The organism is Oscillospiraceae bacterium (genome assembly GCA_009780275.1).
Classification (GTDB): domain Bacteria; phylum Bacillota; class Clostridia; order Oscillospirales; family UBA929; genus WRAI01.
The window spans coordinates 1-43,841 of the sequence record WRAI01000021.1 but is presented as its reverse complement, the minus strand read 5'-3'; the positions used below and the strand labels follow the sequence as shown (position 1 = coordinate 43,841).

40 protein-coding genes and 4 tRNA genes are annotated in these 43,841 nt (G+C 49.4%); 15 read left to right on the top strand and 29 right to left on the bottom strand.

Annotated elements, in window-relative coordinates; all coding sequences use genetic code 11:
• The 8 genes from FWE06_07370 to FWE06_07335 all read right to left on the bottom strand — a co-directional run.
• Positions 1-5,333 (bottom strand): carbohydrate binding domain-containing protein (locus FWE06_07370; protein MCL2546993.1); only part of this gene is annotated, 5,333 nt, incomplete at its 3' end.
• A 791-nt stretch (positions 5,334-6,124) separates the two neighbouring features.
• Positions 6,125-6,200, bottom strand: a tRNA-Gln gene (locus tag FWE06_07365).
• Positions 6,201-6,346: 146 nt separating this feature from the next.
• Positions 6,347-6,422: transfer RNA gene (locus FWE06_07360), tRNA-Lys, on the bottom strand.
• Positions 6,423-6,494: 72 nt separating this feature from the next.
• Positions 6,495-6,571 (bottom strand) — tRNA-His (locus FWE06_07355).
• A gap of 55 nt (positions 6,572-6,626) precedes the next feature.
• On the bottom strand, positions 6,627-8,630 hold the full coding sequence (locus tag FWE06_07350; GenBank protein MCL2546992.1) for an LTA synthase family protein: 2,004 nt from the start codon (positions 8,628-8,630) through the stop codon (positions 6,627-6,629).
• Positions 8,631-8,709: 79 nt separating this feature from the next.
• Positions 8,710-9,165 (bottom strand): helix-turn-helix domain-containing protein, encoded by a 456-nt coding sequence (locus FWE06_07345; GenBank protein MCL2546991.1) that lies wholly within the window; start codon positions 9,163-9,165, stop codon positions 8,710-8,712.
• 34 nt (positions 9,166-9,199) lie between these two features.
• A complete protein-coding gene (locus tag FWE06_07340) occupies positions 9,200-10,174 on the bottom strand; it encodes a M23 family metallopeptidase (protein ID MCL2546990.1) in 975 nt (324 codons plus the stop codon).
• A gap of 66 nt (positions 10,175-10,240) precedes the next feature.
• The gene (locus FWE06_07335; protein MCL2546989.1) at positions 10,241-12,196 is read right to left on the bottom strand and encodes a hypothetical protein; all 1,956 of its coding nucleotides are present in this window, start codon (positions 12,194-12,196) and stop codon (positions 10,241-10,243) included.
• 190 nt (positions 12,197-12,386) lie between these two features.
• Here FWE06_07335 and FWE06_07330 point away from each other — a divergent pair, with 190 nt between their 5' ends.
• The 3 genes from FWE06_07330 to FWE06_07320 all read left to right on the top strand — a co-directional run bounded on the left by FWE06_07330 (position 12,387) and on the right by FWE06_07320 (position 15,362).
• Complete coding sequence (locus FWE06_07330) at positions 12,387-12,863, top strand: HD domain-containing protein (GenBank protein MCL2546988.1); 477 nt, start codon at positions 12,387-12,389, stop codon at positions 12,861-12,863.
• Between the two features lie 88 nt (positions 12,864-12,951).
• The gene (locus FWE06_07325) at positions 12,952-13,974 is read left to right on the top strand and encodes a D-alanine--D-alanine ligase (GenBank protein ID MCL2546987.1); all 1,023 of its coding nucleotides are present in this window, start codon (positions 12,952-12,954) and stop codon (positions 13,972-13,974) included.
• Entirely contained in the window at positions 13,971-15,362 is a 1,392-nt protein-coding gene (locus FWE06_07320) for a UDP-N-acetylmuramoyl-tripeptide--D-alanyl-D-alanine ligase (GenBank protein MCL2546986.1), read from the top strand. The genes FWE06_07325 and FWE06_07320 overlap by 4 nt, the downstream gene beginning before the upstream one ends.
• A 37-nt stretch (positions 15,363-15,399) precedes the next feature.
• On the opposite strand, the gene FWE06_07315 is transcribed toward FWE06_07320, so the two are convergent.
• The 5 genes from FWE06_07315 to FWE06_07295 all read right to left on the bottom strand — a co-directional run bounded on the left by FWE06_07315 (position 15,400) and on the right by FWE06_07295 (position 19,269).
• A complete protein-coding gene (locus FWE06_07315) occupies positions 15,400-16,128 on the bottom strand; it encodes a thioesterase (protein ID MCL2546985.1) in 729 nt (242 codons plus the stop codon).
• An 83-nt stretch (positions 16,129-16,211) separates the two neighbouring features.
• Positions 16,212-17,237 (bottom strand): rod shape-determining protein MreB, encoded by a 1,026-nt coding sequence (gene mreB, locus FWE06_07310; GenBank protein ID MCL2546984.1) that lies wholly within the window; start codon positions 17,235-17,237, stop codon positions 16,212-16,214.
• A 79-nt stretch (positions 17,238-17,316) separates the two neighbouring features.
• On the bottom strand, positions 17,317-17,541 hold the full coding sequence (locus tag FWE06_07305) for a hypothetical protein (protein MCL2546983.1): 225 nt from the start codon (positions 17,539-17,541) through the stop codon (positions 17,317-17,319).
• A gap of 15 nt (positions 17,542-17,556) precedes the next feature.
• Positions 17,557-18,177 (bottom strand): double zinc ribbon domain-containing protein, encoded by a 621-nt coding sequence (locus FWE06_07300; GenBank protein ID MCL2546982.1) that lies wholly within the window; start codon positions 18,175-18,177, stop codon positions 17,557-17,559.
• On the bottom strand, positions 18,178-19,269 hold the full coding sequence (locus FWE06_07295; protein MCL2546981.1) for a hypothetical protein: 1,092 nt from the start codon (positions 19,267-19,269) through the stop codon (positions 18,178-18,180).
• Between the two features lie 193 nt (positions 19,270-19,462).
• On the opposite strand from FWE06_07295, the gene FWE06_07290 reads away from it, so the two are divergent.
• Positions 19,463-19,978, top strand: a complete 516-nt coding sequence (locus FWE06_07290; protein MCL2546980.1) for a hypothetical protein — start codon at positions 19,463-19,465, stop codon at positions 19,976-19,978.
• 49 nt (positions 19,979-20,027) lie between these two features.
• Here FWE06_07290 and FWE06_07285 read toward each other — a convergent pair whose 3' ends face one another.
• On the bottom strand, positions 20,028-20,882 hold the full coding sequence (locus tag FWE06_07285) for an MBL fold metallo-hydrolase (protein ID MCL2546979.1): 855 nt from the start codon (positions 20,880-20,882) through the stop codon (positions 20,028-20,030).
• Positions 20,883-21,053: 171 nt separating this feature from the next.
• Between FWE06_07285 and FWE06_07280 the strand changes: the two genes are divergently transcribed.
• The 5 genes from FWE06_07280 (at position 21,054) to FWE06_07260 (ending at position 27,919) form a co-directional block, all read left to right on the top strand.
• Positions 21,054-23,468, top strand: coding sequence for a SpoIIE family protein phosphatase (locus FWE06_07280; GenBank protein ID MCL2546978.1), 2,415 nt, complete (start codon positions 21,054-21,056; stop codon positions 23,466-23,468).
• 117 nt (positions 23,469-23,585) lie between these two features.
• A complete protein-coding gene (gene rpmB / locus FWE06_07275; GenBank protein ID MCL2546977.1) occupies positions 23,586-23,774 on the top strand; it encodes a 50S ribosomal protein L28 in 189 nt (62 codons plus the stop codon).
• A gap of 118 nt (positions 23,775-23,892) precedes the next feature.
• Positions 23,893-25,044 carry a hypothetical protein gene (locus FWE06_07270; protein ID MCL2546976.1) on the top strand — a complete coding sequence of 384 codons (1,152 nt, stop codon included), beginning with the start codon at positions 23,893-23,895 and terminating at the stop codon, positions 25,042-25,044.
• A gap of 4 nt (positions 25,045-25,048) precedes the next feature.
• Positions 25,049-26,614 (top strand): hypothetical protein, encoded by a 1,566-nt coding sequence (locus FWE06_07265; GenBank protein ID MCL2546975.1) that lies wholly within the window; start codon positions 25,049-25,051, stop codon positions 26,612-26,614.
• A 3-nt stretch (positions 26,615-26,617) separates the two neighbouring features.
• Positions 26,618-27,919, top strand: coding sequence for a glycosyltransferase family 39 protein (locus FWE06_07260; GenBank protein MCL2546974.1), 1,302 nt, complete (start codon positions 26,618-26,620; stop codon positions 27,917-27,919).
• On the opposite strand, the gene FWE06_07255 is transcribed toward FWE06_07260, so the two are convergent.
• From FWE06_07255 to FWE06_07210, 10 genes are all read right to left on the bottom strand, one after another.
• Entirely contained in the window at positions 27,916-28,638 is a 723-nt protein-coding gene (locus FWE06_07255; GenBank protein ID MCL2546973.1) for a sigma-70 family RNA polymerase sigma factor, read from the bottom strand. The genes FWE06_07260 and FWE06_07255 overlap by 4 nt on opposite strands.
• Complete coding sequence (gene spoIIAB / locus FWE06_07250; protein MCL2546972.1) at positions 28,635-29,069, bottom strand: anti-sigma F factor; 435 nt, start codon at positions 29,067-29,069, stop codon at positions 28,635-28,637. The genes FWE06_07255 and spoIIAB overlap by 4 nt, the downstream gene beginning before the upstream one ends.
• 72 nt (positions 29,070-29,141) lie before the next feature.
• On the bottom strand, positions 29,142-29,447 hold the full coding sequence (locus FWE06_07245; protein ID MCL2546971.1) for an STAS domain-containing protein: 306 nt from the start codon (positions 29,445-29,447) through the stop codon (positions 29,142-29,144).
• Between the two features lie 131 nt (positions 29,448-29,578).
• The gene (locus FWE06_07240; protein MCL2546970.1) at positions 29,579-30,625 is read right to left on the bottom strand and encodes a helix-turn-helix domain-containing protein; all 1,047 of its coding nucleotides are present in this window, start codon (positions 30,623-30,625) and stop codon (positions 29,579-29,581) included.
• Between the two features lie 174 nt (positions 30,626-30,799).
• Positions 30,800-31,069, bottom strand: coding sequence for a hypothetical protein (locus FWE06_07235; protein ID MCL2546969.1), 270 nt, complete (start codon positions 31,067-31,069; stop codon positions 30,800-30,802).
• A gap of 14 nt (positions 31,070-31,083) precedes the next feature.
• Positions 31,084-31,740 carry a tRNA (adenosine(37)-N6)-threonylcarbamoyltransferase complex dimerization subunit type 1 TsaB gene (gene tsaB / locus FWE06_07230; protein MCL2546968.1) on the bottom strand — a complete coding sequence of 219 codons (657 nt, stop codon included), beginning with the start codon at positions 31,738-31,740 and terminating at the stop codon, positions 31,084-31,086.
• On the bottom strand, positions 31,737-32,165 hold the full coding sequence (gene tsaE / locus FWE06_07225; protein MCL2546967.1) for a tRNA (adenosine(37)-N6)-threonylcarbamoyltransferase complex ATPase subunit type 1 TsaE: 429 nt from the start codon (positions 32,163-32,165) through the stop codon (positions 31,737-31,739). The genes tsaB and tsaE overlap by 4 nt, the downstream gene beginning before the upstream one ends.
• A gap of 64 nt (positions 32,166-32,229) precedes the next feature.
• Positions 32,230-33,027: a class I SAM-dependent methyltransferase gene (locus FWE06_07220; GenBank protein ID MCL2546966.1), complete on the bottom strand. Its 798-nt coding sequence runs from the start codon at positions 33,025-33,027 to the stop codon at positions 32,230-32,232.
• A gap of 71 nt (positions 33,028-33,098) precedes the next feature.
• Positions 33,099-34,214, bottom strand: coding sequence for a hypothetical protein (locus tag FWE06_07215; protein MCL2546965.1), 1,116 nt, complete (start codon positions 34,212-34,214; stop codon positions 33,099-33,101).
• Position 34,215: 1 nt separating this feature from the next.
• Positions 34,216-35,175, bottom strand: a complete 960-nt coding sequence (locus FWE06_07210) for a MerR family transcriptional regulator (protein MCL2546964.1) — start codon at positions 35,173-35,175, stop codon at positions 34,216-34,218.
• A 164-nt stretch (positions 35,176-35,339) separates the two neighbouring features.
• On the opposite strand from FWE06_07210, the gene FWE06_07205 reads away from it, so the two are divergent.
• Positions 35,340-36,455 carry an FtsW/RodA/SpoVE family cell cycle protein gene (locus tag FWE06_07205; GenBank protein MCL2546963.1) on the top strand — a complete coding sequence of 372 codons (1,116 nt, stop codon included), beginning with the start codon at positions 35,340-35,342 and terminating at the stop codon, positions 36,453-36,455.
• A gap of 223 nt (positions 36,456-36,678) precedes the next feature.
• Here FWE06_07205 and FWE06_07200 read toward each other — a convergent pair whose 3' ends face one another.
• Genes FWE06_07200 through ispD form a run of 3 tightly spaced genes read right to left on the bottom strand, consistent with a single transcriptional unit; the run spans position 36,679 to position 38,380 of the window.
• Positions 36,679-37,164: an AAA family ATPase gene (locus FWE06_07200; protein ID MCL2546962.1), complete on the bottom strand. Its 486-nt coding sequence runs from the start codon at positions 37,162-37,164 to the stop codon at positions 36,679-36,681.
• Positions 37,165-37,173: 9 nt separating this feature from the next.
• Positions 37,174-37,650, bottom strand: coding sequence for a 2-C-methyl-D-erythritol 2,4-cyclodiphosphate synthase (gene ispF, locus FWE06_07195; protein MCL2546961.1), 477 nt, complete (start codon positions 37,648-37,650; stop codon positions 37,174-37,176).
• Positions 37,643-38,380: a 2-C-methyl-D-erythritol 4-phosphate cytidylyltransferase gene (gene ispD, locus FWE06_07190; GenBank protein MCL2546960.1), complete on the bottom strand. Its 738-nt coding sequence runs from the start codon at positions 38,378-38,380 to the stop codon at positions 37,643-37,645. Before ispD ends, ispF begins: the two co-directional genes overlap by 8 nt.
• Positions 38,381-38,517: 137 nt before the next feature.
• Between ispD and FWE06_07185 the strand changes: the two genes are divergently transcribed.
• On the top strand, positions 38,518-39,351 hold the full coding sequence (locus FWE06_07185; GenBank protein ID MCL2546959.1) for a helix-turn-helix transcriptional regulator: 834 nt from the start codon (positions 38,518-38,520) through the stop codon (positions 39,349-39,351).
• A 43-nt stretch (positions 39,352-39,394) separates the two neighbouring features.
• Positions 39,395-39,826, top strand: a complete 432-nt coding sequence (locus tag FWE06_07180; protein MCL2546958.1) for a pyridoxamine 5'-phosphate oxidase family protein — start codon at positions 39,395-39,397, stop codon at positions 39,824-39,826.
• Between the two features lie 80 nt (positions 39,827-39,906).
• Here the strand turns inward: FWE06_07180 and FWE06_07175 are convergent, their stop codons facing one another.
• Complete coding sequence (locus FWE06_07175) at positions 39,907-40,833, bottom strand: SPFH domain-containing protein (GenBank protein MCL2546957.1); 927 nt, start codon at positions 40,831-40,833, stop codon at positions 39,907-39,909.
• Positions 40,834-41,040: 207 nt separating this feature from the next.
• On the opposite strand from FWE06_07175, the gene FWE06_07170 reads away from it, so the two are divergent.
• The 3 genes from FWE06_07170 (at position 41,041) to FWE06_07160 (ending at position 43,003) form a co-directional block, all read left to right on the top strand.
• Positions 41,041-41,949, top strand: coding sequence for an ABC transporter ATP-binding protein (locus FWE06_07170; protein MCL2546956.1), 909 nt, complete (start codon positions 41,041-41,043; stop codon positions 41,947-41,949).
• Complete coding sequence (locus tag FWE06_07165) at positions 41,946-42,845, top strand: ABC transporter permease (protein MCL2546955.1); 900 nt, start codon at positions 41,946-41,948, stop codon at positions 42,843-42,845. Before FWE06_07170 ends, FWE06_07165 begins: the two co-directional genes overlap by 4 nt.
• 67 nt (positions 42,846-42,912) lie before the next feature.
• Positions 42,913-43,003: transfer RNA gene (locus tag FWE06_07160), tRNA-Ser, on the top strand.
• Positions 43,004-43,081: 78 nt separating this feature from the next.
• Here the strand turns inward: FWE06_07160 and FWE06_07155 are convergent.
• Positions 43,082-43,621, bottom strand: a complete 540-nt coding sequence (locus tag FWE06_07155) for a site-specific integrase (protein ID MCL2546954.1) — start codon at positions 43,619-43,621, stop codon at positions 43,082-43,084.
• Between the last annotated feature and the right edge of the window lie 220 nt (positions 43,622-43,841).

Below are 43,841 nucleotides of genomic sequence, written 5' to 3'. Positions count from 1 at the left end.
AGGTCATCAATGTAATAGTAGTGGTAGTTCGCAGCGCTCGTGGACTTGATGCTGCGCAGGCCATTGGAATCGTAAAGAAAGAAAAGCGTCTCCCGGGGCGTGTCAATGCGTTGTAGCTGCCGGCCTCGTTCCCAAGTCAACTGCATATTGTCGCGCCAGTTAAGCGGATTGCCAATGGCGTCGTGGTTGATTTGCACCCCGTTGATAGCAGTCAGCAAATCCGGCCATCGCGGGTCGTTATAGGCAAATGTGCGATTTCGCCATGTAAATCCGCCCTGCGATTGCGTATTCATCGTAAGGATGTTGCCGAACGTATCATAAGTAAAGTGCCAAGAGTTGCCCTCTTCATCATCATAATGCCGGATGAGTTGGTTTTGCGCATCGTAGACATATCTGTCAAGCGGCCGGCCGCTATGACTGTTTACGCTGACGATATTGCCCATGTTATCATACCCGTAGTAGAACCCGATCCAGTTGTGATCTGTCCCGCGGCGGTACATCAATGAGGCAACTTCTATGGTGGTCTGCTCATTTGAGACGTTCCGATAGGTATAATGGCGGGAGTGCCGCCCATCGCGACGTATCAAGCGTTGCAACCCATCATAATGATAGGTCAGCACTTCGCCTGAGGCGGTTCTCATTGAGCTTAGGTTACCCGTAACATTGTCATATGCGTAAGTGATGAAACGCTCGGCAAATCCGGCAACAGCATAAGAGACACGGCTCACTCTGCCGCGTGTATCAAACTGCTGATTGGCTGTTGACAGTATTCGATTGGTCTGGCTCTCACGCACCGTAGTGTTAATAGGCCTGCCAATGCTGTCATACTGGAACTCAAATGTGTGCCCGTGTGTATCTGCTACACGGTGCAATTGCCCGTCGCCGGTGTAGGTATAGTCAATCCTGCGACCGTTGCTATAAGTGCGTGTTCTTACACGGTCAAGAAAGTCGTATGTATAGTCGATAAAATGACCGTTGCCAAACGTCATGCGGCGCAATTCGCCATTGTGCGGCAAATGCTCATATTGCACGATTATGCGCGCATTTTCTCTGGTTGGCCCCACACTGATTTGTGTTTTATTGCCGAAAATATCATAGTCAAAGAAATAACTTTGGAAGAGCAAGTTTCCGTTTCGGAACCCTCTGCGCTCCATCTGAACCATTTGTCCATGCTGATAAACCGGACGCAGTCCAACAACATCGGCAATAAAACTGTCCCGCATGCGCCCCGTTTGCGCGTTGAGGCGTGTCACGGTCACTGTGCCGTTTGGTGCTGTCTCACTTTGCGGCTGTCCGGTCATCTCATAGATGCTGTTGACACTGCCGTAGTTGAATATAGTCCTGGCACCGGTCTCATCTGTGACTGAGTCAACGCGGTTGCCATCGGCAGTATATGTTGCGCTGTTGGTAATGGAAAGACCGGTTCCGTTACTGTGTCGTAATACCGAGCTGGTTTGGTTGCCCGCCGAGCTATGCGCCAGCGTCATGGTTAGGTTGGCGTTCCGTGCCGTGACCAAATTGTTTCTATCATCATGGGTAAACTCAAATGTACCGTGCTCATTCACCAAACTTCTCAAATTCGCTCCATCATATGTGAAGATATTTGCATCGCTTTCTGATGAGTTGATGCGTATTAAGTTGCCGTTGGCATCATATTCAAAGGTTTGTGATAACTCCCTCACCAGTGATATGTTATCGAAATATGCGGTATTTCCATTAAAGTCATATAGCAACCTAATTCGGATTGTGCGAACTTCCCTGTCCATCTGTCTCGGCACAATAGGTAAACTCAGATATTGCCAGTCAGTTACATCGGGATTAAATGAGGCAATATGATGCTCCTCTACACCATTGTCGTAAACAATCCGAGCTTGCAGTCCAAAAGTCCGTCCGGGTTGTTCTGTTAAATCGGTACGTAACGGTACAGACGTAGCGCGCGCCCAACCCGAGAGCATAAAGGTTTGACCCGTCGCATTGATAGGCACATCGTAGAAAGCATAATTGCTGCTCAACGGATTGCCGTCTAAGAAATATGAGTGCGTCCCCGTGCGCCGCTGATTTGCCGTAAATCCACCATGTCCGCCGGCGCGTTGCTGCCAGCCATGCGTTCCGGCCATGCGCCAATCCATATTGCCGGCAACAGCAATATTGTAGTTGGCAGGGGCTTCTGCTGCCTCCAACTGGAAGTCATCAACATGGATCCGCCCAACAAAGGGATGATAGATTAGGCCAACTTGATATACTGCCGTTGCTGTTGCCGGATTTGGCGTGAATGTAAAACTGATACGCTGCCAACCACCTTCAACGACAGTTGATGTAATCGTATCGAAAGCAGGACTTTCAACAACTTGATTGCTTCCGAATCTGAACTGAAGCCGAATACCGCCGTTGAATGATGTTACTTGTGACGTATTGATATACGCCGAAACGGTATAGGGCTGACCGCGTTCGAGCGTCAAAGTTTGGTACTGTTGTACCGCATCTGAACGTGTCGTCCATTCCATTGAGCGATGGCCTGTTCGCGGATTATTCGTTGCGGCGCTGAACCCATTTGTACGCGAGAAACGCCAATGCGTTGTCCCTTCTTCCATACCGCTATTGCGGAACATATTGCTCGATGCCACGCCCATGGCGGCACTGCGCGTGATGCGATTGTTTTGACGCGATGTGCCGGACGGCGGTGTAAAGCCCGCAGCAGATGCACTTAAAATGTTGGTGCGTGTGTGGTCAGTAAAGTAACTATTAACTGTGCGCCCCGCATTGTCAAACAACATGAACTGATAAATGGCATCATTTGCATTAATGTCGCCGGATGCGCCGGCATAGCGATATATCGTTTTGCCCATGACGGGGCGCTCGATACGCACCAATCGTTCTCTGGCAGCACCTCCGCTGCCTCTGCCGTAGTTGACAAATTCATGAACTGTGCCGTTGGCATTCCAACTATACCGCACCAAACGGCCACTTTCGCCGTCAGTGGCTGTCGTCAGCCGCCCGCCCGGCCCACCATATGCATACGACATGAATGCGCCATCCGCATGCGTGATGCGAATAAGTCGGCTGGCACTGTATGCAAAGCGAGTTTCATTACCGGCACGGTCAACAACACGATTTAGAAATCCCCATTGATCATAAATGAACCAAGCAACACCAACAGAATTATGGCCATTCAACTGCGTTGATATTGATGTTATTCTGCCGGGGAAGTCGGCATTGCCAAAATTGAACTGTGTGCGATTTCCATTGCGGTCAGTGATAAGCCTTAGTCGCCCGGCCGCATCAAATTCCATGCGATTATTCTGCTGGTCTGTCAACCTGTATCGATGGATGCCGACATTGATGCGCTCGATTCTAAGCCCCAGGCCACTTTCATCTTCCCAATGATTTTCAACTGGTGCGAAATAGTGCATCGTGCCGTCAGCGTCGGTGTACCTCATATAAAGTGTGCTGCCATCAAAGCTATCGTATAAAGTGACTTCATGTATGCTTTTTTGTGTGCTCAGCTTCCAGCCATGTCCCATATGCATACCGGCGTAGCTCCTACTGTTGACTGCCGAGTAGTAGCGGTCATGATACTGCGAATTATAAATAAGAGACAACTCGAATGGCACGACCGTGCTGGCATTTGAGACAAGCGGCTTTACAATTGTTAATGCGCCTGTATAGTCAGCCACATGCCCCGTTCCGGCACGCCCGATGTCTTGTATGTGATACGTGAAATGGTCTTCCAGCCCAACCGTATTCTGATATTGTACAATAAGTCGCGGGAATGAATGCATATGACTTGCATGGGCGTTGGCGAATAGGGCGTTGGCATTTCGTGTGCCGGTCATAGTGCCTTCTTCAAGTGCCTTGAACATTAGGTTTCGATTGGTGTTGGTTGGAGCGGCATACCACCCCTTGACCGTGCGCGTTATGTCCCAAAATGCCCATGTCATCTCAAGATGAGCCTGTACGCGTACATAGTCAAGCAATACATTGGGGCTGGGGTTTGTGAGATTGAAATGCCACTGGCTAGAGCTATGCGTAATGGGATACACCCCAATATTTATCGCAGGCATATTTGTATGCCTGTATCCGGGGCCAAAGCCGGGCGCATTAGAAAACTGGCGCAGCGCAATTTGTGAACTCACCACCATGCTGTTGGCCGGCAACGCAGGTAATTCACGAATATGCATGTATGTGCGCATTCTTCTGACCGCATTCCCGCCAACAATTAAGCTGTTCGTGTTCCATTGATTGCTTGGCCAATCGCTATCGATATATCGTGCCGTAAAAACATCGTCTCTCACGGTGATTAGCGGCGGATCAATGATAATCGGCCATACACGCTCTTCATCGTTCATCCATGCTTCATCGGCAGTTACCGTAAAATTGAAAAGAGACACATTATCGTCTGTGCCGATATACGCTAAGGTATACCATGCATCAGTTGAAAATGCGCCATCTGAATCGAACATAAATGGTGCGGGGATTTGGTAAATCGCTTCACCATTGACCGGATTGACCAGATAAATCGAGCCATCTTCCACCTCAACAGGTGCGAGGTTGCCTAGGTCCAATTCAAAAACAAAGCTATAATCGTCGCGTGGATTATGGACGATGATATTTTCTTTTACATCCTCACCAAAGAAGACATATTCAATATCCACGCCATCAAGTATGTTCTCATAGCGCAGAATACTCATAATATTCTGCGGTGTGACCGCTTCTCCCAAACAGTCGTCATATGGTTGCTCCGGTGTGATGATCACAGCTTGAACAGGGTTAGCACCGGGCAATGATATGCTAACCGAATGGCCATCGCGCTCAAAGCTGATCAACGGTTCGTTATCACGACCTTGTTGAGGTAAATCAATATTATTACGCCCACCGCGACGACTCCATGAACGTGTTGTACTGTGGTCTCTATCACGGCCACGGTTACCACGCCCTCGGCGCTGCAGGCGCTCTGTTTCTCCCTGTTCTAAGCGATTGTCTATGTCTTCCCATTCGCCGTCTTCATTTTGGTAGTGGACCGCATGATCAAACTGAACAGCGATGTATGAGCCATCGACCAAACGAAAATGCTTGACATCTTCTTCACGGAGTTCTACGATTTCACCAACAATATCTTCAGCTGTTATTTCTTGTTGCTCCCAATCCTCATCCACCAAACGGTCTGTATCATATACTTCCGGATACTCTGACCCATCAGTTGGATAACTTGTAATTTCACTATATTCAAACTTTTGCGCTTCTGAGCTTTCAGCTATGGATTGCAAAGGCAGAATGTGGAGAACCATGACCAGAGATAACGCTATTGCCAAGGCATTACATAAGGTCTTTTTCATGATAGGAGCTCCTTTTCATGTTTGTTTGTTAAGGTTTTGGATAGGTATAATATTTCATCTGTTGTGGATAAATGATATAGCTTGCCATGGCCCCATCCTTTTTTCACTGTTATAATAAAAAACCGCACGAAACCACCCTAGCCTACACTAGTGTTTCGCGCGCATTAAACTCGCTTCATTATGAACCACGCCTTTCGCATGAATTTTTGTCTGAATTTGTCAGTAGTGTAACATGGGAATACTTGGCTGTCAAGTATTTTTGTGAAATTCCTCAGATTTTCTTATAGTTAAAATTTAAGATGATAGAACTGGCCTTCGAAATTCTTATTAATACGCCCATGCGTTGCAATAATATTTATTATGCAATTCACGGCAGCACTATCGGCCATTTCAACCGTTTTGGTAGATTTTCTTCGTGGTGCAAGCAAGGGTCTTGCGGCATGAAGTTCTCAACGGAAAGCAACGGCAAAGCATCGCGATTTCTTCTCGTTGAAATCACGATGCTTTGTCGTTGATGTATAAAGAGCCTAATCTTGAAACGCTACGCAAATTCGCCACGTGCCACGATTGCATTGTGTACAAACATTTAAAGCATATTCTTGCAACTGGTGCACCTAACACGCGTTTTCACGATTTGCGCGTACTTGCCGGGTTAATGCAAGACAAAAGCCTAAACTCAGTGAGAAAAGGCTTTGTTGATACCAGTTTAATAAATATGAGCGTTTGCAATTTGCAGTCATGTTCTCAACAAACAAAAAAGCTTGTAACCATTATGTTACAGGCTTTTCTGTTGGCTGGGATAGTAGGACTCGAACCTACGCATGCCAGAGTCAAAGTCTGGTGCCTTACCGACTTGGCTATATCCCAATGATAGCACGCCGCTGCCCACACTACGCTATGTTCCTTCTCCCTGAGCGAAGCCTGCTTTGCGAGGCGATGAAATGAGGAAGAACGGAGCGGGCGCAATTTTCGCGCCCGCGCGGAAATGACGTAGGGCAAAGTTTCTTCCGACATGGTGATCTGCCTGGGACTCGAACCCAGGACCACCTGCTTAAAAGGCAGATGCTCTACCGACTGAGCTAGCAGATCATTTTTTTTATCGTCGCGCCTTAGCGTTAGTGAGCAGCAAGTAGCGGCCCACTAAACACTAAGTGCCAAACATGGGGTGAATGACCGGAATCGAACCGGCGACCCCCAGAACCACAACCTGGTGCTCTAACCAACTGAGCTACACCCACCATGTTTTCCAAGCGCGAAGAGTATTATAACATAAGCTGCCGAACATTGCAACCCCTAATTTTGCATTTTTGCCGCTAAAATATACGTTTCCAAAAAGCGATAGTAATCCAAGTCTAAAATCGCTGCCGAAGCGGCAAATTCAGCGTTAACTATTTTCAAAATGTCATTGATGTAATTCTCGTCAATCTCTACACCTGGATTGGGTACAAATTCATTGCGCTTTCGATAGAAGCGCCCGTTCTCAGTAATGAAGCTACGGCAGTTAAACATGACCAGTGGCGGTGTATCGCTCAAAATATCCACCCCAATCAACAATCGCGAATCAAACGGCAACCCCATTAAATTCAAAACTGTCGGCAATACATCAACGCTTGAGCTCGGCTTATCCACTGTCATTGGCTCCATGCCGTGCGTATACATAATCAACAAGCTGTGCTTAACACCCAACTCCTCTTCAACTTCATGCCCTGCCAATTCTTCGATCTCCCAATGTTCCAACCCATACGGATGATGGTCAGGTGTGAGGACAATCAGTGTCCGCTCGGCAATGCCCGCGGCTTCCAAGCGTTCCATCAAATAGCTTACGGCGTGCTCTAGCTCCAAATTCGCCGCCAGATAGCCAAGCGCACGCTCTGAATAATCCAAGTGCGCCACCGCGTCCCAGTGCCGTGCCACCATTGTGTGCATATCTGCCGTATACGGCTTGTGTCCGCTCACCGTCAGATAATACACATGAAACTGCTCTTTATCAATAAACTCATCAACCGTCAGCTGCATCATTTCTAAGTCACTGCGCCAAAAGATTTCACCAAGCTCCATATCCAACCCGTTACCCACCGCTCGGAAATCATAACCCATATTCGGATGCGATAAGTAACGCTGAAAGAACGTGTAGGCGTGGTTATGAAAAGCAAGCGGCTGCATCCCCATCGCCTCAAACTGCCGCCCTAAGGTGAACGGCTGCCACACCTCATTGCGCCCGGCGCGCACAAAACTCCATATATCAGGCTTTGGAAAGAGTCCCGTATGCAACACATATTCTCCGTCCAGTGTACTGAGTGGCCAAGATGGGTTATAGAAATTCGTAAAGTGGATGCCTTGATTCATCATATGGTAGAGTGTAGGCGTCAAGTCAGGGCGAATGGCATACGGCGCCAACGATTCAGCAATGATATAAATCAAATTATACCCCTCAAAACGCCCTGTCAGCTCGTGTTTGGGGCTGGGCATTCGGTTGGCAAGAAATTCGTGCAATTGCCGCAATCGCGGCGTGCCAGCATCCCGTGCCAGCTGCTCAAAATCAATATCCAATGCATTATAACCATACGGCGACGGCGAACTGCCGGATGGACGGCGCGTACCTGCGAGCTCCATCGCCGAGTCTGTGCCTCGCGGCACAATAAAGCTTGCCAACTGCAACCCAAACGCACCGAATACGCCGCTGTGTTCGTGCATGACAGTCGGACTGCCGTTGCGGCCGTAAAACCGCCCAAGCGCCGAATTAAAATCCCGTGCGGCAAACCCAAACGTCACCCACGCCAATATATTAACTATTACTGCAACAGCAAGAACACATGCGACAGCTTGCCGTCCGCGCGCGACATTCCGCTCTTTTCGCTCCCATAGAATTGCCGCCACAATCGGTAATGACAGCAGAAAAATCCACGGCAAATTACGCAACATCGCCGGTGCGATAACAGGCATAAATTCAGACATAATGCCAGTACTGTGTTCCAGTGAACCAATGCCCCAAAACGACGGCTGAATAGAGCGAAATACAATCTGCGAACCGTATAAAATCATAACAACCAGCATCGAGGGAAGCAACACCCACATTCGCGCCGACCGTTTCACTAACGTCAACACCGCAGCAAAGACCATGCCTGATGGCAACGCAATGAGTAGAACTCGCAAAATTGAAAACGCAAAAAAACCACTGATAGACGAAACGCGAAAAATCATCTCCCAGCAAAAAAAGCAGAGCCAATACAGCAGCACACGGCGCAGAAAGTCGGTGTTGTACAAAGCATCGATGGTTTTATGTAAAAATGCGGGCATAGTAATTCCTCTGTTGATGTAGAAATGTGCATTGTGCGTCCACGAAGTCATCACGCACAACCGCAAGCCATCCCTACGATTATTTCTTTTTCTGCTTGACTGCTTTTACAGCCGCCAAGCCGCCAGCAACCGCCAATATACCTACGGCAAGGGCTAACACCGTATTCTTGCGACTTCTTCTCGATTTATATATCGGCACTACGTCATCTTCAGAGCCTGTCAGCACAAACTCAAAGGCAAGCTGATCCAACTCCTCATCTTCGGAAATTACATCCTCTTCTTCTAACTTGGTCGCCTCAACCAGCGGCGGCCCAACAACCGATGAAGGCGGCGGCGCTTCAATGCCGACTAGCAACGAATCTGTCGAAACACCAAACACGCGACTTAGCGCGATCAAATTACCAAAATCAGGTCGTGTCACATCGCTTTCCCAATCACTGACCACCTGCGCGACAACGCCTACAGCCTCTGCCAGCTGCCCTTGCGTCAGCCCGCAAGCCTTGCGATAACGTTGAATTCTATCTGAAATATTCATATGGCACACGCCTCCTGTCGAATGGTGTAACTAATTATATACTATTTGATAAAATTTGGCAAGTAGTGGGAGTCCCCAATCCCTCTGTCACATGGTCAGCATAGTATTCTTTTGTTTCGGCAACGCGGTATACCGGCGCGCGATTTTTCTCCAAAAGGCGGATGATATTATATGTGTCTACCCAAATTTCAGTGACTGCCTCTTTTTGGCTCTCATCAAAAATCAGTTGCAAGCCAAAATGCAGATGACTGATTTCAATGTTGTTGACATTTTCATTGCGCGAATAGCCCGTGCGGCCGACATAGCCGATGACATCACCTGCCTTGACAGTGTCGCCTTCTTTCAAATCGGTATGATAAGGTCGATTTTGCCGCAAGTGCGCATAGTAATAATATCGCCGCTCGTCAAGGCTGCGAATACCGATACGCCAACCGCCGTATTGATTCCAGCCCAACGCTTCAACACGTCCACTCTCAACGGCAACTACCGGCGTACCGGTCGGGCACATCATATCATGCCCTAAATGACGCCGCTGATAGCCGTAATTGCGCCCCGTGCCAAAGTCGTCGCTATGCGTATAATAGAATCCCTTTGCCACAGGCGAAAACGCCCGTAAGCCGTACTTCTCCTGCCAATCGCCCACTTCATCCATGACGCGGTAATGCCCCAACAGTCCGCCCAACACAGCATCGTAAGCGTCGGCGAAATAGCTGTAATGCTCATATTTTTCCGCCATGTCAACCAAACTCTCGCCACCGCGTAAGCGCTGCGCAAAGGCATGCAAATCAGTCTCTCTATACCGCGACCATTCGCCGCCGTATTGACAAGCAAGCAACGCCAGCAATTCTGTCCAGTTGAGCTTAACATCTTGCTCAACAGATTCAATGTCAAGCTTCATTGCCGCTTCAAGCGCATTATACGGTACCTTGAAGTCCACCCACTTGATAAATGCGTTAGCGGGCAGGATTAATAAAATCGTCACCAAGACGAGCGAAATCATTTTTTTCATAGTTATCACCCGGGCATTATTCTATACCGAGCGAGCATATGGTATGTATGGGAAAATTTTTCGTTATCAACGCAGCGTTAAATAAATATGCTCGTGCACATCCCGAACATCAAACTCAATATCCAGCAACTCAAAAAGTTCACGTATCATAAAAAGCACTTCGCCGTCAACCGTATAGCTCACAGTATCTGCGCGAACACCATCGACAATCAGCGTGTCTGCGTGCAAGTACGCCGGTTTAATCACGTCACGCGGACGCAGGCGCGCTTCGCCGCCGACTGGCATATAGGCGTAACCTGTCAATATGGAAAATTGCCCCTCCTCGATAACAACATTGAAAACATTTTGTAGAAAATAGCTTAAATCACGCAAACGCAAATATTGGTTAGCGTTGATAAGATACGTATCAATCTGCGCTTGGCGTCCTTGGAACTCAAACGTCGGCGACATCGGCTCAGCACGAACCCGCGGCGGTGGCAGGCTAAGCAATTCGTCTTTGCCGTAAAAATCAGCCATAGCTCGATTGAAAGGTCCGATGGAAAGCACGCTCAGTTCAACCCCAAGGTACGGGGCTTGATTGTCCCACCAAGGCACCAAGCTAAACGGCGGCGAAGAAAATGCTGCCAGCGTGACCGATGGATCGCTTGAATGCAGCAATGCCTGCCGCTCATTATGTTCGACTAGAAATTGGCGCACACGTCCGTGGCGTATATCATCGTAAGTCGCCCAAGTCGCTGTCGAGTGCCGAAAGGCAAAAAACGCGCCTGACAACAGAAACAACCCCGCGCAGAGCAAGGCGGGTTTATGCCATGCCCGTACCGAACGTACGGCAATCGGGCGCAACTCGAAATTTTTGGCAACCCAACCCAAAACGTAAAACGCATTGCCGAACAACAGCCACACATATGAGAAAAAGACGATGTTGCGCAACCTGGGCGGCCCGGTATACGCCATGCTATACCATGGCGGCACGTTCTGGCTGGCAAACAACAGAAAACTCACGGCGAGCACCAAAAGCGGTGCCTTGAATGAAAAGTCAGTGTTTTGGGCAAGGCGCCACATCAGCGGCAACGCCAGCAGCAGCATGACGACAATTGCGGGATTTGTCCATACCAAAATGTCACGAGCAGCAATACCAATTGACATGATTATGCTTGTTAGTGCAGCACGCAGTCCGCCAAAATCTCCGCCGCGAACAGCGTTGCCCGGCGCGACGACATTAATGGCAAATCCCAAAGCCAAAGCCGCGGCAAAAATCGCTTGCGGACGCCATTTCGATACGCACTCTTTCAGCCGCCCTCGATATTCCCACAGCAAAAAGAGCAAGAATATGACATTTATTTGCAATGCCAGCAACGCCGTCACAAGATTGCCGCCGCCAATCAAAAAGCTCAACAGCGCGACACTGCCGATTTTGGCAGCACCGCCGCCATTGCGAAATAGGCGTATTTTCAAGGCAAGACTAACAAGCATCAAACTGTAAAAGAACGTATAAAACACTGCGCCGTTGTACCAAAAGAACCCTTGCGCGATGTGGGGAACAAACTGTATACTCACCGTCAACATCAGCAGACAAGGAAGCAGCCATTCCTTTCCCAATATTGTTTTGAGCATAAAGGCCGTCGCACCGATAAGTGCAAACAGTGTAAACAACATGGTCAACGGATAGGCATCGTGCCCGAAAAGAACGGCCGGTTGGAGCGAAAACAGCGCAATGGCTGTAAACGTACCCTGCCACTCCATATAGTTGTCGGCAACAGTATGACCTACCGCCCGTCCGATGTCAAACACATTGCCGTTTTGAGCGGCATAGCGTACACTGCGCTCGAAATAATGTTGCCGATTTCCTTCAATATCATCATTCCACCACCAGTTGTGATGAAACGACGACGATGCCGAGAATATATAATCATCCTTAGATGGGCGCGCATGTAATCCTGTCCATACAATCGGCATAAGCGACAGCAAAAACACCACTGTCATACCAACAAGCAAAATCTTGCGCCATCGCCCTTCCAGCATAAAATACCTCCTGCATCGGCTTAATGCTGTGAGTATATCATCTCATTTCGGCGTTGTCAAATTGGTCTGTCTTTGATTCTGCGAACAAGAAATTTTCGTAGACTTTGCCGGAACGATGTGGTATAATTTTCTCATTGCTCACCAATTGGTTCGGCGTGCGCTTACGAGTATAAATACCATGGAGGTTGTGATGGAAAATCGGATTGAGGTTTTGCGCAAACATATTGACCATATCATTTTGAATATGACCGACACGTTTGAGCGCCGTTGCGCTTACCTTCATCTATACGGCGTTTCACAGGCTTGTGCTTTCATTGCGCTCCGACGCGGTGAAAATGTCGAATTGGCGACGATGGCGGGTATGTTGCATGACTTTTATACCTATAAATTTATGGATTCTGATCGCCATGCTGAAAAAGGCGCTGCATTGGCGCGCGAAGTATTAAATGAGTTGGCCATAACAACCAACGATGAAACTGACTTAATCTGCTCAGCCATTCATAACCACAGTTCAAAAAGCGGAACCTTTCCTGCCTTTGATGAGGTGCTGATTGATGCCGATGTGTTACAGCATTGCATTTATAATATAACGGCGCCCGTTATGGAACATGAAGCAGCGAGATTCAGAAAGCTGATAAAAGAATTTGACCTCAAATACACCGTATAGACATACGCCTGACACTATGGTATGATATGCATGCTTAGCGGCAGGGGCAGCGAGCAGCCTAAAGCCGGCACATAAGGAGGATTTCCCCATGCACATAGTCGTTTTATGCGGCGGACTTTATCCTGAACGCAATGTGTCAATTGCTACGGGGCGCCAAATTGCAGCCGCGTTGATGGACATAGGGCATCAAGTGCTGTTGATGGACTTGTTCTTTGGTTGTTCCGTCAAACCGGCACGCGACGCTTTCGATAATAATTTAGAGCGCGTACCAACGGTTCCAATGGGGCAACAACCTGATTTGACAGACGTTCAGCGCCAACGCGCAGGCAACGATGCAAATCTAATCGGTGATGGCGTGTTTGAATTGTGCCGCACTGCCGACATCGTGTTTATGGCACTACACGGCGAAGACGGCGAAAACGGCCGCTTGCAAGCCGCCTTTGACTTGGCCGGCATCAAATACACCGGTACGGACTTTCTCGGCTCAGCGCTTGCCATGCACAAAGGCATCAGCCGCACTTTGATGCAAGCAGCAGGCATCAAAGTGCCGCCCGGCTTTATTCTTCGCCGCGATGAGCTCACACCACAAATCACCCCACCTGTCGTCATCAAGCCCGCCAGCGGCGGTTCAAGTGTCGCTACGACGATCGTGCGGCGCGAGTCCGATATCCTGCCTGCTTTGAACGCTGTTTTCGCCTTGGACAACGAGGCTTTAGTCGAGCAATTTGTCTCCGGGCGCGAATTCTCGGTCGGCGTTTTAGGCGATGCAGTTCTGCCTGTCATCGAAATCTGCCCCACAGCTGAATTTTTCGATTACGAGGCCAAATACCAAGGTCACACTACAGAAGTTTGTCCCGCTGAAATCCCCGCCGAAATCGCAGTAAAAATGCAAGCCCATGCCCTCGCGGCACACAACGCACTACACCTTAGCGTGTATTCCCGCACAGATTTTATATTGAGCGATGATAACGAAATCTTCTATTTAGAGTCTAATACCCTACCTGGCATGACCCCACTGAGTTTGCTTCCGCAAGAAGCGCAAGCCATCGGACTTAACTTCGTCGATCTGTGCCAAAAAATCATCGACATCTCAATGGAGAAATATATATGAAGATGAAGCCTCTAACCTTAGCGCAAGCAACCGCGGCAATGGACGGTGTTCTCATCGGCGGTGTTGAGAATGCTTTAATCCAACAAGTCGTGATGGATTCACGTCTTGATGTTGCCGGCGCACTTTTTTTGGCAATCCCCGGCAATCGTGTTGACGGGCACGACTTTGTTGCCGACGTATTGGCGCGTGGCGCTGTTTGTGCGCTGGTGGAACGAGAAATCGAAGATGCCCCGGGCGCGCAAATTATTGTACCCTGTACACAAACAGCGATTAAGGCCTTGGCACGCTATTATCGAGCTTTATTTGACATCCCTGTCATCGGCATCACAGGCAGCGTGGGCAAAACAAGCACCAAAGAAATGATGGCAAGCGTTTTGGGCGCAAAATTCAACGTACATAAAACTGCAGGCAATCTCAATAACGAGCTGGGCGTACCGCTGACACTTTTAGGGTTGCGCGAAGAGCACGAGGTCGCCGTCATCGAAATGGGCATTTCTGACTTTGGCGAAATGACACGCCTGACCGACATGGTGCAACCCACGGTGGCTATCATTACCATTATCGGCTATGCACACTTGGATAATTTGGGCGACCGTGCGGGCGTTTTTCGAGCAAAGACTGAGATTTTTCACGGCATTATGCCCGGCGGTATAGCGTTGTTAAACGGCGACGACGATATGTTACATTCCTGCAAAGTCACCGACATTGCACCGGACAAAACAAACGTGAAAACAGTGCTGTACGGCCTTTTACCGCAAAACGCATACCACGTCGAAAATATTGAAAATCAAGGCGAAGCAGGCACTTCTTGTGACCTTTGCTGGAATGATATGCGCTTGCCTGTCGCCATTCCCGTTTTCGGCACACCTATGGTCTATGCCGCGTTGGCTTCTACAGCAGTCGGTGTGCGGTTGGGCATGACGCCAACGGAAATCGCGCGCGGCATTACTGATTTCCAAGCCGTGCAAGGCCGTTCAAATGTATGCAAGAGCACGAAATTCACGATCATTGACGACTGCTACAACGCCAATCCCAGCTCAGTAAAAGCATCCGTAACGGCGTTGTCAACTCTCCCCGGCAGACGCGTTGCCATCTTGGGTGATATGGGCGAATTGGGCCCCGATGAGAACGCTTTGCATTATCAAACAGGTGAGCATATCAGTGAATGCGACGTAGACGCGCTTATCTGCATTGGTACGTCAAGCCGTCACATCTACGATGGTGCCAAAGCCAAGAAACCAACACTGACAGCTATGCACTTCGCCGAAAAGTCTCAAGCCATTGCCGCATTAAATGATTTTTTACAAGACGGCGACCATATTCTTGTCAAGGCGTCACGGTTTATGCGTTTTGAGGAAATCGTCGAAGTGCTGCTGGCGCAAAGATAAGCACAAAGCATTAAGTAGTCGAGGCGGGCGTTTTAAATTATCCCAACCAAACCCGCATATCAAACCGCCGTTTGCCATCAACCTCACCCACAACATACAGTGATCGGTCATCATATACGCCGCTGGACAGCACAATTTCCTCGCCAGATAGGCATTGCTCAGTGTAGTTAATCTGCCATGCCGTCATGCACTGCCGACGCGTATGTAACGCCAGCGCATTTGCTGCAATGGCCAGATATCGCGTGTTGTTGACATGGTTGTTAATATCCAAGTCAGCATATTGCACAATATGCCGCCCGATGACTTTCAATTCATCGGGCGGCGCTATTTTCTCTAAATCATAGCATACCGCCGCACCGGGATTTCCGTGAATGTCGGCCTGCGGCAAATCGCGGCCGCGTATGATGCGCGTAGTGTCGGGATTGACAATCAACCACGCACTGCTCGCCTGGCCAACAGTCTCATCGCCGCGCCGAATCACATAATCGCGCCCAAAATACGGCCCTTTAACACCCGTCGGCCAAGTATCGATCGTGAATGTCTGCGGGTAATGCAATGGCGCATTAAGCGATACACCCAAGCGAACCAACACCCACACACCGCCGCCGGTCAGTGCCTGAACTTCCTGCCGCGACACGTCCAAATCCTCGGCGTGTATATACGCACAGTCCATCAATTTGCTCTGCAATGTGTGGACATGAATGCGCCCGTCATAATCACACTCATTGCCGCTGACGTAAAATTCACGGGTTAAAATATTGGTCATAATAGCCTCCATGTATGTAGGGGCGACCATTGGCCGTCCGTTATATATATGTCACACTTTGTGACGCCATCTGCTCGGCAACTCTAAATTTGCATCTGCTTTCTCCGCGCAATATTAATCGTCCCATCCTGCATATCGTCAATATACTCCAAACTCTTGCCCGTGCCGTTCACCACGCAGCTAATTGGCTCATCGGCGATAAAAGTGCGAATGCCCGTCTTGCTCTCAATCAATTTATCTAGTCCGTAAAGCAGGCAGCCACCGCCCGTCATCAAAATACCGTTACTCGAAATGTCGGCGACCAGTTCCGGCGGCGTGCGTTCCAGCACGGCGTGAATGGCTTCAACAATACGGCTACCCGATTCGGCAAACGCCTCAACCATTTGGCTTGACGTAACGGTAATCTCCTTCGGCAGGCCTGTCAGCAAGCACCGCCCGCGCACCTTGGCCGCCTTGACTTCCTTGCGCGACACAACACAGCCGATGTTGACTTTCAGCTCCTCGGCCGTACGGTCGCCAATCAGTACATTATGCTTTTTACGTATATACTTGACCGTCGCCTCGTCAAACTGGTCGCCGGCGATTTTAATGGAGGAAGAATCAACAATATTGGATAAACTAATGACAGCAATATCGGTCGTGCCGCCGCCGATGTCAACCACCATATGCCCGCACGGCTTGGTAATATCAATGCCGGCTCCCAACGCCGCTGCCAACGGCTCTTGCACCAAAAAAATCCGCCGCGCCCCGGCGTTCAGCCCGGCATCGTAAACGGCACGCTCCTCAACCTCGGTAATACCGCTCGGCACACAGATGACCACCCGCGGCTTGCTCATACGAAACGCGTTAACTTTGCGCAGAAACTCCTTAATCATGCGTTCGGTCATCTCGTAGTCGCTGATCACACCCTCACGCAACGGCCGAATCGCCATAATATTGCCCGGCGTACGGCCCAGCATCTCCTGCGCCTCAGCACCCACTTTGAGCAATTTCCCGCTGGCCTTATCGATGGCAACAACGCTCGGCTCTTTCATCACCACGCCCTTGCCTTTGACAAACACCAAAATTGATGCCGTCCCCAAATCTAAACCGATATCCTTTGTAAACATAGTCCGCCCTCGCTGTCAATCATGTATGTTTTCATTATTGACAGATTGAGGAGGAATATACGGGGGGGCATTTGCATAGTCAATCGTTATTATAGTCAATTAAAGTTTCTGTATCATTTATCGTCTTATTTTGTTTGACAAGAGTCAATATTTCAAAAATCAAGCTCACAAGTTGCTTATATGGATCTATCATTCTTTGCCGCTTTTCTCCGCTTTTCGCTATTTCATACTCCATACGTTTAATACGCATGGACATTTTTGAATTAGCAAGTAAACAAACAACGGTGACAGCTCCAGAAATCATAGCTGCTCTCTCTTCCTACACCCCTATTGCCACCGCACCGCAAACCTCCACAGTCCCGGCTGCTCGCAGCACGCCGCAACACTCACGCATCGTGGCGCCGCTTGTCCAAACATCGTCAATCAGCAAAACCCGCTTGCCAATCATGCCGTCACCAACAACACGGTACACGCCCTGCACATTGCGCTGCCGCTCGGCAACGTCTTTGGCCATGCTCTGCTTCTCAGTATGCCGCGCCTTGTGCAGTAACTTCACACACGGCAAGCCCAGACTTTTGGCTACGCCTTTCGCCATGCGGTGGCTTTGGCTGTACCCGCGCTCCCTATGACGTTGCAGCGACAGCGGCACCCATGTGACCAAATCGATGTTGCCAAATACAGGCAGACAGTCAACGATTTCTTTGGCAAAATAATCCGCCACGGCGAGTTGCCCATGAAACTTTAAGTTGTGCAACAGCTTCCGCGATGTGTCATTCAGCGCGAACGGCGCAACGCACCACGACATGTCTTGCTGTTTAATATATGGTGGATTTCGTCGTGGCAACGCATTCAAACAGTCTTCACATACGTCATCAGAATTCCTCGACAACGCACGGCAGCATAGGCACCGCGCGGGAAATAACCATTTCAATATATTCATCTAACCCACTGCGCCCAGCATAACAAGCCTGTCATCAACCAAGCCGAGTAATGCTGCCACGGAGGTATCCGGCGGCACAATCGCCGGGCCGAGCAATTGCCCGTCTCGGTTGTAAAACAGCAATGTCGGAAACGCGCGCCCCAGCTCCATGATGGAAAACAGCGATGCATTGCCTGCCAACACCGGAAACTCAATGCCCGCCGCCGCGACGACGTTTGCCGCAACCGCCGCAAACTCATCACCCTGTGACCCATTCTGTTCGACATCCTTGAAAATATCGGTCACAATCGCCAACAGCCCTACATCGTCCGGCAACTGCGGCTGCAATTGCGCCATGTTCGGCAAAATGTCAAGACTTTCTTCATTCCACGTCGCCCACAACAACACGACTGTCATGCGATACTGTTGAATAAAGTGGCTATCAATGCCCTCACCGTCTAATGTCAGCGCCGAAAAGTTGGTGGCATCACCCGGAATAGTGCGCTCAGTCATGGCAATGCCGCTTTGTAATTGCTCCAGCGTATCGATCAATCCATTAAACCTCTCACGCTCCTCAGCCGACAAATGCTCGCGGTCATAGTCGTCGCTGTTATCATAGAAAAACAAGTAACGATAGTCACCCTGGTCGCCAATGACCACTTCATGATAAAACAATTCTCGCGCTTCAAGGACGTGAATGCCGGCATCGGCCAACTCAACGCCAATGACCAAGACAGTAGCGATGTGGATGCGCATGGCCTCAAAGTCGCTCCATAACATCATGCGTTCATCGTCAGTCATGTCGTACTCATCATCCAAGCGTGCCAACAACGCCAAAGCGGCGTCTGGTGTAAACACAAAATCGATACGCCCCGGCTGCGGTTCAACCTCTAAATTTCGGTAACGGTCGCTCTCACCCTGCCACGTATCCGGCAGCATAATGGTCAAACCATCATCGGGAAATTCGAGTTTTTCACCAAACCCGTTTGTCGGCGGCTCATACGACGTTTCATATTCACCATTGTTGTAATTATAGAATAAATTGTCCGACGCGCCGTTGCACGCCGTCAGCAATAACACCATGGCAAGCAGTAACAAACAAAGTTTCTTCATAATTGAGAGTCTCTCCTCTCGACAGATTTTCTTCATTGTACCATAAACCTTGTCCGATGTCGATTACAACGTTGTTACAAATTTAGAAACTGTGTGTAGTGGGCATGTCCCTATACTTCAATCAAAAAAACACTTGATTTTCGGCGCAACCTGTGATATGCTTTCTATAATACTTGCATGGAGGATAAGTCATATGCAACACCACATTATTCCTGTCAACGGCGGCGGCATCGGGCGCGGCAAAGTCACCGGTTTTATTATATTCCAATTTTCCTTAATCGCTATTGCCGCCTTGTTAGCATTCCATTTGGCCAACGAATTTGGCGTACATCCCCAATATATTGAGGTCACCAGCGGTGACACCACTGAGTGGGTCGAAGGCTTGCGGGCATTTTGGCAATACTACGCCCTTGTCGCAGTTGGGTTCTTAATCCTCATCGCCGGCGGCTACGCGACCTTAAAACTTGACACTAAGCGCACCAGCATTGCTGTTTCACATGACGGCAGCGTCATAGGACAAGCCGTCGGCAAAAGCTACCCCTGGTTCGGCAATGGCGTAAAAGACTTTGCGCTGACGAAAGAACAAATTGCGTCTGTGAATGTGCGCGGCAAAGGCGGTGTGCTGATAATTGCCGCCGCCGATCATAAATATAAAGTGTATCTCAGCCAAAAGAACGGCGAAGAAATCAAAGAAGCAATCGGACAATAAATGCTTGTAGGGGATGTGCACCCGGGCGTCCCACGGGAGCAAACGTCCCTTACAAATCAAATATAGCCCCATCATAGCCACAGAGCATTCCATGCTTTGTGGCTAATTTTTCCATTTGCGCGTGATTTTGTCCGCCATTGTGCGAGAAATGCGTGATAACAAACTGCGTTTTCTCGCCGGCGATGCCTTCAGCCAGCATACGGTCGCGCACGACAATATTATCGAGCAAACCCATATGATTGCTGCCCTCACCGCCGGGTCCAAATGTACAGTCAAGCGTTATCAAGTCAATGCGCTTTCCTTGCAACGCCGCCCACGTCTCCTCCGGATAAATGCCGCTGTCATGACCGTACATCATGACTTTTTTGTCACGCTCAATCAAATAGACCAGACACTCCTCGTTGCGATCGTGCGCCGCGGGCAACGCCGTCACCGTTGTGCACTCATCCAATGCAAATATGTCAAACGGCACAATCTTGATAATCTCAATATATTCTTTTAACACATCGGCATCCTTCGAAAACATCCGCCGCGACGACGGCTCCGCAAACATGTACCGATACTTTTCTTCAACGGCTTGATTGCCGTATACACGCAAAGGCTCGCGTTGGCCAAAATGCCCGTACGGCGGACGGCGCAAATCCAAATCACAGGGCGAAAAGTGATCGCCATGACTATGCGTCACAAGCAAATGTTTGACCGCCGCCATGTCGACCCCGTGGAGAGTAGCCTGCATATACGCGTCGGGCGAAAAGTCAATCCAAATGTCGGTATCAATAAGTGTTCCACTCCGCATACGAATATTTTTACCGCCATGTACACGGGCGAAATTGCAATTGTCACATTGACAAAATAGCCCGGGCAACCCTTCGTGTGCACCTGTGCCAAGTAATTTGATTTGCATGATGTCTTCTCCTCAGTATCGTAGGGACGGCAGAATGCCGCCTCTACGACTATACCACACCTGTCACATTTCCGCAAGAATTATGTTTCTCCGCCTGTCAGCGTTTTACATTTTTTTGCACAACGCTTCTGCTATGCTAGTCCCACGACTTTACATAACGAGGATATACATATGAAAGAATCAACCATGCAAAAATGGTTCGGCACGACCGGCGAAGGGACTATCAGGCGAGCGCAGGCGTGGGCGGCACAACCTTTAATCCGCAAATTACTCAAATCCGCATTGCACTTTGGCATTGGCTACTGCCTTGCCAACGGCGTCATTCTCCGCGACAGTGCGCCATTTGGCGTGGCATATGTCGCAGCAAGCGGGCTTGGACTGGCCGGCGCCAGCAGCTTTGCCGGAGTACTTGCCGGTTATTTGACCATGCTAGGCACACCAAACGGCCTGGCATATATGGCGGCCTCGATTTTAACATTTATCACAGCACTTGTTTTCGCCAACACAACGCTGTCACAGCGTGAGCTTTTCATGCCTTTCGTCGGCACCCTGTCAATGGCAGCCATCAACTTTGCGCTCGTTGTCAGCAACGTCGAGGGCATCGAGGCAACTGTTCTGTTTTTATCCGAACTCGTCTTGATTTTCGGCGCGGCCATGTTTTACCGCATCGTCTTGCAAAATGGATTGACTATCAAAGAAGACGACCGCCAATCGACAATGCTGCGTCACGCAATCAGCTACGTCATCTTAATATCAACAGTGCTGATTTCATTGTCAAACCTTTCGCTGTTCGGCATGCTGTCGGCAGGGCGCACTATGGCACTGCTCACCGTGATATTCATGGCGTCACGCGGCGGCATAGGTGCAGGTGCGGCGGGCGGTGTCAGCATCGGGCTGTCCATGGATTTGGCATGGGGCATGCCATATTTCAGCATGGCATACGGCGTGAGCGGCATGTTGGCAGGCGCGTTCAAAGAAAATGGAAAACTGTGGTCTGTCAGCGTCTTCGTCGTCAGCCACGCCGTCAGCACACTGTGGTTGACAAACAATATTGTACGCGGCGGCGTACTGTTCGAGGCTTTCGCGGCCAGCGTGCTGTTTATGCTCATTCCCGACGCGACACTCAGCAAACTCAAACGCAAACTCCTCACTCGCGCCGGTGTAACTGTCGCCCCCACCGTGGCAACAGCCACACGTCAACCGCTCGACCGCGTACAAAAACAAACAACGCTTATTTTATCCCAAACTGCCAACGCATTCATCGAACTGCACAAAGCACTCGAAGCAGCCTGGACATCCTCGACGTCCGTTGATATCGTCAGTGACGAGGCAAAAATCATCGACCGCGTGGCAAAACGCGTCTGCGACAAATGCGCCTTAAAGCGCATCTGTTGGGAAAAAGAATTCGAACGCACTTGCGAGGCTTTGCAGCAAGCGGCATCAGCTTTACGCAAACAACGCAAGGTGACGCACGGCGACTTCGCAGGTTGGTTCCAGCATCGCTGCATGTCATTCCAAGCATTTTGTGAAACGATCAATGAAGAGTCAATCGCGCTGTTCTACCGACGGCGGTTCAACAGCCGCATTCGCGAAAGCCGCGGGCTGGTATGCCATCAGTATGCCGAAACAGCGCGGCTGCTCAACGCCATGACCGAGCGCATCGCTCAAAGTGCCGACCGTTACGCCAACGCCGAAGACCGCGTTTGCGAAATTTTAGAATCACGCCATGCCAAAGCCACCGCATCGGTCAGCCGCATAGACAACCGCGTGCTTGTTGAGGTTGAGGGCTATGATTTGCGCGCACTATATAACGACCGCCGTGTCTTGACCGAAGAACTCAGCACGGCGCTGGAAGTGCCGCTCAACCAGCCCGAACGGCAAGGATCCGGCAAAAGGGAAAAGCTCATTTTCAGCGAATGTGAGCCCTTTCGCATGCAAGTCGGCAGTGCGGCAAAACAAAAAGAAGGCGAAGAGGTCAGCGGCGACAGCGGCGTATATTTCAAGCTGCCCGACGGACGACTGATCGTCATTTTATCCGATGGTATGGGCAGCGGCAGCAAGGCGGCAGCCGAAAGCAGTTGGGTCATTCGACTGCTCGAAATGTTCATCCGCGTCGGTATCGCACCCGACACAGCGTTGCGCACCATCAACTCAGCTTTAATGGTCAAAGGCGATGCCGAGGGCGTATTCGTCACCGTTGACCTGCTGATTATCAACCTCATCAACGGCGAATGCACCTTTTATAAATTTGGCGCAGCCCCGTCATACGTGCGGCGCGGCACGCGCGTGCATCGCATTACTTGCACGGCGTTGCCCGCAGGCATTACCGTTGACAACGGGCCGACCATCGGCTGCGGCCGCTCACTGGATGTAACACAGTTTACTCTAACGCCCGACAGCGTCGTCATCGTAGCCAGCGACGGCATCGCCGACCCGACCAACGATGAATGGCTGCAAGACCTTCTGTTGAAATCAGAGACAAAAGACTGCAAGACCATCGCCGCCGACATTTTACAAACGGCCAAAATACAAAACGGCGGGCGAGATGACATGAGTGTATTGGTATTGCGGATGGCGCGACGTTGATAGTCAGGGTCGCCCGATGTGCGAGCTTCAGCAAACTAAAGCAGCTGAAACACTTGACAACCCCCGCTCCGCCATGCTATACTGTTTTCTCGACTATCCGATAGGAGGAATTTCAACATGGCGAAATGTTCTGTTTGCGATAAAAGCGTGGCATTCGGCATCAAGCTGTCCCACTCGCACCGCCGCACCAATCGCACATTCAAGCCCAACATCCGCCGCGTCAAGGCAATTGTTGACGGCTCACCCCGCCGCATCTATGCCTGCACGCGTTGTTTGCGTTCGGGACGTGTTGAGCGTGCAATTTAGAGCTGCCAAACAGCGTGCAATGAGTATAAGGCGCGCAAAGACGGAAATCACATTTTTGTCGTGCGCGACTTATACGATTGACCGCACGTGTCGTGAGGCGTGATAGGGGGGTTGCTCTATGCCCACCAAATACCTCATGCTCATAGGCGACGGAATGGCCGACCATCCGTTGCCTGTTTTGCGTGGTAAAACACCATTGCAAGCCGCGCATACACCAACATTGGACAAATTGGCAAGCCAACACATCGGACAAGCCAACACCACGCCCAGCGGCTTCTCCCCCGGCACCGAAAATGCCATCCCGCTCCTGCTCGGCTACGATATAAGTGTCTTAACAGGGCGTGGCCCTGTCGAAGCTGCCGGCATGGGCATTGCCTTGCAACAAGGGCAATGGGCTATGCGCATGAATCTTGTCACGCTCGACAATGACGACATCTTACGCGACGCCTGCCCCGAACCCGCCGCTGAAACCATTGCACAAAGCATGGATATTCTGCTGCACGACGCGGCTTTCAATGCCGTCCTCACGGCACATAATGTCCAACTCTATAAACAACCGACATTTCGCCAAATGCTTGTCGGTTCAGCAACGCAGCCAACGGCAAAGCCAACGCCGCCGCACAATGTACTCGGCGCAAAATACGCCGATCATCTGACCGACGACCCTTTTATTTCGCAGCTCATGCAAGCGGCACGTAAACCCCTGTCGCGCTTGCCGTTCTGCAACGCCGTCTGGCCATGGGGCTGCGGTGTCGTGCCAAATTTTGAAAATTTTCAAACTCGGTACGGCTTGCGCGGCGCCTGCATTGCTTCAGTACCGGTCTTGCACGGCATATCGCGGCTGTGCGGTCTGGATGTCATCGAACATGCAACACATGGCCATGCCCCGGAAAAAGCACAACTCACCACCAAAACCTTTGAAGCCTACGATTTCGTATTACTACACATCGAAACACCCGACGATTGCAGCCATGCTATGGATCTGGACGGCAAAATCGCGGCCATCCAAGCCGTTGACAACCTCGCCAAAACCATACTCGACGGCATGAGCGACAGCCATCTCCGCATTTTGCTGTGCAGCGACCACTATACCTGCGTCACAAACGGGCAGCATGATAGTACCCCCACCCCCTACTGCGTTTGGGATTCGACCACTCCATCGTCTAACAGTGCCCACCCTCCACAGGAAGGCAATACCGGCTCATTCGATGAATTTCATGGCGAAATTGTCAGCGGCAATGTGCCGCTAGCAAAATTGTTAGAGGTCTAAAATTATGCCAAACACACTCACAAGAAATCAAAAACTCACTTACGCCCTGCTCGGCGCGGGCATTTTGGCGTTGCTGCTCACCATAACGCAGACATTCGCACTGACCTACCGTACACTTGATACGCCGGTTTGGACAGATATCAACACATGGTCATCCTACGGCCGCTGCATCGGTTTCGGCGAACAACTGGCGCTAATGTTTCTGTTTGTCGGCCTATACCTGGGTGGTGCGCTCTATTTGGCATTGCGCAAATCACTATTCGAAAGCCGCAATGTGTATGTCATTGCGCTGCTCGCCTTAATGGGTGCCGTTTTTTTGCGCGCATGGCTGCTCGACGGCCCGCAATCTACATGGAACGAGTGGACATTCCAGTTCACCGCCGACTACAACACTTTCCTGCGCGTATGGATTGACGCTTTCCGCGGTATGACAATACGGGATGCGTTGGTCACCCCCATCGGCGACTACAACATGCCCTATTTATATATCCTTATCGGCATATCGCGCGTACCCATCGCCGACGTTTATCTGATTAAGTGGGTGTCAAGCCTTTTCGATATCGGCCTGGCCATCGCCGTCATGGAGCTGGTGCGCTGCTATATCCGTAAAGATTCCGTAGGGCGTGGTAATCCCAATGCGCCGCACAAACGTCAACGATTTGCCATCATCTCTCTCTCACTCGCTCTCTTCTACCCCATCACATGGCTCAATAGTGCCTATTGGGCGCAATGTGACAGCATCTATACCTTTTTTATCGTGCTGGCACTGCTCTTTGCCGTCAAACAGCGTCCAATGCTGTCAGCATCCATGGCCGCGCTCGCATTATCGTTCAAACTACAAGCCATTTTCTTCCTGCCCATCTATCTGCTCATCGCTGTTGTCTTTTGCTACGAGGCCTTCAAGAAAAACGGCGTTGCCGATGCCATACGCCTTGCCGCAACAGCACTGCTGACATTTTTGGCAACATTCTTCGCGACGTTGATGCCCGCCTTGCTCGCCGGACGACCGTTGGCCGGCACATTGGAAATCTATGTCAACCAAACCGGCACAAACAGCAACTTTATGGTGCTCAACGCCTCGACATTCTTGGCGTTCTTCTTCCCCAACATCACCGATACCAGCCAATTTGACGCGCCAAGCATCATACGGCCGGCCATGATTATATTGGCGTTCGTTTTTGCATTGACAATATTGTCTATCGGCATTAGCCGCTGGCATAAAAACAAAGAGGACTTAGACGCCCGCAATCGTGATTTTCTGACTGTCAGCCTCCTCCTGTCACTTGGCATTGTCTGGCTTTTGCCGCAAATGCACGACCGCTATTACTACATTGCCGACATCCTGGCCGTCGCCTATGCCGTAGTGCACGGCAAGAAAATCGCGTGGCTCGTGCCTATCTTTGTTTTCATTGGCTCGTTCGCGGGCTACTCGCAATATTTGAGCTGGTGGTGGACTGGCAACTTCCGCGTACCCATACAACTCGGCGCACTGGCCATCTATACAGCTATTATGTTGGTCGCCGCGCTATGGTGGTTCGAATGGAACCAGCGCCGCGGGGCAAGGAGCTAACTTATGGCGCTCTTGGGTCTGTTTTATGCCTACGCATTGCACGCTCTCTTTTGGGGCATCGCTCTGCTGACCTTAATTCGCATTTATCGTGTTTCAAACAATAAACAAGCCACCGGGGACACATCTCCCGCAAAGGATATATCAGAGCTATGCACCCCCGTCGCGCAAGAAAAAACACCCTACGGCAAAATCCTCCTCTTCACCTTGGGCGTGCGCTTGCTCATTCCTGTCATCGGGTTTATCCTCGTGTCGTCAGAGGGCTATTCTATCACGATAGCTGAGCTTTTTAACTACTCATTCCGACGCGGCGACTCAAATCACTATCTGCATTTAGCCACCGTCGGCTATGGCTGGACAGAAAACGGCAACCACTTGCTCTTGGTCTTCTTCCCACTGTATGGCTGGCTTGTCGGGTTAATCAACCTTTTACTGGGACACTATCTCGTCTCAGCCTATATCGTATCATTCGTCAGCTTCGCCGCCGCGCTGTGCTACCTATACCGCTTGGTACGGCTCGAATTCAGTGCATCGGCCGCTTGGTGGACGCTGATTTTTATATCCATCGCCCCCCACTCTTTTTTCTTCGGCGTGCCTATGACCGAAAGCCTCTTCTTGCTCACAACAGTCATGACCCTATACTATATTCGCACGCACAAATGGCACCTCGCTGGCATTGCCGGCGCCTTTGCCATTATGACGCGCATGGCCGGCATTATCTTAATCGTCGCCGCCATCATTGAGCTAATTGCGCACGAAAAACTAGTCGCGCTCCTCCGCACCACCAAATGGAAAACTTTTTTTTGTATACTTGCCCGCAAAGGCGCATGGATTGCCGTCATGCTTGTTGGCGGCCTCGTCTATTTGGCCATCAACTGGTATATCTCTGGCGACCCGTTCCGCTTCATGTACTACCAACAAACCCACTGGCACAATGAGTTCGCTTACTTTGGCAGCGTTCTTTTCGCTCAATTTGAAAATATCGCGGCACAGCCGCACCTTGCCAATGCCATATTTATCCCCAACATTCTCGCCTTTACACTCGCCATTGCGGCACTCACATATGCCGCCATCAAGCGTTTGAGTTCGACATATATCGTCTATGTGCTGGGTTATATCTTTATGTCGTTCGCCGTATCATGGCTGCTCAGCGGCGGCCGCTACATCGTCGCTGCCGCACCGGTGTTTATTTTCCTGGGTCACTTTGCTGCTAAATGGCGCATTGCAGGCATCCTATTCGCTCTCGCCTTCTTCGCCGGACTGCTCTTCACTATGCGCGAATACTTACTGGGCGGCATGATTTTCTAACCCATTTCCTCGCGCAACAACGCCAAACTGCGCCGCTCGATACGGCTCACCTGCACCTGTGATACACCCATGATTTTGGCGACATTTTGCTGCGTCATGCCGCGAAAGTAGCGCAATTCAACAACCATGCGCTCGCGCTCTGGCAGAGTTTGCAACGCCTGCCGCAATGCCATGCGTTCAACCAAAGCATCTTCAATGCCATCGTTGCCCAGCGTCTGTTCCAAGGCAACACCCTCATCGGCGGCGCCCTGCAGCGATTGCATTGGTTCAGTCGCCAATTCCGCCGCCGCGATATCTTGCACAGTCAACCCGCACACCTCGGATAATTCCGACACAGTCGGCTCACGCCCATGCTTTGCCAAAAATGCCTCCCGTGCCCGCTTGATGGCATAGGCCTGTTCTTTCAGCCCACGGCTGACCTTGATTGCGCCGTCGTCGCGCAAAAAGCGCCGGATCTCTCCCGCAATCTTTGGCACCGCATAAGTAGAAAATTGCGTGCCATAGGCATCGTCAAAACCGTCAATGGCTTTAATAAAACCGATACACCCTAACTGATACAAATCTTCGACATCAACGCCGCGACCAAAATAGCGGCGAACGATGCTCCAAATAAGTCCGCCGTTTTGTTCGAGTACCTCAGCGCGTGCTTGGCTATCACCTTCACGCGCTTTTTTGAGCAATTCAGCCTGACTTGTCTGCCGCTCAGCTAAAGCGCTCATCGTCCTGACATACGCGGTACAATGCGGCGCGCCATCGTAACAGTCGTGCCCTTACCAACAATACTGCGCACGCGCAAGCTGTCCATAAAGCTCTCCATAATGGTAAAGCCCATGCCGCTGCGTTCGGCGCCGCCGGTAGTGAAAAGCGGTCGCCGCGCCTCTGGAATATCAGCAATGCCTACGCCCTTGTCACGCACGATAATTTCCATCAGCCCGTCGTCGTACAGTCGCACTTTGACCCAAACGCGCCCGATTTGATCTGGATAGCCGTGTACAATGCAGTTTGTCACCGCTTCACTGACCGAAGTCTTGATGTCGTTAATCTCTTCCAGCGTCGGGTCAAGCTGCGCCGTAAATGCTGACACCGCCGTCCGCGCAAACGATTCATTGATGGAACGACTGACAAAATCCATCGCCATTTGATTGATGATTGTTCTTTTTTTCATTAGTATGTAATCTCCTTTGTGATGTATGATTAGCGCACCATGCGTGGAACCACCCCGTCACCCTAGCTTAATCAATCTATCCACCCCCGCTGTCGCCAGTACGCGGCGCGCCTGATCACTGACACCGACAGCCTTAAATGTACCGCCGATTTCCATCATCCGCCGATACGACCCCAACAGTACAGCAATGCCAGAGCTGTCCATAAAACTCACGCCGCGCATATCAATGCACAATTCTGTCGGGCGCCGATTGTCGATTTGCTCACTGACCTGCCGCAAAGTCTGCATGGCGGCGTGGTGGTCCAACTCCCCTTTAAGCTTTAACGTCACGGTATCCTGGCTGCCCACACACTCAAAGAACATTTTATCACTCCTATGTATAAAAAAGTCATGGACAACTTGTCCATGACTTAGTATACCCATTATGACTGTCAATATGTGTTGGATTATGTAAACTGTGAAAATTATTTTACGGCAGGGGCAAAGCCCCTGCCCTACGTCAACTCTTTTGAATTAGCTTTCAGCCACTCAAAACACTTGACAAACCGCTCGTCATTCCGAATGATGTCAAACTGCGGCTTGGTAAGATGGTCTTGCCACAAAATCCACGGCAGATTGCGCCGTGTTGACCATGCCATATAGTTACCGCCGTCATCATCGTTGGTTTTGTCCATAACGTCAATGTGGTGCATGGCATCCTGCGTCCCTTTTTCTAAATGCGCCAAAGCGTTTTCAATATCTCCCGCTTCGCAGTATGATTGGGCAAAGTTGATATTTATAAATGCAAGTTCAATATGCTCTACCGAATGACCCACCATTTCGTCTATTAGACTTTCAATCTGCAACTTGGCTTTTCGGTGCTCAATTTTTTTCAAAGCGTCCAAATCAGCTTTATCTATATACACACCAATAAGCCACTCTAAGTAATATCTTGCTCTTAGGATACGCGACTTTTGATTTTTCAGCCATTCTTCGCCCTCTAACAATAGTCCTGCCCACGGCTCTTGCGAATCCCATATTTCAGCCGGCATGGTATCTAAGATTCTTTTCGCGTTATCTTTCATTCCCCATTCGGCATACCGTTCGACAAGCTGATATTTAATCCCCCAATTATTGGGGTTATTATTTATCAGCCTTTCGCCGACTATTATTATTTCATCTTTATGCTTTTCAGGCTCTTGGCATAATGCCTGTAAAAGATGATAATGCAATCCACTATGCAACGGGTATTGTGTTGTCGCCTTACGCGCTAATGCAATAGCCTCGTTAAGTCTGCCGGAATTTAGCAAATTCCGAATATCTTTTATATATTCTTTGATTTTTTCTTCACTGCGTATTGCTTCCGTACCCAACAGCTCATCAACCGTCACCTCGAAAAAACATGCGATGTGCGGCAACAGCGCAATATCGGGATAATTCACGCCCGTTTCCCAACGGCTGACCGACTGCGGCGATACATGAAAAATATCCGCCATTTGCTCTTGCGTTAAGTCACGCGCGCGGCGTAAGCGTTTCACTGTTTCGCTAAAATAATTTGACATTTTGGCCTCCCTTTCAATTGCAGCCGTCACGGTGGGGATCATACTTCTCACCGATGACGGTCATGGCAAGCATATGATGCTTTATTTTCGAAACGTTTCTGTTAACAGTATACGCCGCCTACAAACAAAAGTAAAGCACTCATTTCGAGAGGGTTTTGCACGCTTAGCGAGAATTTACAGCCGCCATTCAAACGTTTTATGTCTAATGCCGTTGAGCATTACCCAGCCCTCCCGCCGTTGCCCTTGCATTTCATATTCAACGAGATAAATATTGCCCAAAATTATCCTTGTGTCATCGCGAAATGGACTGTCAATCCTCCCATCGCGCCGAATGGCGACTACTTTTCCGCCGATTGATTCAACTTTAGAGTGTATTCCGCGGCTTATATGTAGCTTAGACCACAGAAACAAGCCTGCACAAAGAAGCAATGTCGCTACTAACATAATTTCTGCTATGTCTACATCGCCTCCCGCTCGGCCTGCGACATCCTTAAATAATTCGGCGTCAACGCGTGACACAACACCGTTTCGCCACGCTGAAAATACGGCCATGCCGCTTGACAAACAGCCTCTCCTTGTATGTACGGCATATCAACTGCACGGTGCGGCTTGTCATACGCCGCTGCGCACATTGTCGCCGCGTCACCGATGAACATGGGGTTGTCCAGCCCCTCGGCAAACAATTCCTCCATCGGCAAAGCACGATCATCGCAAAGCCGTATCAACACGCCGTTTTCAGCGCGGAATAACGCATTGTACACCTGCCCTCGCCGCGCGTCCATGCAAGCGCAAATTAGACCGTTGCTGGCAACAACACCCTGCGCCGCCGCATACAGCGACGACACGCCCACGCACGGCAAATCCGGCCAAGCCAACGCCTGTGCTGTCGCCAGGCCAATGCGCAAACCGGTAAACGAGCCGGGTCCAACCGTCACGGCAACACCTGTCAATGCCGTTGGCTTTACATTAACGCTATCAAGCATTTCAGCAATCATCGGCAAAAATGTCTGACTATGCGTCAATCCCTTGTCACAAAATGCTCGCGCAATCATTTCGCCGTCACACATAAGTGCCGCCGCACCCGTTTTCGATGAACTATCCAAACCTAATATCATAATGTATAATTCTCCTCGTGCCCTATGATTTCAATCTGCCGTTCTTCATCGCCGATTCTCATAATTTCCACACGCCAACAGTCGCTTGACAGCACATCCAACACCCGCTCGCTCCACTCAATCACAGTAATGCAATCGTCAATCCCATCCCAAAACCCCAACTCTTCCAAGTCCTCCGCGCCGTTGATGCGATATAAATCATAATGCCTTACACACACATCGCCGCAATACTCATGCAACAAATTAAACGTCGGACTGGTCACGCGTCCGCCATAGCCCAAACCAACACAAAGCCCGCGTGTAAACGCCGTTTTGCCCGCGCCGATGCCACCCAACAGTGCCACAATATCGCCGCATTTCAGGCGTTTGGCAAATTGTTGGGCAAAGACTTCGGTCTGGACTTCGCTGTGAGTCGTTGTTCGCATGATAGGTCTCCGTTTATGATATCTGCGCTAGGGGTGCAACTTCTGCTAATGCTTATATATGGCTTTATATTTTTTGCGTTAAATACAGCTCACAAGTATAGTGCCGCTTTATACCGTTATATTTATCAGATAATTTTAGCAATTCTTCGCAACACGCTTGTTTTACTTCATCAGGCTGTTTATCGAAAACGCCATGAGAGTCCAAATAATTAAAATAGTCATCTGCCATGTAATTTTTATCTAGGCACGAATGAATGATTTTAGGTTTTGAAAACAAGCCGCTCGAAACAATCTTTGAAGCAACAGCTTCCATTCGGTTAGCATAATCCGCTTCCCGCATACAGGACACATATGCGTTATATTTCTCTATAATAGCCCAAAGCTCTCTGTCTAAATCAGAATCGCCGAAAAGCTCTATATACCAAAATGGGGCTAGATATCCGCTTTTTTTTAGTGTTTTTGAGCATATTTCATAGCCAAGCGGCTGAGAAACCCAATGGAATGCCTGCGCTGAAATAACCGCGTCAAAATATTCTGACGGCGCAGCATAGTCCTCAAACCGCGAATGAATAAACTTTATATTTTTATCTTTTAATTTGGCTTTTGCTTTCTCAATCATGTCAATACCGGGTTCAATACATACTATCTCGAACCCAAAGTTCGCAAATTGTGCAGTGGCTCTACCGTTCCCCGAACCTATTTCAAGCAGTTTTGAACCGGAAGTTAAGTTGGCTTTATTTATAATTGTTTCGACTAGCGCCTCCGGGTAATTTGGTTCGTATTTATCGTAATTTTCCGCATTTTCATTAAACATTTGAAGTGCCCACTGCCGTTCACTTTCTGTTTTCATGTTCAAATCCATAATTTTTATCCCTTCGTAAAATATAAACTTTGATTGATATTGATAACCGCATTTTGGGCACGGGGTTATAATTATTTGCATCCCTGCTTTTGCGTAACAACCTCACCAACCACCGCGATATACTTCCGCACATCGTCAAACCGTTCCGGCAACATTTCAAGCTCAATTCTACCGGCGCAAACTTGTCTTGTCTGCCCATTGAAACTGACACTTGTCCTGCGTCCGCAGTCACGCGCATGAGGTGTACAAACTAATAATCGCGCAAACATTTCATTCGCCAAATCCGGTGATGTTTCGGCTAATTTATTCAACGCTTCGCTTGTAAAGTCCGGCTTGTTTGCACTCTTGACCCAATGCGTTTCATGGCAATTATGTACGCCGAACTCTCGAATGCGATAGTGAAATCCACATGGCGATTGATACAGTAAATGCCCGCCTTTGTCAATACTCCGCCGAAGTTTCAGGCTCTTTTTCATATCATTCAGTAAAAATTCGTCGGTCTTGCGTAATTCATCATGCACTTCGGGCGGCAAGCCGTTGATATACATTTCAAACGACGATATTTCGGGCAGATTGGCGAGTACGACAGGAATCTCCGGCTCGTCGTTTTCATATTCGGTAATTGTCAATGTACTGATTGTCAACATGGTATGTGTGCCGCCGCTGATGGCAATATCAACAGTTTGGTCGTCCAATAGTTCCATGTACGGCATTTTGTCCGAAGCAAAACAGATTTGTCCGTTGACAGTAGCCCACAACATTTTTCTACCGACGAAAACCGATATGTCTGCAAAATCTCTCAACGGCATGTCATTATAAGCCACGAAACTCGTCAACTTGGCATCACCGACAGATGAGCCTTTGGCTGGCACTAAGAAATCGGTTGCGCTTGTGTGACCGCCATTGAAATATACCATACCACAGCCAACTAATAGAGTCAACTGCGATACCATGTCAGTTAATTTTGCCGCCAAACTTTCGGTTTTGGCTGTCATGTCAATGCGGAACGGCAACTTATAATTGCCCGGCACATAGACATGATGTTTTGCTTTGCCGAGGATTGATTCATCGGCGGGGATATGCAATTCGCCGTTTTCAACTCGTATTTTTACGCCTTTCTTGGGCTTGCCAAACTTATTTATGCCGTCTGATGTAATTGCTTCAAGCGGTATTTTGTGTATTTTCATTTTACACGCCGTCCTTTAATTTTATCGGCACGAACCGATAGAGTTGGAAATAGCCGAGTCCGCGTTTTATTTCATCGTCCTCCGACTCGTTAAGGTACGGCATCGTACCCAACACACCTCGGCTATCATCATAAACGAAGTTTGTAGTATTGTTAAGTCGTTCGCAAATTTTGTCCTCAACTTTGCCTATGCTCTCGTGGTCTTCGTTAATGCTGACAGCAACGGCATATAGTCCACCTTCAAAATCGTGTATTTTATACGGTTCGACATCGGCATCGGTGATATTGTCCCTTACTGCCATCGTGTACTCAAACTTGTCACTGTACCTCACCATGAAATCCGCACAATCAAAAATAATATCCTTAAAAAGAGTATCAAGCCGCCCCTCACTCCAAGCCCAGCCCATGAGTTCGCCAATATCGCCGCTTATTGCCCTAAATTTCGGCACTCTAACAATCATAACATCGGGGATTTTCTTGTCGAGTTTATCCGTAATTTCCGCCAAGCGGCTCACCGTAGAATTAGACGGCTTGCCGATATAATCCACGCTGACTAACTGTGTTTCAATCTCTTTTGCCTTGTCGTAGAGCTGCTTTACATCGGAATTGTCGGTAAAATTTACTTGCTCAATTTCACGGATAAAGTCTAGCACAATGTCTTTCAGTTCATGCAACAACGCAACTTCATCGTCTATGTTTTGCACTTTCTTATCCAACACTTCCAGCACCGCGCCGGAGTCGGGAGCAGCGAAAATGCGTTGTATATCTTTGATGCTGATGTTAAGTTTGCGTAGGATAAGAATTTGTTCAATTCGCCGCACGGCATTGTCGTCATACAAGCGGTAGGCGTAATCGTCGGCTCGGTTGCTTTCGATTAGTCCCATGTCCTCGTAATACCGCAGAGTACGTGCAGTTATGTCGTACTTGTTAGACACGTCTTTGATTTTGATTAGGTTGCTCATTATGCTTGTCCTCGTTTCTATTATTTCGCGGAGATAAGCATATTATAAACTCTTCCCCAAAGGAAGAGTCAAGAGGTTTTTTGAAGATAACATAAACTTCCTGCATCGCACACCATTATGCCAACTAGCGTCTATCATATCATAAATTTGGCAAAAATAAAAGTATGAAAACTGTCCTCACAAACTTCTTTCGCCGTGCCGACATACTGCTGCTCGCACTCAGCCTCATCGCCGCGCTCTACGGCTTACTGCTCATCATATCGGCCGCACGCTCATTCGCCGCCGCACGCCAAATGATAACCATTCAAGCCACTGCCATCGCGCTGGGGCTGATCCTCTATATCGCCATCACCTGCATCAAACCCGCGACATACAGCAAACTCTGGTTCTTGCTGGCAATTTTCAATGTGCTGTTCATCGCGTTGCTCTTTATCTGGGGGCAAGACAACGGCAGCGGAAATCGAAACTGGCTGGTGTTTCCATTTTTGCCCTTTAACATCCAACCCGCCGAAGTTGTCAAAGTTACATTTATTTTACTGCTCGCCGCACATTTCACGGCGTTGGACAAGCGCCTCAACCACACGCTTAGCGTACTGTCACTGGGGCTGCATGTCGGCTTTATGTGCGGACTGATTTTGTTCGCATCAGATGACATGGGCATGGCGGTGGTGTATGTCTTTATCTTTCTCGTTATGGCGCTGTGTTCAGGTCTGCACTTGCTGTGGATACTCGGTGCCGCCGGTATAGGCGTTGCGGCATTGCCGGTGCTGTGGCATTTTGTCTTCCAATCCCACCAAAAGGAGCGCATTCTTCTCATTCTTGACCCCGAACGCGACCCGCTGGGCTTCGGCTGGCAAACCGCGCAATCGCAAATTGCGCTGCGCAACGGCGGCATAACAGGCATGGGACTCTTCAACGGCGCGCAAACGCAAAGCCAACGTCTGCCATTCGGACACACCGATTTTATTTTCAGCGTTGCTGGTGAGGAATTGGGCATCATCGGCACAGGTGTAATTCTCTTGCTGCTGCTGGCCATCACATGGCGATGCTTGTCTATGTCTCTCCGTGCGCACGACATGAACGAGCGGCTCATCTGCGCCGGCATCGGCGCCATGATAATGTTCCAGCTCTTTATCAATGTTGGTATGTGCCTTGGCATCGCACCGGTAATTGGCTTGACATTACCATTTTTCAGCTACGGCGGCAGCTCTGTTGTCACGATGTTTTTGGCAGTAGGGATTATTTCGGCAGTAAAGCGCAATGCATTTCAGCAACTATAATCCTGTTGTCCTCTAATGCCCGTGGAAATCCTTCATTTTGAAATAAATATCTTTATCCGTATAAAATAGTGGGTCGCCGCTTTCCTCATCATATTTATAAAGGACCATTTTGGCTCTCACTTGAACTCGATACGATGCAACGCCCACATGCGCGCAACTTCCTCAATGTCACGCATTTCAACCGTTCGCAACGCCAAATCTTTCGTAAATAGCTCCATTTTCACTACCCAATTATCCCTTTTATTTCGGCAACAATTTGTGCTGCCATTTTGCCATCAGTGTGGATGACATAATCATTCGGATACGGTGCTTCTCGCAGCCATCGAAAATCCACCTCGCCATCATCGCCACGATTCTTATGTCGCACTGTCAGCGTTTCTTCCGAGCAAGTCAGCGTAAAGCCAATGGTCATAAAATTCTTTGCTGTAATATCCCGCAATATCGGCTCGCGAATATGCTTATACATTGCCACCACCGAAGAAAAAATCACATACTCAAAATCCGAATTTAAGTACGTGGACAACACAAAGGACATATTTTTATCGCCGTTGCGCAGCCTTGGATCAGCGATTGAAAACGGATTGATGCGCCATACCCAGTCGCCATCCAGGTGGGCGCAATTTTCAAGTGATTCGAATAGCTGCTCCGCCACCGTGGTCTTGCCAACACAAGGCGAGCCACTGATTATAATTAGCTTTTGCTTAGGCATTTTGTCCTCTTATCCTTCCGCGATTAAGCAAACCGCCATCGCACTAATCCCCTCACTGCGCCCCGTATACCCCATGCTTTCTTCAGTCGTTGCTTTAACGCTGATGACATCGGGCGAAAGGCCTAGCACAGCAGCGATATTCACACGCATTGTTCCCATATACGGTGCCAACTTGGGCACTTGCGCAACAATGGTGCTGTCAACATTGGAGATTGCATACCCTTTTCCCGCCAGCAATTCACCCACGGCACGCAGCAATACCATACTGTCACAATCTTTATACTGCGGGTCAGTCGGTGGAAAGTGCTTGCCAATATCACCCAACGCTAATGCGCCGAGCAGCGCGTCGCAAATGGCGTGAACCAACACATCGGCATCGGAATGCCCCAACAACCCTTTGTCGTGCGGCACGGCCACCCCACCAAGGATAAGCTTATGTCCCTCGACAAGACGATGGGCGTCAAAGCCCTGTCCCACTCTAAACATTTATTTCCTCCCATAACGCCGCCGCAACAGCCAAATCCTCCGGCGTGGTGATTTTAATATTATCATAACTGCCCGACACAACATGCACAGGCACACCCAACCGCTCAACCGCCATGCTATCGTCTGTGATATCTTCGCCCAACCGCGCCGCCCGTGTCAGCGCCTCACGCAGCACAAGCAAATCAAACACCTGCGGCGTCTGCACAGCGTGATATTTAGCACGTTGAATGGTGTGCTTAACCAAGCCGCCCTGTACTTCTTTGACTGTATCTTTCAACGGCACAGCCAAAATAGCCGCACCATACGTCGCCGCTTGTGACACAACAGCGTCAATATCCGCCATCCGTACCAGCGGTCGCGCACCGTCATGCACGGCCACCAACTGTACATCATCGTCAATCTCCTGCAACGCCGCGCGCACCGACTGCAAACGGTTCTCACCGCCGCACACAATTTTCGTAACTTTTGTCAGCGCAAATTGCTTGCACAATTCATAAATAACCGGTATCATCTCGCGCTGTGCCGCGACAACAACATCATCGATCGCTTGACTGTCCTGCAAAGCTTGCAATGCATAGACAAGTACCGGTTTTCCGAAAAACTCGGCCATCAGCTTTGATGTCCCGGCAGCGGTCTCCCCAAACCGTGAAGACGCGCCGGCAGCCGGCACAACAGCAGTGCATTTAATGCGTTGAACGGCAGACTTTTTTTTTGCTTTACGTAACGGCATGAAAACCACCTCGGTAAAAATATACGCCTATTCTATCCGATAAATGCCTGCTTGTCCAGTCTTTACAGATAGTCGTTGACATTGGCCGACTGTTGTGGTACGCTTGTTTTGACGCTGTCCAATAGAGGGTACTAACTATGATTTCACAAAAAGACATACACACATTTGAAGAAAAGCATCGCATATTACTCCGAACAAATGAATTTATATGCCTGTTGCCTCATCCAAACGTAAGGGAATACATTTCAAATTATAACATTACTTTTCCTACAAGAGATATCATCCCTAACGGTTTTACTGCCATACCATCCGGATGTGCGACCATTTCCATTGAAAACAACAATCAAAATTTGTCCGTTCATTTGGACGGTCCCGGCACAAAACCATATACATACGGCAGTCAAGTCAACCAACTTAACATGATCGTCACCATAGAATTTAAGCCGGCCGGACTATACGCCCTTACAGGCATACCTCAAAGTCATTTAGCCGATCAATCACTTTCGTTTGAAGTCATTGATCTTGCATTAAGCAAGCTGCTCTCTGACGCAATCGAAAAGGCCGGCAATATTTACGAACTTATAAACAGCCTTGATACACTGTTGCTGGAAAACATGTATACAACACACTGCCAACAACTAATGCCGGCACTTCAAAACATCATCGCTTGTTCCGGCAATATCTCCATACAAGAAGTATCCGATAACATTCATTACAGCCAGCGTCAATTGAACCGAATTTTCAAACAGCATGTGGGCGTGAGCGCAAAATCGTTCTCAAGGCTGCTTCGGATCAACAAATCCTTTCGCCTGTTAAAAAAGGCCGATTACAGCATAATGTTTATTTCTGATGTTATGGCGTTTTACGACTTATCTCATTTCGCCCGCGATTTCAAGTCGGTATGCGGCGTTACGCCACAAGAATATCGCAATAATATGTCCGATTTTTACATCAATACGAGTAAGTTTTGAGGTATAATTACAGTGCTTATTCAAGCAGAAAGGTTGTGGAAATATGAAACAAAATGCGATCGCTAAAGCTGCCGAAGTCATTGTGGCAAACTCTGCGCGCGGCAAAACAGGCTTTGGGATATGCACTCTTTCGCTGATCGACGAAGAGGGCTTTCCCACTGCTTCAATCATGATGCCGTCAAGGTCAGAAGATATCAACTGGATTACATTCGGCACAATGCTCGACGAAAACAGAGCAAAAAGAGCTGCTAAATGCAATCGTGCCAGCGTCTGTTTCGGCACCGCCGAACACTGCATCAACCTGGTCGGCGAAATAGAGATCATCACCGCAGCTGACGTAAAGCGCGAAATGTGGTATGACGGTCTCTCACATCACTTCACAGGGTCGGACGACCCCAACTACTGCGTGTTAAAGTTCACGACTAAGCGCTACAAACTCTTCATAGACGGCGAGGACATAGCAGGCACGGTATAGGCCTACACACAAAAATCAGCCCCCGTAAGACAGTGCCTTCCCGGCGCTATCCTATGGGGGCTTTACTTCACAAAAAATACTTACTTATCAGCCGCCGCCTTAGCCCTAGATTTTGTCACTTTCTCCTGATTGGCGGCAAAAGCGCTCAAAAGCTGTGTGCGAATATCCTCCGCGCCCATTGCGTTGCTTGGCAGCAAAATCGTATGCGTTCCCTCACGGGCAAACGAACCCATCATATCAAGATACTGCTCGGTCAACAGAATGCTCATAACATCTTTTTCGCTCAGCCCCGTCGACTTCAACTCGCCGAACGAACTGTTCAACCCGTCAATGATGGCCTTGCGTTGATTGGCAATGCCCTCGCCGTGCAAACGGTTACGGTCAGCCTCAGCCTCAGCGGCAGTGACGACACGAATTTTATCGGCGTTTGCCAGCTCCTGCGCCGCCATTTTTTGGCGCTGTGCCGCATTAATGGCGTTCATAGCGTCTTTAACGCCGGCCGCCGGTTCAATCGCCGTAATCAATGTGCGGATAATGATGTAGCCAAACTTCGCCATCTCTTCACTGAGCTGTTTATGCACATCACCGGCAATATCATCCTCGCGCTCAAACGACTCATCGAGCGTATATTTCGGCAACGATGAGCGAATGGCATCCTCAACATAGGATGTCAACTGCCGCACCGGATCAACCAGCGAATAATATGCCTCTTTGACTTTCCCCGGGTCAACTTGATAATGCACGGCAACGTTCATATGCACAAACACATTGTCACGCGTTTTTGTTTCAATAATAATGTGGTTTTGCTGTACACGCAGTTGCACGCGATAGACCACGCGGTCAATGCCCAGCGGAAAACGCAAATGCAACCCCGCATTGACAGCCCGTTTAAATTTGCCAAACCGTTCAATGATGGCGACCGTTTGCTGCTGCACAGTAAACAGTCCCGTTAAGATAAGAATAAGCACCACTACGCCGATGCTCGCCAAAATAATTGTCGTTGCCATGATGGTTGCCTCCTGCTTTTGTATATAGAATGTATGCTATGTTAACATGTATTATACACGACAAACAAAGGCTTGTCCAGCATGATTTTTTATGATATACTATTTTAAGATTTCATAGCGGACACACCCCCGCGCATCTCGTTGAATATCTGCCCACTCACCATTTTACGGGACGCACAAGGGTGCCCTATAACATAGGAGGCTATCGTGAGCATATTATCCATCCAAAACTTAATCAAACGTTACGCCACAGCAGCCACAAATGCCGTCGACGGCATCAGTTTCAACGTCAATGCCGGCGAGCTGTTCTGCCTATTGGGCGTCAACGGCGCAGGCAAAAGCACCACCATCAATATCATTTGTACGCTGGTGCAAAAGACCTCCGGCAATGTCATGCTCGACGGCATAGCTCTCGGCCAAGACGATAATGCCATCCGACAAAAAATCGGCGTTGTCTTTCAAGGCAATGTGCTGGACAACGTGCTGACAGCTGAAGAAAACGTCATCAGCCGCGCCGCCTTGTACGGTCTCAGCGCATCAAATGCTAAGAAGCGTTTGACTGCGCTCGCCGAACGACTGTCTATGACAAGTTTCCTCAAGCAGCCATACGGCAAGCTATCCGGCGGCCAGCGACGCAAGTGCGATATCGCACGCGCTTTAATAGCCTCTCCCAGCATTTTGTTCCTTGATGAGCCGACCACCGGCCTTGACCCCCAAAGCCGCATTGAACTATGGGAGACCATCGAAGACATCCGCAAAGAATCGCGCATGACAGTGTTCCTTACCACCCACTACATGGAGGAAACCGAACACGCCGACCGCGTCGCCATTATGGACAACGGCAAAATTCTCTGCATCGACACACCGCAACGACTGAAAACGCAGTATTCAACAGATATTTTGCGCCTTGTCGTCAAAGGCGGCGCCAACGCCGCGTTGGAACAACATTTGCAGAATTACGATCTCATTGCCGACACTTACATCGTAAAACTGAAAAACGGCATAGAAGCCATCGACCTACTATCCAAAGTAAAGCCCTATCTGGACAGCTTTGAAATGGAAAAAGGCAGCATGGACAGCGTATTCTTAAACGTAGTGGGGAGGAAGGCAGAATGAACCATTTGAAAAGCCTCGTGATCCGCGACATAAAAATCTTCTACCGCACAAAAGGCAATATTTTCTTCTCACTGCTGGCTGTCATCATTTTGATTGCCTTACACTTCGCCATCTTCCGCAACGTCTATACCGACAACTGGACACACATCACCACCGAAGAGTTAGGCATGACCGTGCCGCGTGAAAACCTGCAATGGCTCGCCGACAGCCTGATGTTTGCCGCCATTATTCCCATCGGTGCCATTACACTATCCCTGTCAACACTGGCATTGATGGTATCCGACCGCGAAAAAAACGTACTGTCTGATTTCTTGGTGTCGCCCATGAAGCGCAACGGATTGCTCTCATCTTACTTGCTCTCCTCGTTTTTGCTCGGCTTCACGGCGCTGCTCGGTTTTGTCGCCTTTTTCCAAGTCTATTTCATGGCAATGTATGGCGTGAGCTTTACGCTGGCACAATTTGGGCTCATTTCCCTCGTCACAATCGGCTCTTTGATTTTCGGCAATGTCTTTATGCTATTAATCATCTCTTTTTTGAAATCGGAAACAACACTAAATGCAATCGGTACAATTGTCGGCACATTCAGCGGCTTTGTCAGCGGCGCGTATGTGCCGTTAGGGATGTTTGGTCAAGTCGTAGGCGACTTTTTCAGTGCAATGCCATTCGCACAGCTGACCGTCCTATCACGCCAAGCATTCCTGCACACCTTGTCGGACGTAACACCACTAACCCACCAAGACATCAGCGGCGAAGTGGCGCGCGGCTTTGGTATCGAACTTTGGTTGGGCGACAATCACATTCCGCTATGGGGTGTAGCGCTGATGGCAACCGGCTTTACTCTGTTGCTGTTGATATGCTTGATTGTGCGGTTTAGTCGGATGAAGAAAGCCGACTAAAACACGGCTTGACAACCGCCTCGCAACATGGTACAATCATTGTCGATGAATAAGAAATCATCGACGTGGAGAAGTACTCAAGAGGCCGAAGAGGCGCCCCTGCTAAGGGTGTAGGTCGTGAAAGCGGCGCGAGGGTTCAAATCCCTCCTTCTCCGCCACAGACAAAGCCTGTAACTGCAATGGTTACAGGCTTTGTTATTTGTCTAAAAATGGGGCTGTACCCTCTAATATACCCTTTACAGATTTTGAACGTTTTTGATATATGCGTCCATTCGAGCGGCACTCTCTTTCTTCATGCGCTCGGTAACATGACCGTATACGTCAAGGGTAAACGCCGCCACTGCGTAACTGTGGCGTAAATCGTGAAAACGTGCCGCAGGTGCGCCAATGCCGTCAACAATGCGTTTGAAGTTCTTATATACCGTACCGTGTACTAGATTGTCGCTCAACTCGTTTGTAAACACAAGATTGTCCTTGCTGTCCCATGCCTGCCCTGCCGTGCGTTTCATGGCAAGCTGTGCGCCCTTGTGTGCGAATAACAGGCGCATGACGTAATCGGCTGGCGCAATGCGCCGTACCTTATCATTTTTCAGCGTCGTGAAATAGAATTTGCCGCCTTTTTCCTTTTCTTTCTGCAACTGCTTATTGACTACAATAACGCCATTCTCAAAGTCGATACAGTCCCATGTCAAACCAAGCACTTCACCTTGTCGCAGCCCTGTAAAGAGCGTAACCGTATAAATCGCTTCAAACCTGTGACCTTGCACAGCTTTCATAAAAGCGTTAATTTGAGCGTCTTCCAAGGGCTGTATCTCTTTTTTCACAACGCGGGGTAAGGTGCAACCCTCCGACGGGTTGTATTTAATATACCCAAGCGCCCCGGCCAATATTTCGCGCTGCTGACCGACACGCTTTCCGTCGGCATCAAGGGCGGCAAGCGCACTTACAACTATGTCGTCGCCGTGCGTGCCGTAACGACCAACGATTTTATGACCT

What these genes read in the sequence shown, in the direction of transcription:
- rpmB (MCL2546977.1), top strand. Translation starts at nt 23,586, where the DNA reads ATGGCGAAATGTTCTGTTTGCGATAAAAGCGTGGCATTCGGCATCAAG.
- tsaE (MCL2546967.1), bottom strand. Translation starts at nt 32,165, where the DNA reads ATGCGAACAACGACTCACAGCGAAGTCCAGACCGAAGTCTTTGCCCAA.
- FWE06_07260 (MCL2546974.1), top strand. Translation starts at nt 26,618, where the DNA reads ATGGCGCTCTTGGGTCTGTTTTATGCCTACGCATTGCACGCTCTCTTT.
- FWE06_07315 (MCL2546985.1), bottom strand. Translation starts at nt 16,128, where the DNA reads ATGACCAATATTTTAACCCGTGAATTTTACGTCAGCGGCAATGAGTGT.
- FWE06_07235 (MCL2546969.1), bottom strand. Translation starts at nt 31,069, where the DNA reads ATGTTAGTAGCGACATTGCTTCTTTGTGCAGGCTTGTTTCTGTGGTCT.
- ispF (MCL2546961.1), bottom strand. Translation starts at nt 37,650, where the DNA reads ATGTTTAGAGTGGGACAGGGCTTTGACGCCCATCGTCTTGTCGAGGGA.
- FWE06_07245 (MCL2546971.1), bottom strand. Translation starts at nt 29,447, where the DNA reads ATGTTCTTTGAGTGTGTGGGCAGCCAGGATACCGTGACGTTAAAGCTT.
- FWE06_07205 (MCL2546963.1), top strand. Translation starts at nt 35,340, where the DNA reads ATGAAAACTGTCCTCACAAACTTCTTTCGCCGTGCCGACATACTGCTG.
- FWE06_07240 (MCL2546970.1), bottom strand. Translation starts at nt 30,625, where the DNA reads ATGTCAAATTATTTTAGCGAAACAGTGAAACGCTTACGCCGCGCGCGT.
- FWE06_07165 (MCL2546955.1), top strand. Translation starts at nt 41,946, where the DNA reads ATGAACCATTTGAAAAGCCTCGTGATCCGCGACATAAAAATCTTCTAC.
- FWE06_07215 (MCL2546965.1), bottom strand. Translation starts at nt 34,214, where the DNA reads ATGAAAATACACAAAATACCGCTTGAAGCAATTACATCAGACGGCATA.
- FWE06_07335 (MCL2546989.1), bottom strand. Translation starts at nt 12,196, where the DNA reads ATGCTGGAAGGGCGATGGCGCAAGATTTTGCTTGTTGGTATGACAGTG.
- FWE06_07265 (MCL2546975.1), top strand. Translation starts at nt 25,049, where the DNA reads ATGCCAAACACACTCACAAGAAATCAAAAACTCACTTACGCCCTGCTC.
- FWE06_07290 (MCL2546980.1), top strand. Translation starts at nt 19,463, where the DNA reads ATGCAACACCACATTATTCCTGTCAACGGCGGCGGCATCGGGCGCGGC.
- FWE06_07270 (MCL2546976.1), top strand. Translation starts at nt 23,893, where the DNA reads ATGCCCACCAAATACCTCATGCTCATAGGCGACGGAATGGCCGACCAT.
- FWE06_07295 (MCL2546981.1), bottom strand. Translation starts at nt 19,269, where the DNA reads ATGAAGAAACTTTGTTTGTTACTGCTTGCCATGGTGTTATTGCTGACG.
- FWE06_07220 (MCL2546966.1), bottom strand. Translation starts at nt 33,027, where the DNA reads ATGGATTTGAACATGAAAACAGAAAGTGAACGGCAGTGGGCACTTCAA.
- FWE06_07180 (MCL2546958.1), top strand. Translation starts at nt 39,395, where the DNA reads ATGAAACAAAATGCGATCGCTAAAGCTGCCGAAGTCATTGTGGCAAAC.
- FWE06_07210 (MCL2546964.1), bottom strand. Translation starts at nt 35,175, where the DNA reads ATGAGCAACCTAATCAAAATCAAAGACGTGTCTAACAAGTACGACATA.
- FWE06_07280 (MCL2546978.1), top strand. Translation starts at nt 21,054, where the DNA reads ATGAAAGAATCAACCATGCAAAAATGGTTCGGCACGACCGGCGAAGGG.
- FWE06_07320 (MCL2546986.1), top strand. Translation starts at nt 13,971, where the DNA reads ATGAAGATGAAGCCTCTAACCTTAGCGCAAGCAACCGCGGCAATGGAC.
- tsaB (MCL2546968.1), bottom strand. Translation starts at nt 31,740, where the DNA reads ATGATATTAGGTTTGGATAGTTCATCGAAAACGGGTGCGGCGGCACTT.
- FWE06_07345 (MCL2546991.1), bottom strand. Translation starts at nt 9,165, where the DNA reads ATGAATATTTCAGATAGAATTCAACGTTATCGCAAGGCTTGCGGGCTG.
- FWE06_07255 (MCL2546973.1), bottom strand. Translation starts at nt 28,638, where the DNA reads ATGAGCGCTTTAGCTGAGCGGCAGACAAGTCAGGCTGAATTGCTCAAA.
- FWE06_07325 (MCL2546987.1), top strand. Translation starts at nt 12,952, where the DNA reads ATGCACATAGTCGTTTTATGCGGCGGACTTTATCCTGAACGCAATGTG.
- ispD (MCL2546960.1), bottom strand. Translation starts at nt 38,380, where the DNA reads ATGCCGTTACGTAAAGCAAAAAAAAAGTCTGCCGTTCAACGCATTAAA.
- FWE06_07330 (MCL2546988.1), top strand. Translation starts at nt 12,387, where the DNA reads ATGGAAAATCGGATTGAGGTTTTGCGCAAACATATTGACCATATCATT.
- FWE06_07155 (MCL2546954.1), bottom strand. Translation starts at nt 43,621, where the DNA reads ATGAAAGCTGTGCAAGGTCACAGGTTTGAAGCGATTTATACGGTTACG.
- FWE06_07340 (MCL2546990.1), bottom strand. Translation starts at nt 10,174, where the DNA reads ATGAAAAAAATGATTTCGCTCGTCTTGGTGACGATTTTATTAATCCTG.
- FWE06_07285 (MCL2546979.1), bottom strand. Translation starts at nt 20,882, where the DNA reads ATGCAAATCAAATTACTTGGCACAGGTGCACACGAAGGGTTGCCCGGG.
- FWE06_07200 (MCL2546962.1), bottom strand. Translation starts at nt 37,164, where the DNA reads ATGCCTAAGCAAAAGCTAATTATAATCAGTGGCTCGCCTTGTGTTGGC.
- FWE06_07300 (MCL2546982.1), bottom strand. Translation starts at nt 18,177, where the DNA reads ATGAATATATTGAAATGGTTATTTCCCGCGCGGTGCCTATGCTGCCGT.
- FWE06_07350 (MCL2546992.1), bottom strand. Translation starts at nt 8,630, where the DNA reads ATGCCCGCATTTTTACATAAAACCATCGATGCTTTGTACAACACCGAC.
- FWE06_07305 (MCL2546983.1), bottom strand. Translation starts at nt 17,541, where the DNA reads ATGATTTCTGGAGCTGTCACCGTTGTTTGTTTACTTGCTAATTCAAAA.
- mreB (MCL2546984.1), bottom strand. Translation starts at nt 17,237, where the DNA reads ATGTTTACAAAGGATATCGGTTTAGATTTGGGGACGGCATCAATTTTG.
- FWE06_07185 (MCL2546959.1), top strand. Translation starts at nt 38,518, where the DNA reads ATGATTTCACAAAAAGACATACACACATTTGAAGAAAAGCATCGCATA.
- FWE06_07175 (MCL2546957.1), bottom strand. Translation starts at nt 40,833, where the DNA reads ATGGCAACGACAATTATTTTGGCGAGCATCGGCGTAGTGGTGCTTATT.